General features: G+C 67.3%; 53 protein-coding genes (2 of these 53 running past the window's edge). 31 read left to right on the top strand and 22 right to left on the bottom strand.

Going from position 1 to position 56,421, the window contains the following annotated elements; genetic code table 11:
- Positions 1-1,430 carry the 3' end of a sarcosine oxidase subunit alpha gene (locus JHD80_RS03060; RefSeq protein WP_199084895.1) on the top strand. It extends 1,585 nt beyond the left edge of the window, so the window shows 1,430 of its 3,015 coding nt (coding positions 1,586-3,015); its start codon lies off the left edge, out of view; its stop codon occupies positions 1,428-1,430.
- Positions 1,427-1,942 carry a sarcosine oxidase subunit gamma gene (locus JHD80_RS03055; protein WP_199084894.1) on the top strand — a complete coding sequence of 172 codons (516 nt, stop codon included), beginning with the start codon at positions 1,427-1,429 and terminating at the stop codon, positions 1,940-1,942. Before JHD80_RS03060 ends, JHD80_RS03055 begins: the two co-directional genes overlap by 4 nt.
- A 19-nt stretch (positions 1,943-1,961) precedes the next feature.
- On the opposite strand, the gene JHD80_RS03050 is transcribed toward JHD80_RS03055, so the two are convergent.
- Positions 1,962-2,963, bottom strand: coding sequence for a GlxA family transcriptional regulator (locus tag JHD80_RS03050; RefSeq protein ID WP_199084893.1), 1,002 nt, complete (start codon positions 2,961-2,963; stop codon positions 1,962-1,964).
- A 55-nt stretch (positions 2,964-3,018) separates the two neighbouring features.
- On the opposite strand from JHD80_RS03050, the gene JHD80_RS03045 reads away from it, so the two are divergent.
- From JHD80_RS03045 to JHD80_RS03030, 4 genes are all read left to right on the top strand, one after another.
- Positions 3,019-4,269: a sarcosine oxidase subunit beta family protein gene (locus JHD80_RS03045; RefSeq protein ID WP_199084892.1), complete on the top strand. Its 1,251-nt coding sequence runs from the start codon at positions 3,019-3,021 to the stop codon at positions 4,267-4,269.
- Between the two features lie 159 nt (positions 4,270-4,428).
- Positions 4,429-4,704: a sarcosine oxidase subunit delta gene (locus JHD80_RS03040; RefSeq protein ID WP_199084891.1), complete on the top strand. Its 276-nt coding sequence runs from the start codon at positions 4,429-4,431 to the stop codon at positions 4,702-4,704.
- Positions 4,701-7,685 (top strand): sarcosine oxidase subunit alpha family protein, encoded by a 2,985-nt coding sequence (locus JHD80_RS03035; protein ID WP_199084890.1) that lies wholly within the window; start codon positions 4,701-4,703, stop codon positions 7,683-7,685. Before JHD80_RS03040 ends, JHD80_RS03035 begins: the two co-directional genes overlap by 4 nt.
- Entirely contained in the window at positions 7,678-8,292 is a 615-nt protein-coding gene (locus tag JHD80_RS03030) for a sarcosine oxidase subunit gamma (protein WP_199084889.1), read from the top strand. Before JHD80_RS03035 ends, JHD80_RS03030 begins: the two co-directional genes overlap by 8 nt.
- 24 nt (positions 8,293-8,316) lie before the next feature.
- On the opposite strand, the gene JHD80_RS03025 is transcribed toward JHD80_RS03030, so the two are convergent.
- The 9 genes from JHD80_RS03025 to JHD80_RS02985 form a co-directional block, all read right to left on the bottom strand.
- The gene (locus JHD80_RS03025; protein ID WP_199084888.1) at positions 8,317-8,988 is read right to left on the bottom strand and encodes a dioxygenase family protein; all 672 of its coding nucleotides are present in this window, start codon (positions 8,986-8,988) and stop codon (positions 8,317-8,319) included.
- Between the two features lie 19 nt (positions 8,989-9,007).
- Positions 9,008-9,637 carry a protocatechuate 3,4-dioxygenase subunit alpha gene (pcaG, locus tag JHD80_RS03020; RefSeq protein WP_199084887.1) on the bottom strand — a complete coding sequence of 210 codons (630 nt, stop codon included), beginning with the start codon at positions 9,635-9,637 and terminating at the stop codon, positions 9,008-9,010.
- A gap of 95 nt (positions 9,638-9,732) precedes the next feature.
- Positions 9,733-10,509: an SDR family NAD(P)-dependent oxidoreductase gene (locus JHD80_RS03015; protein ID WP_199084886.1), complete on the bottom strand. Its 777-nt coding sequence runs from the start codon at positions 10,507-10,509 to the stop codon at positions 9,733-9,735.
- Between the two features lie 20 nt (positions 10,510-10,529).
- Positions 10,530-11,636, bottom strand: coding sequence for an NAD(P)/FAD-dependent oxidoreductase (locus JHD80_RS03010; protein ID WP_199084885.1), 1,107 nt, complete (start codon positions 11,634-11,636; stop codon positions 10,530-10,532).
- Positions 11,633-13,054 carry an FAD/NAD(P)-dependent oxidoreductase gene (locus JHD80_RS03005; RefSeq protein WP_199084884.1) on the bottom strand — a complete coding sequence of 474 codons (1,422 nt, stop codon included), beginning with the start codon at positions 13,052-13,054 and terminating at the stop codon, positions 11,633-11,635. Before JHD80_RS03005 ends, JHD80_RS03010 begins: the two co-directional genes overlap by 4 nt.
- Positions 13,051-13,335 carry a (2Fe-2S)-binding protein gene (locus JHD80_RS03000; protein ID WP_199084883.1) on the bottom strand — a complete coding sequence of 95 codons (285 nt, stop codon included), beginning with the start codon at positions 13,333-13,335 and terminating at the stop codon, positions 13,051-13,053. The genes JHD80_RS03005 and JHD80_RS03000 overlap by 4 nt, the downstream gene beginning before the upstream one ends.
- 1 nt (position 13,336) lies before the next feature.
- A complete protein-coding gene (locus JHD80_RS02995; RefSeq protein WP_248311359.1) occupies positions 13,337-14,248 on the bottom strand; it encodes a dihydrodipicolinate synthase family protein in 912 nt (303 codons plus the stop codon).
- Positions 14,245-15,168 (bottom strand): SMP-30/gluconolactonase/LRE family protein, encoded by a 924-nt coding sequence (locus JHD80_RS02990; protein WP_199084882.1) that lies wholly within the window; start codon positions 15,166-15,168, stop codon positions 14,245-14,247. The genes JHD80_RS02995 and JHD80_RS02990 overlap by 4 nt, the downstream gene beginning before the upstream one ends.
- A complete protein-coding gene (locus tag JHD80_RS02985; protein ID WP_248311358.1) occupies positions 15,165-16,358 on the bottom strand; it encodes a CaiB/BaiF CoA transferase family protein in 1,194 nt (397 codons plus the stop codon). Before JHD80_RS02985 ends, JHD80_RS02990 begins: the two co-directional genes overlap by 4 nt.
- Positions 16,359-16,457: 99 nt before the next feature.
- Between JHD80_RS02985 and JHD80_RS02980 the strand changes: the two genes are divergently transcribed.
- On the top strand, positions 16,458-17,813 hold the full coding sequence (locus JHD80_RS02980; RefSeq protein ID WP_199084913.1) for an aspartate aminotransferase family protein: 1,356 nt from the start codon (positions 16,458-16,460) through the stop codon (positions 17,811-17,813).
- Between the two features lie 12 nt (positions 17,814-17,825).
- Entirely contained in the window at positions 17,826-18,704 is an 879-nt protein-coding gene (locus JHD80_RS02975; RefSeq protein ID WP_199084881.1) for a beta-keto acid cleavage family enzyme, read from the top strand.
- 6 nt (positions 18,705-18,710) lie between these two features.
- Here JHD80_RS02975 and JHD80_RS02970 read toward each other — a convergent pair whose 3' ends face one another.
- From JHD80_RS02970 to JHD80_RS02960, 3 genes are all read right to left on the bottom strand, one after another.
- Positions 18,711-19,505: an IclR family transcriptional regulator gene (locus tag JHD80_RS02970; protein ID WP_199084880.1), complete on the bottom strand. Its 795-nt coding sequence runs from the start codon at positions 19,503-19,505 to the stop codon at positions 18,711-18,713.
- Positions 19,506-19,746: 241 nt separating this feature from the next.
- Entirely contained in the window at positions 19,747-20,949 is a 1,203-nt protein-coding gene (locus tag JHD80_RS02965) for an MFS transporter (protein WP_199084879.1), read from the bottom strand.
- A 30-nt stretch (positions 20,950-20,979) separates the two neighbouring features.
- Positions 20,980-21,804, bottom strand: coding sequence for an aldo/keto reductase (locus tag JHD80_RS02960; RefSeq protein WP_199084878.1), 825 nt, complete (start codon positions 21,802-21,804; stop codon positions 20,980-20,982).
- Between the two features lie 152 nt (positions 21,805-21,956).
- On the opposite strand from JHD80_RS02960, the gene JHD80_RS02955 reads away from it, so the two are divergent.
- The 7 genes from JHD80_RS02955 (at position 21,957) to JHD80_RS02925 (ending at position 28,443) form a co-directional block, all read left to right on the top strand.
- Complete coding sequence (locus JHD80_RS02955; protein WP_199084877.1) at positions 21,957-22,859, top strand: LysR family transcriptional regulator; 903 nt, start codon at positions 21,957-21,959, stop codon at positions 22,857-22,859.
- Between the two features lie 201 nt (positions 22,860-23,060).
- Positions 23,061-24,233 (top strand): ABC transporter substrate-binding protein, encoded by a 1,173-nt coding sequence (locus JHD80_RS02950; protein WP_199084876.1) that lies wholly within the window; start codon positions 23,061-23,063, stop codon positions 24,231-24,233.
- A 186-nt stretch (positions 24,234-24,419) separates the two neighbouring features.
- Positions 24,420-25,346, top strand: a complete 927-nt coding sequence (locus tag JHD80_RS02945; protein WP_199084875.1) for a branched-chain amino acid ABC transporter permease — start codon at positions 24,420-24,422, stop codon at positions 25,344-25,346.
- 56 nt (positions 25,347-25,402) lie between these two features.
- Positions 25,403-26,341: a branched-chain amino acid ABC transporter permease gene (locus JHD80_RS02940; RefSeq protein WP_349237196.1), complete on the top strand. Its 939-nt coding sequence runs from the start codon at positions 25,403-25,405 to the stop codon at positions 26,339-26,341.
- Positions 26,334-27,083 (top strand): ABC transporter ATP-binding protein, encoded by a 750-nt coding sequence (locus JHD80_RS02935; RefSeq protein WP_199084874.1) that lies wholly within the window; start codon positions 26,334-26,336, stop codon positions 27,081-27,083. The genes JHD80_RS02940 and JHD80_RS02935 overlap by 8 nt, the downstream gene beginning before the upstream one ends.
- A gap of 2 nt (positions 27,084-27,085) precedes the next feature.
- Positions 27,086-27,784, top strand: a complete 699-nt coding sequence (locus JHD80_RS02930; protein ID WP_199084873.1) for an ABC transporter ATP-binding protein — start codon at positions 27,086-27,088, stop codon at positions 27,782-27,784.
- A gap of 200 nt (positions 27,785-27,984) precedes the next feature.
- Positions 27,985-28,443 (top strand): cupin domain-containing protein, encoded by a 459-nt coding sequence (locus JHD80_RS02925; protein WP_199084872.1) that lies wholly within the window; start codon positions 27,985-27,987, stop codon positions 28,441-28,443.
- Between the two features lie 154 nt (positions 28,444-28,597).
- Here JHD80_RS02925 and JHD80_RS02920 read toward each other — a convergent pair whose 3' ends face one another.
- Both JHD80_RS02920 and JHD80_RS02915 read right to left on the bottom strand, forming a co-directional pair.
- Positions 28,598-29,842, bottom strand: a complete 1,245-nt coding sequence (locus JHD80_RS02920) for a flavin-dependent oxidoreductase (protein ID WP_199084871.1) — start codon at positions 29,840-29,842, stop codon at positions 28,598-28,600.
- A gap of 92 nt (positions 29,843-29,934) precedes the next feature.
- Complete coding sequence (locus JHD80_RS02915) at positions 29,935-30,813, bottom strand: LysR substrate-binding domain-containing protein (protein WP_199084870.1); 879 nt, start codon at positions 30,811-30,813, stop codon at positions 29,935-29,937.
- Between the two features lie 107 nt (positions 30,814-30,920).
- On the opposite strand from JHD80_RS02915, the gene JHD80_RS02910 reads away from it, so the two are divergent.
- The 7 genes from JHD80_RS02910 to JHD80_RS02880 all read left to right on the top strand — a co-directional run bounded on the left by JHD80_RS02910 (position 30,921) and on the right by JHD80_RS02880 (position 39,632).
- Positions 30,921-32,066 (top strand): 2-aminoethylphosphonate--pyruvate transaminase, encoded by a 1,146-nt coding sequence (locus JHD80_RS02910; RefSeq protein WP_199084869.1) that lies wholly within the window; start codon positions 30,921-30,923, stop codon positions 32,064-32,066.
- A 16-nt stretch (positions 32,067-32,082) separates the two neighbouring features.
- Positions 32,083-33,330 (top strand): phosphonoacetate hydrolase, encoded by a 1,248-nt coding sequence (gene phnA / locus JHD80_RS02905; RefSeq protein WP_199084911.1) that lies wholly within the window; start codon positions 32,083-32,085, stop codon positions 33,328-33,330.
- Position 33,331: 1 nt separating this feature from the next.
- Complete coding sequence (gene phnY, locus JHD80_RS02900; RefSeq protein ID WP_199084868.1) at positions 33,332-34,783, top strand: phosphonoacetaldehyde dehydrogenase; 1,452 nt, start codon at positions 33,332-33,334, stop codon at positions 34,781-34,783.
- A 107-nt stretch (positions 34,784-34,890) separates the two neighbouring features.
- The gene (locus JHD80_RS02895; protein ID WP_248311357.1) at positions 34,891-35,910 is read left to right on the top strand and encodes a putative 2-aminoethylphosphonate ABC transporter substrate-binding protein; all 1,020 of its coding nucleotides are present in this window, start codon (positions 34,891-34,893) and stop codon (positions 35,908-35,910) included.
- A gap of 116 nt (positions 35,911-36,026) precedes the next feature.
- The gene (locus JHD80_RS02890; RefSeq protein WP_199084867.1) at positions 36,027-37,121 is read left to right on the top strand and encodes a putative 2-aminoethylphosphonate ABC transporter ATP-binding protein; all 1,095 of its coding nucleotides are present in this window, start codon (positions 36,027-36,029) and stop codon (positions 37,119-37,121) included.
- A complete protein-coding gene (locus tag JHD80_RS02885) occupies positions 37,118-38,833 on the top strand; it encodes a putative 2-aminoethylphosphonate ABC transporter permease subunit (RefSeq protein WP_199084866.1) in 1,716 nt (571 codons plus the stop codon). Before JHD80_RS02890 ends, JHD80_RS02885 begins: the two co-directional genes overlap by 4 nt.
- Positions 38,834-38,900: 67 nt before the next feature.
- Positions 38,901-39,632, top strand: coding sequence for a metallophosphoesterase family protein (locus tag JHD80_RS02880; RefSeq protein WP_199084909.1), 732 nt, complete (start codon positions 38,901-38,903; stop codon positions 39,630-39,632).
- 10 nt (positions 39,633-39,642) lie between these two features.
- Here JHD80_RS02880 and JHD80_RS02875 read toward each other — a convergent pair whose 3' ends face one another.
- A complete protein-coding gene (locus tag JHD80_RS02875; protein ID WP_199084865.1) occupies positions 39,643-40,512 on the bottom strand; it encodes a LysR substrate-binding domain-containing protein in 870 nt (289 codons plus the stop codon).
- Positions 40,513-40,652: 140 nt separating this feature from the next.
- Between JHD80_RS02875 and pbfA the strand changes: the two genes are divergently transcribed.
- Both pbfA and JHD80_RS02865 read left to right on the top strand, forming a co-directional pair.
- Positions 40,653-42,014 (top strand): (R)-1-hydroxy-2-aminoethylphosphonate ammonia-lyase, encoded by a 1,362-nt coding sequence (pbfA, locus tag JHD80_RS02870; protein WP_199084864.1) that lies wholly within the window; start codon positions 40,653-40,655, stop codon positions 42,012-42,014.
- A gap of 9 nt (positions 42,015-42,023) precedes the next feature.
- On the top strand, positions 42,024-43,034 hold the full coding sequence (locus tag JHD80_RS02865) for a 2-hydroxyacid dehydrogenase (RefSeq protein WP_199084863.1): 1,011 nt from the start codon (positions 42,024-42,026) through the stop codon (positions 43,032-43,034).
- 2 nt (positions 43,035-43,036) lie between these two features.
- Here the strand turns inward: JHD80_RS02865 and purU are convergent, their stop codons facing one another.
- The 6 genes from purU to JHD80_RS02835 all read right to left on the bottom strand — a co-directional run bounded on the left by purU (position 43,037) and on the right by JHD80_RS02835 (position 50,116).
- On the bottom strand, positions 43,037-43,906 hold the full coding sequence (gene purU, locus JHD80_RS02860; RefSeq protein ID WP_199084908.1) for a formyltetrahydrofolate deformylase: 870 nt from the start codon (positions 43,904-43,906) through the stop codon (positions 43,037-43,039).
- A gap of 51 nt (positions 43,907-43,957) precedes the next feature.
- Complete coding sequence (locus tag JHD80_RS02855) at positions 43,958-46,375, bottom strand: GcvT family protein (protein WP_199084862.1); 2,418 nt, start codon at positions 46,373-46,375, stop codon at positions 43,958-43,960.
- A gap of 74 nt (positions 46,376-46,449) precedes the next feature.
- Complete coding sequence (locus JHD80_RS02850) at positions 46,450-47,220, bottom strand: DeoR/GlpR family DNA-binding transcription regulator (protein ID WP_199084861.1); 771 nt, start codon at positions 47,218-47,220, stop codon at positions 46,450-46,452.
- Between the two features lie 108 nt (positions 47,221-47,328).
- Positions 47,329-48,348, bottom strand: coding sequence for an ABC transporter substrate-binding protein (locus JHD80_RS02845; protein ID WP_199084860.1), 1,020 nt, complete (start codon positions 48,346-48,348; stop codon positions 47,329-47,331).
- A 105-nt stretch (positions 48,349-48,453) separates the two neighbouring features.
- The gene (locus tag JHD80_RS02840) at positions 48,454-49,320 is read right to left on the bottom strand and encodes an ABC transporter permease (protein WP_199084859.1); all 867 of its coding nucleotides are present in this window, start codon (positions 49,318-49,320) and stop codon (positions 48,454-48,456) included.
- Between the two features lie 16 nt (positions 49,321-49,336).
- Positions 49,337-50,116 carry an ABC transporter ATP-binding protein gene (locus JHD80_RS02835; protein ID WP_199084858.1) on the bottom strand — a complete coding sequence of 260 codons (780 nt, stop codon included), beginning with the start codon at positions 50,114-50,116 and terminating at the stop codon, positions 49,337-49,339.
- Between the two features lie 126 nt (positions 50,117-50,242).
- On the opposite strand from JHD80_RS02835, the gene JHD80_RS02830 reads away from it, so the two are divergent.
- The 7 genes from JHD80_RS02830 to JHD80_RS02800 form a co-directional block, all read left to right on the top strand.
- Positions 50,243-50,908 carry a response regulator transcription factor gene (locus JHD80_RS02830; protein ID WP_199084907.1) on the top strand — a complete coding sequence of 222 codons (666 nt, stop codon included), beginning with the start codon at positions 50,243-50,245 and terminating at the stop codon, positions 50,906-50,908.
- Positions 50,895-52,259: a sensor histidine kinase gene (locus JHD80_RS02825; RefSeq protein ID WP_199084857.1), complete on the top strand. Its 1,365-nt coding sequence runs from the start codon at positions 50,895-50,897 to the stop codon at positions 52,257-52,259. The genes JHD80_RS02830 and JHD80_RS02825 overlap by 14 nt, the downstream gene beginning before the upstream one ends.
- A gap of 154 nt (positions 52,260-52,413) precedes the next feature.
- Complete coding sequence (locus tag JHD80_RS02820) at positions 52,414-53,133, top strand: MtnX-like HAD-IB family phosphatase (RefSeq protein WP_199084856.1); 720 nt, start codon at positions 52,414-52,416, stop codon at positions 53,131-53,133.
- Complete coding sequence (locus tag JHD80_RS02815; protein WP_199084855.1) at positions 53,126-54,568, top strand: aspartate aminotransferase family protein; 1,443 nt, start codon at positions 53,126-53,128, stop codon at positions 54,566-54,568. Before JHD80_RS02820 ends, JHD80_RS02815 begins: the two co-directional genes overlap by 8 nt.
- A gap of 17 nt (positions 54,569-54,585) precedes the next feature.
- Positions 54,586-55,503 carry an arginase family protein gene (locus JHD80_RS02810; protein WP_199084854.1) on the top strand — a complete coding sequence of 306 codons (918 nt, stop codon included), beginning with the start codon at positions 54,586-54,588 and terminating at the stop codon, positions 55,501-55,503.
- Positions 55,500-55,862 (top strand): EamA family transporter, encoded by a 363-nt coding sequence (locus JHD80_RS02805; RefSeq protein ID WP_199084853.1) that lies wholly within the window; start codon positions 55,500-55,502, stop codon positions 55,860-55,862. The genes JHD80_RS02810 and JHD80_RS02805 overlap by 4 nt, the downstream gene beginning before the upstream one ends.
- 11 nt (positions 55,863-55,873) lie before the next feature.
- Positions 55,874-56,421, top strand: partial view of an alpha/beta fold hydrolase gene (locus tag JHD80_RS02800; protein ID WP_199084852.1) — the 5' portion only. The gene runs 304 nt beyond the window's last position; the window shows 548 of its 852 coding nt (coding positions 1-548); its start codon is at positions 55,874-55,876; its stop codon lies off the right edge, out of view.

Raw genomic sequence — 56,421 nt, 5'->3', positions numbered from 1 at the left:
AGGACATCCGCCTCGCGGTCCGTGAGGGCATGCGCTCGATCGAGCACGTCAAGCGCTACACCACCAACGGCATGGCGACCGACCAGGGCAAGATGTCGAACCTCAACGGCCTGATGATCGCCGCCGATGCGCTGGGCCAAGAGGCGCCGCAGGTCGGCCTGACCACCTTCCGTCCGCCCTATACGCCGACGAGTTTCGGCACCTTGGCCGGCTATCATCAGGCCGCGACCTTCGAGGTCACGCGCAAGACGCCGATCGATCCCTGGGCGCAGGCGCAAGGCGCAGTCTTCGAACCCGTCGCCCTGTGGCGCCGCGCCTGGTACTTCCCGAAGCCGGGTGAAGACAGGCACGCCGCCGTCAACCGGGAATGCCGCGCGGTTCGGACCGCCGTCGGCATCTTCGACGCCTCGACGCTGGGCAAGATCGAGGTGGTCGGTCCGGATGCCGTCACCTTCCTGGAGCGGATGTATACCAATCCGTGGGCGAAGCTCGGGATCGGGCGCTGTCGCTACGGACTGCTGCTCGGCGAGGACGGCTTCATCCGCGACGACGGCGTCATCGGCCGGCTGTCCGAGGGCCGCTTCCACGTCACCACCACCACCGGCGGCGCCGCCCGCGTGCTCAATATGATGGAGGACTATCTCCAGACCGAATGGCCGGAGCTCAAAGTCTGGCTCACCTCGACCACCGAGCAATGGGCGGTCATCGCCTTGCAGGGGCCGAATGCGCGCAAGCTCCTCGCGCCCTTCGTCGAGGGCCTCGATGTCTCCGAGGCCGCGTTCCCGCATATGTCTGTGGCCGAATGCACGGTTGCCGGCCTGCCGGCCCGGCTGTTCCGGGTGTCCTTTACCGGCGAGCTCGGCTTCGAGATCAACGTCCCCGCCCGCCATGGCCGCGCCCTCTGGGAGAAGCTGATGGCGGCCGGCCAGCCATATGGCATCACGCCCTACGGCACCGAGGCGATGCATGTGCTGCGGGCCGAGAAGGGCTACATCATCGTCGGCCAGGACACCGATGGCACGCTGACCCCGGACGATGCCGGCCTGAGCTGGGCGATCGGCAAGGCCAAGCCCGATTTCGTTGGCAAGCGCTCGCTCGCGCGCCCCGACATGGTCGCGAAGGGCCGCAAGCAGCTCGTCGGCCTGCTGACCGACGATCCGAAGACCGTATTGGAGGAAGGGGCCCAGATCGTCGCCGATCCCCACCAGCCGAAGCCGATGACCATGCTCGGCCATGTCACCTCCGCCTATTGGAGCGAGGCGCTCGGCCGCTCGATCGCCATGGCGGTCATTGCCGACGGCCGCGCCCGCGATGGCGAGACGCTGCACATCCCGATGCCGGACCGGGCGATCCCCGTTCGTGTGGTCAGGAGCACCGTCTTCTACGATCCCGAAGGCGCCCGCCTGAGCCTGCGGGAGGAAACGCCATGAGTCTCACGACCGCTCCGGCGGTGATCACAGAGCCGGCATCCACCACGCGGATTTCGCTGCGCATCATCGATCCTGCTGCCGTCGGTGCAGGCCTCGGCCTTGCTTTTCCCACGAAGATCGGCGCGCGCACCGTTGCCGGTGCCCGATCCGTCTTGTGCCTCGGTCCCGACGAGTGGCTCGTCCAGGCGCCGGAGCGGGAGGGCGAAGCGATGACCGAAGCTCTCGCCGCGATCGGCACGACGCTGCCGCTCAGCGCCGTCGACATCTCCGATCGCGAGATCACGCTGGCGCTTTCCGGCCCCGCCGTCCTCGATCTCCTTGCCATCGGCTGCCCGCGCGATCTCGCACAGCTTCCGGTCGGTTCAGGCTGCCGCACGCTGTTCGATACGGTGCAGGTCGTGCTGACCCGCGAGGCGCCGGATCGCTTCCACCTGACGGTCTGGCGTTCCTTCGCGCCGCATCTTCAGGCGCTTCTGGACATCGCCCTGCGCGAGCTCGCCACCGGTCTTTGAACGCGGAGCCGCCGGCGTGTCATCGGCGTGCGCTGGAGCGAGCCGGCAATCGCTCCGACCGCGGCGGATGGCCGAAGCGCGCCCTGTAGCGGCGGGAGAAATGGCTGGCGCTGGCGAAGCCGCAGGCCAGCGCGACCTCCAGCACCGACAGGCTGGTCTGCCGCAGCAGGTCGCGCCCCCGGTCGAGCCGCAGAGCAAGATAATGCTCGCCAAGCGATCGCCCGAGATGCTGGCGGAACAGGCGTTCGAGCTGGCGCAGCGATATGTCGGCCAGCCGGGCGAGGGCTTCGCGGGGTTCCGGGTTCTCCAGCGTCTGTTCCATCCGGCCGATGACCCGCAGCAGCGGCTCATGCGCGATGCCCAGCCGCGCACGCAGCTTCATGCGCTGGGGATCGGTGCCCTCCCGGACCTGGGTCTGCAGGAACCATTCGCTGACGGCGAGCGCGAGGCCGCTGCCATGCTCGCGGGCGATCAAGGCATGCATCATGTCGAGCGGGGCGGTGCCGCCGCTGCAGGTCAGCCGGTCGCGGTCGATCTCGTAGAGCGAGCGGCGCAGGTCGAGATCGGGATACTCCTCAAGAAAGGCCTCCGCGTGCTCCCAGTGGATCGTGAATCGGTAGCCGGTCAGCACATTGGCCCGCGCCAGGACGTAAGGCCCGCCCGAGACGCCGCCGATCCGGACACCGCGCCGGGCCTGCTGCCGCAGCCAGGAGAAGGTCGGCGGGTGCTGGAAGAGCGCCGGGTTGCCGCCGGCGCAGACGAGGAGGTAGTCGAGCCGAAGCTCCGCGCCGGCCGCAGCATCCGCAGCGATGGCGACGCCGTTCGAGGCCTTTGCCGGGTTTCCGTCGATCGAGACATGGCTCCAGCGATAGAGTTCGCGGCCTGACAGGATATTGGCGGCCCGCAACGGCTCGATCGACGAAGCGTAGGGCAGCAGCGCGAAATCGGGGATCAGCAGGAAGCCGACATGGGTCGGCGCGCTATTGTCGCTATCAGGCACGTTCGTGTCGCTATCGAGCATGTCGCCGAGCCTATGTCGGTCAAACTCCGACTGACAAGCCCGACCGGATTCCCCGATGCGCTATTCCGTCTTCTCGCTGCTCGCCCAGGCGTTCCAGGGCCATAAGGGCTGGACGCCCGTCTGGCGCGATCCGGCCCCCAAGGCCGAATACGACGTCGTGATCATCGGCGGCGGCGGGCACGGCCTCGCGACGGCGCATTACCTTGCCAGCCGGCACGACATCACCAAGGTCGCAGTGCTGGAGAAGGGCTATCTCGGTTCCGGCAATGTCGGCCGCAACACCACGATCATCCGCTCGAACTACCTCCTGCCCGGCAACACGCCCTTCTACGAACTGTCGATGAAGCTCTGGGAGGGCCTTGAGGAGGACCTGAACTACAACGCCATGGTCAGCCAGCGCGGCGTGATCAATCTCTACCATTCCGACGGGCAGCGCGACGCCTATGCCCGGCGGGGCAATGCGATGCGGCTCGCCGGCGTCGATTCCGAGCTGCTCGGCCGCGAGCAGGTTAGGGCGATGCTGCCCTATTTCGATTACGACAACGCCCGCTTTCCGATCCAGGGCGGGCTGTTGCAGAAGCGCGGCGGCACGGCGCGTCACGACGCGGTCGCCTGGGGCTATGCCCGCGCCGCCGACAGCCGCGGCGTCGACCTGATCCAGAACTGCGAGGTCACCGGCATCACCATCGTCAATGGCCGCGCCGTCGGCGTCGAGACCTCGCGCGGGCCGATCCGGGCGAAGAAGATCGCCATGGCCGTCGCCGGCAATTCGTCGCGGGTGGCGGCGATGGCCGGCCTGCGCCTGCCGATCGAAAGCCATGTGCTCCAGGCCTTCGTCTCCGAGGGCCTCAAGCCGCTGATCGACACCGTCGTCACCTTCGGCGCCGGGCATTTCTACATCAGCCAGTCGGACAAGGGCGGGCTCGTCTTCGGCGGCGATATCGACGGCTACAATTCCTACGCACAGCGCGGCAACCTGCCGGTGATCGAGGATGTGATGGAAGCCGGGATGGGGCTCTGGCCCGGGCTCGGACGGGTGCGGATGCTGCGCCACTGGGGCGGCATCATGGACATGTCGATGGACGGCTCCCCGATCATCGACGTCACCCCGGTCGACGGGCTCTATCTCAATTCCGGCTGGTGCTATGGCGGCTTCAAGGCGACGCCGGCCTCCGGCTTCTGCTTCGCCCATCTGATCGCGACGGGAGCGCCGCACCCGGTCGCGAGCGCCTACCGGCTCGATCGCTTCGCCACCGGGCACCTGATCGACGAAAAGGGCGCCGGCGCCCAGCCGAACCTGCATTGAGATGACAAGCCGTGCTCGCCATCCCTGTCATGGTCGGGCTTGTCCCGACCATCCACGTCTTCCGCTATCGAAAGCGGTGTTCAAGACGTGGATGCTCGCCACAGGGGCGAGCATGACGGCAGCGCTGCGCCGCACTCAGACAATCGTGGAAGCCTGACCATGCGCATCACCTGTCCCCATTGCGGCGCGCGCGACGCCCAGGAATTCACCTATCTCGGCGCCGCCGATCCGCAGCGGCCTGATGGCATGGCCGCGACCGAAGCCGCGATGTTCGACTATGTCTATCTGCGCGAAAACCCGGCCGGCCCGCATCGCGAGCTCTGGTATCACGGCGCCGGCTGCCATGCCTGGCTGGTCGTGACCCGCGACACACGCACCCATGCGATCAGCGCGGTCGAACCCGCGAAGAATCGCAAGGCGGGAGCGGCGGCATGAGCGGCCAGCCTTTCCGCCTCGCCTCCGGCGGCCTGATCGACCGCGCCCAGGCGTTGGATTTCAGCTTCGACGGCAAGTCCTATCGCGGCTTTGCCGGCGACACGCTGGCCTCGGCACTGCTCGCCAATGGCGTGCGCCTCGTCGGCCGCTCCTTCAAATACCATCGCCCGCGCGGGGTCCTCTCGGCCGGGCCGGAGGAACCGAACGCGCTGGTCGAATTGCGCAGCGGCGCCCGCCGCGAGCCGAACACGCGCGCCACCGTCGTCGAGCTGTTCGACGGGCTCGAAGCCGCCAGCCAGAACCGCTGGCCTTCGCTGGCCTTCGATTTGCTCTCGCTGAACGGGCTGCTCTCGCCGGCGCTGGTGGCTGGCTTCTACTACAAGACCTTCATGTGGCCGGCGGCCTTTTGGGAGAAGCTCTACGAGCCCCTGATCCGCCGCGCTGCTGGCCTCGGCCGCGCGGCCGGCCTGGAAGACCCGGACCATTACGACAAGGCCTTCGCCTTCTGCGACATGCTGGTGATCGGCGGTGGCCCCACCGGGCTGGCTGCCGCACTCGCAGCGGGCCGCAGCGGCGCCCGCGTCATCCTCTGCGACGAGGACTTCCGGCTGGGCGGACGCCTGCTCGCCGAAAAGCGCGAGATCGACGGCAAGCCGGCCGCCGAATGGCTGGCTGCGGCGCTGGCCGAGCTCGAAAGCCTGCCGGAGGTGCGGATCATGCCCCGCACCACGATCTTCGGGCTCTACGACCACGGCATCTACGGCGCAGTCGAGCGCGTCGGCGACCATCTTCCGGAGCCTGCGCCGCGCCAGCCGCGACAGCGCGGCTGGCGCATCTATGCCAAGCGCGCGATCCTCGCCGCGGGCGCCCTGGAACGGCCGGTCGTCTTCCCCGGAAACGACACGCCCGGCGTCATGCTGGCCGGCGCCGTGCGCACTTACGTCAACCGCTACGGCGTTCTGCCGGGCCGCGAGACCGTGCTGTTCACGGCCGGCGACGACGGCTGGGCGACGGCCCGCGACATCGCCGCTGCCGGCGGCAAGGTCGCGGCCATTGTCGATGCTCGCTCCGATGCCGATCCGGTGCGCAAAGGGCTGGCCGACAAGCTCGGCGCGAGGCTTTTCGTGGGCGGTGTCATCGAAGGCGCGTCCGGTGGCCGCCAACTCGCCGGAGTCACCATCCGTGATGCCTCGGGAGCGACGAGCAGCGTCACCTGTGATCTGCTCGCGGTATCCAACGGTTGGAACCCGACCCTGCACCTGACCTCGCACCAGAACGGCAAGCCGGTCTGGGACGATGACCTGCACTGCTTCGTGCCGGGCACCTTGCCGGCGGGGCTCTCGGTCGCCGGCAGCGCGGCCGGACGCTTCACCCTGGCGCAGGCACTGGAGGACGGTGCGCGCCTTGGCCGCGAGGCCGTGGCCGAAGCCGGCCTGACGCCCGCCGGTGCAGAGCCGGTGCCGGCAACCGATCCCGAGACGGCCGCGCTGCAGCCGGTCTGGCGGGTGAAAGGCGCGAAGGGCAAGGCCTTCGTCGATTACCAAAACGACGTCACCGACAAGGATGTCGAGTTGGCGGCGCGCGAGGGTTTCCGGCCGGTCGAGCATCTCAAGCGCTACACCACGCTCGGGATGGCGACCGACCAGGGCAAGACCTCGAACCTCGCCGGCCTCGCCATCATGGCCGAGCAGACCGGAAAAACCATCCCGCAGACGGGCAGCACGACCTTCCGCCCCCCCTATACGCCGGTGGCGATCGGCGCGCTCGCCGGCCATCACCGCGGCAAGGATTTCCGCCTGACGCGGCTCGCGCCGACCCATGGTTGGTCGAAGGAGCAGGGCGCCGTCTTCATCGAGTCCGGCCCATGGCTGCGGGCGCAGTATTATCCAAAACCCGGCGAAAGCGACTGGCTGACCACCGTCAATCGCGAAGTTCTCGCCGTCCGCAGCGGCGTCGGCATCTGTGACGTCTCGACGCTCGGCAAGATCGATATCCAGGGCGCAGATGCCGCCGAATTCCTGGAACGCGTCTACACCAATGGCTGGAAGGCCCTGCCGGTCGGCAAGGCGCGCTACGGGCTGATGCTGCGCGAGGACGGCTTCGTCATGGATGACGGCACCACCTCCGGCCTCGGCGAGAGCCATTTCCTGATGACGACCACCACCGCCAATGCCGGCAAGGTGATGCAGCATCTGGAATTCTGCCATCAGGTTCTCTGGCCCGAATTCGATGTCCGCATGGTCTCGGTTTCCGAGCAATGGGCGCAGGCCTCGATCGCCGGGCCGAAGGCGCGCGAGACGCTGCGCGGCGTGCTCGATCCCGAACACGACATCTCGAACGAGGCCTTTCCCTATCTCGCGGCGCGCGCCGTCACGGTCGGCGGCGGCATTCCGGCGCGTCTCTTCCGCATCTCCTTCTCGGGCGAACTGGCTTATGAATTAGCCGTTCCCGCCGGCTACGGCGACGCGATGATGCGCGCCCTGATGCGGGCGGGCGCGCCATTCGGCATCACGCCCTATGGCATCGAAGCGCTCGGCGTGATGCGCGTCGAGAAGGGCCATGTCGCCGGCAACGAGCTCAACGGCCAGACCACGGCGCGCGATCTCGGCCTCGGCAAGATGATGTCTTCGAAGAAGGACTATATCGGCCGCCTGATGGCGCAGCGTGCGGCGCTCGCCGAGAAGGACCGGCCGTCCTTCGTCGGGTTCAAGCCGGTCGATCCCGCGCAGCGCCTGCGCGCAGGTGCGCATTTCATCGGCATCGGCCAGGCGGCGGCGATGGAGAACGACGAGGGGTACATGACCTCGGTCGCCTATTCCCCGCATCTGAAGCACTGGATGGGGCTCGGCCTCATCAAGGGAGGCGCCGCCCGGATCGGCGAGCGCGTTCGCGCTTACGATCCCGTCCGCAACGGCGACATCGTCGTCGAGATCTGCTCGCCTGTCTTCGTCGACCCGGAAGGAGCCCGCCTCCATGGCTGAGACCGCGATCTCATGGGCCCCGCGCAGCGCCTGGGCCGGCATCGCGCAGGCCGGGTCCTTCGGCGCGAGTGGAGAGGCGGGCGTCACAGCGACACTGCTCGACGGTTTCGGCCTCGCGACCCTGATCGCCGGGCCGCACGCGACGGCGGCCCTGTCGCGGCTCGTCGAGGTGAAGCTCGGCCTTGCACTGCCGCGGGCGCCGAAGATCGTGTCGGGCGCAACGCATGACGCGATCTGGGTCGGGCCGGAGCAATGGCTGCTGCGTGCCGCCTCGCGCGACGGCTTCCAGCCGCTGCTCGCCGAACTCGCCCCTCACGCGGCCGTCAGCGACCAGAGCGATGCGCGTGCCGCCCTGAGGCTATCGGGCCGGCGCGTCCGCGACATGCTGGCCAAGGGGGTGATGCTCGATCTCCATCCCGCGGCCTTCGCGGTGGGCGACGCCGCCGCGACGATCATCGCCTATATCGGCGTGCAGCTCGGGCGGCTCCCCGATGGACCGGACGGAGCCGTTTTCGAGATCATGCTGCCGCGCAGCATGGCGGGCAGCTTCTGGTCCTGGTTCGCGGCCTCCGCTGCCGAGTTTGGCTGCGCGGTATCGGTGGCTTAGCGGCGTCGGCGACCGAAGCGCTTCTCAGCTCTCGAAATAGACGGTGTTGCGCCCGCCGATCACGATATCCCAGTGATAGAGCGCCTCGTCGTTCGGGCCGCGGCCAACGGGCTTGCCGAAATGCCGGTCCTGCGCCGCGCCGAGCAGGATGAACATCGGATCGCGGACGAGATGCGGGTCGCCCTCGAAATACATCTGGGCGATCAGCCGGGCCGAGCCGCCGCGGATCGAGACATGGACATGGGCCGGCCGCCAGCGGTCGATATCGGGCCGCGCGAGATAGGAGCCCGGCCGGATCGTGCGGAAGCGATAGCGCCCCGCTTCGTCGGTCATAGTCCGGCCGAAGCCGAGGAAATTCGGGTCGAGCCGCTCGCGCACCGGGTCCTTCACATGGGTATAGCGCCCCCATCTGTTGGCGTTCCAGATCTCGACCAGCGTGTGGCGCACCGGCCGGCCGAACTCGTCGAGCACGCGCCCGGAAATCTCCAGCACCTCTCCCTCGGCCTGCGGCCTTCCCGGCGCGATGCGCGTGAGGTCGTTCTCGCCGAGCTTGAGCCCGGGCAGGTCGCCGACCCAGGGCACGAAGCTTGGCCGCGCCGCCTCCGGGATCAGATGCAGGCGTTCGCTCGGCACGCGCCGCTCGGCCGCCCCGTCGGTGGGGCCCGGCAGCATCAGGCGTCCGCGGTTCATGATCATGGCCATCCTCCGCCCATCGTCAGCTGGAAAGATCGTCGAAGAAGGGCGTCTCGCCCGGACCGCGCATGACGATCGCGATCTCGTAGACCGTGAAGCCGTCGTTCGATGGTCCGGTCCGCTTCGCGACCAGCCGCTCGCGCAGTTCGGGTGGCAGGCTCGTCAGCAGCGGATCGCTCGCATTCGCCTCGGCCTCGTCGTCGAAGAAGACCTGCGTGACCAGCCGCGTGATCCCGTCGGAGAAGATCGTCAGCGTGACGTGCGGTGCCCGTGACGCCATGCCGTTCCCGGCCGGGATCGCACCCGGCTTGACCGTCCTGAAGTCGAAGGGCTCGGCGGTGGTGATCAGGCGGCCGAATCCGTCGAAGAACGGATCGAGCCCAGGATGGCCGTCGCTGGCCGGGGTCCGCAGGATGCCGGCAGCATTGGCCTGCCAGAACTCGATCAGCGCGTCGTCGACGGGGGCACCGTCGCTGTCCAGCAGCCGCCCGCGCAGGATGATCTTCTGTCCCTTGGGGCCGACGCTGAGCCCGTAATGCAGTCGAGTCAGGTCGCTGCGATCACCGTCGATAAAGGAATAGGGATAGTAGGGGCCGACCGTATCCTCGGCGAGAGGAGCCAGCCGGTTGGTGATACCGGACGCATCGCTCATCGCGCGGCCTCCCCGAACCATCTGCTCATCGCTTCGCTCCCCGTTCGTTTTGTTTGTATAAAAAACTCTGTTTCAATCAATTCACCGCGGCGTCGTCAGAAGCGTCCGGCATCGGTCTTGATGCGTTCCCCGGTTAGGGACGAGGAGGCGTCGGAGGCCAGGAACAGCGCGGTGGCCGCGACCTCTTCGGGCGTCACCCAGCGGCGCAAGGCGGCCACATCCGTGTAGTTCTGCTTGATGATCTCCGCGGGATCGCGCCCCTCGGCGGCGGCCCTGCGGGCGACGACCCGGTCCATCAATTCGCCGGAGACCGCGCCCGGGCAGAGCGCGTTGACACGCACGCCGGCCGGCCCGACTTCGCGCGCGACTGTCTCGGTCAGGCCGATCACCGCGAATTTGGTGGCGCAATAGGCGCTGCGCATCGGATAGCCCTTGAGGCCCATCAGCGACGACATGTTGATGATCGAGCCAGAGCCCTGCGCGCTCATGATGCGGCTCGCGACCCGCAGGCAGTTCACCGTGCCGAACAGGTTGATCTCGATGCACCCGCGCCAGGCATCGAGATCGACATCGGCGATATTGCCGATCGGCCCGCTCTGTCCGGCATTGTTGACGAGAACGTCGACCTTGCCGGTGATCGCCAGCGCTTGCGCGAACATCGCCTCGACCTCGTCGAGTTTCCTGACGTCGCAGAGCACGGCGGTACCGCCGATCGCGTCGGCGACGGGCGCGATCGTCTCGCGGGTGCGCCCGGAGACCACGACATGGGCGCCGGCCTGGGCGAAGGCCTCGGCGATTGCCTTGCCGATGCCGGTGCCCCCGCCGGTGACGATCGCGACGCGCCCGTCGAGACGATTGAGATCCGTGGCCATCGAGGAAGTCACCTGTGCGATCAGGCCGCCGCTGCGGCTGAAGTTGAGAAGCGTCCGGGGTCGAAGAGCGGCAGCTCCGGCTGCCGGCCGAGGATGAGGTCGCCCATCAGCGCGCCAATATAGGGGCCGATGGTGTAGCCGCCGCGGACGCAGCCGAGCAGGAAGGCATTCTCGACGCCGGGCGCCGCGCCGGCGAGCGGATAGAAATCCGGCACATTGGCCTCGAATCCGGTCCAGGAGCGCACCACCCGGAAGCGGTCGAGGCCCGGCACTGCGAACATCGCCAGACGCAGGTTCGGCAGCAGCGTCTCCGGATCGACCGCGCCGCGCCCCTGTTCCGGCGAGCCGGTGCCTTGCCACCCGCCGCCGATCAGGACGCTGCCGTTCGGCTTCTGCTTCAGCGTCAGCAGGCCGGTCGCGTGGCCGATCACGGTGCCGACCAGCGCCGGCCCGCGTTCGGTGACGGACACGGTGTTGACCCGCGCCCGCACGGGCAGGTCGAGTCCGATCATGGCGCTTGGGCTCTTCAGCCAGGCGCCGCAGGCCAGGAGCAGCCGTGTGGCGCGGATCGGGCCGGTGGGCGTCGCGAGCGCGAAGGCGCCGCCGCTGCGGTCGATGGCGGTGACCGGGGTGTGCTCGCGGATCGCGACACCCGCGGCCTCCAGCAGCGCACGATAATAGGCGCCGGTCAGGCTGGCATTGGCGTAGCCGTCCTCGGCGCACCAGCTCGCTGCGACGACCTTGCGCGACAGGTTGGGCTCGAGCTCGGCGACGCGCGCTGGCGAGATCAATTCGATCGGTGCGCCGGCCTCGCGCTTCAGCGCCATGCGCTCATGAAGGAGCTCGGCCTCGCGCTGGTTGAAGGCCAGCGTGACGCCGCCGGTCTTGTGGAAGCCGACGCGCGCGCCGGCCTGTTCCCAGAGTTCGTGCCCCTTGAGCGCATAGGGCATCAGCTTGACGCGCTTGATCTGGAGCGAGAGCGTGCCCGCATTGACGCTGGAGGCCCCGCTGCCGATCGTCTGCTGCTCGATGACGATCACCCGCATGCCGCCTGCGGCGGCGCGGCAGGCGGCGGCGCTGCCCAGGATGCCGCCGCCGATCACCGCGAGATCGTAGGTTTCGCTCATAGCGGAGCCGGCGCTGGAATCGGCAGGTCGTCATAGGCGAAATCGCCCGCGATGGCAGCGAGCGGGACCGGGCGCAGGGGAGGCCGTGCGCTGGGCTGGCCGATCGCCTCGCGGCTCAAGCCGGTGGCGGCTTCGATCAGCATCGCCGCCGCCTCGCCGCAGACACGGCCGCCGCAGGGGCCCATGCCGCAGCGCGTCGCCGCCTTGAGGTCTGCGAGAGTCCATGCACCCGCGGCGATCGCTGTATCGAGGGTTGCGCGGGTCAGACCTTCGCAGCGACAGACGGTGGTCTGCGCGCCGATCATGGCCACGGCGCCCGGCGGCGGCATGGCAAGCGCCGACATGGCCGCGCCGAACCGTGCCGATCGGCGCCAGCGTGCCGTCACTGCGATGGCTTGCTGCTCAAGATCGCCGCTGTGTCCGAGCCGCCGCGCGACGCCGATGGCTGCCAGTTCCCCCGAGAGCGGCGCTGCATCGGCCCCGCGAACGCCGCCGCCATCGCCGGCGACGAACAGCCCCGGTACGGAGGTTTCAAGCGAAGCGCCGACTTCCGGAAGCCAGCCTCCCAGCTCCGGCTCGTAGCGATGCCGTGCGCCGAGCAGCCGCGTGATCTCCGTCGAAGGCAACAGGCCGAAGCCGAGGCAGACGGCATCCGCCTCGATCGCCCGGGCTGGGCCGGGCGTCGGCCGCCAATGGGCGTCGACCGGGCCGATCTCGACCGAGGCGACGCCATCCCTGCCATGGATCGCGCGAATGGCCGCGCCGGAATGCAGCGGGACCCGCGCTTTCAGGAGCTGGAGCAGCCAGCGCCCGCCCTTCGCCATCAGGTCCGGCCGCGCTGCCATGGCGCCGAGCCGGCCGAACCAGCTCGCGCGTGGAGCGGCATCGACCACCGCCGCGACCTCGCCGCCCGCCGCGACGATCTTGCTGGCGACGAGCAGCAGCAACGGTCCCGAGCCCGCGACCACGACGCGCCGCCCCGGCAGGACGCCATGCGACTTGAGCAGGACGGTCGCACCCGCGAGCCCGATCACACCAGGCAGCGTCCAGCCGGAAACCGGGATAGGCCGTTCCACTGCGCCAGGGGCCACGATCAGATTGGGCGCTTCCAAGGTCAGCGGCCCATCGGGGCCGATTGCGATGACGGAGAAGCCGGCCGTCAGCGACCAGACGCGCTGGTTCAGGTGAAGGCTCGCGCCGCTGGCCTTGAGCCTCGCACGGAGTTCGTCGCCCTTCACTCGATCGGCCTCGGCCGGGGCTCCCACCAATCCGGCAGACGGCGCGCGATAGACCTGTCCGCCCGGCTCCGGGGCTTCGTCGATCAGCGCGACGGACAGGCCGAGCGCGCGCGCCTTGAGCGCTGCCGCGGCTCCGGCGGGGCCTGCCCCCAGCACGATGAGATCGAGCGGAGCGGTCATCGCAGCCTCTCGGCGACGAGGCCCTCGCGGACGGGCGTGCGGCAGGCCTCCGTCTGCCGGCCGTCGATCAGCACGACGCATTCCTGGCAGATGCCCATGAAGCAGAAGGCTCCGCGCGGGCCGTCATCGTCGCGACTGATCCGCAGCGTACGCCGTCCCTGCGCATAGAGCGCGGCGGCCAGCGTCTCGCCTTCATAGGCGTTCAGCTGCTCGCCGTCGAAGCTGAAGCTGACCTTCCGCCTCCAGACGCCTGCGGCGCCTATATGCAGGTCGCCGCTCATCTCACCGGCCGGGCAGGAGGCCGAGCTCGTCGAGCGTCGCGCGCAGCTTGTCGAGCGCCGGCCCGGCGAGCGGCAGCAGCGGGTCGCGCGGCACGCCGGCCGGCAGCCCTTGCAGGTTCAGCGCCGCCTTGAAGGAGGAGGGCCAGGTGCCCAGCGACATCAGCGTCTCGTAGACGATGGTGAGCTTTTGATGCGCATCGACATAGGCGGCATCCGGCGCTTTGCGGCCGATTTCCATCAACTGCCCGGCCGTCTTGCCGAGAAGCTCCGGGCCGGTCGCGATGAAACCGGCGGCGCCGAGCGCGCTGCCGGCGAGGATGTAATAGGCCGGACCCACCATCACCGCGATCCTGTCGCCCATGCGACGCAGTAGCCGCGTCAGATGGCCGATGTCGCGATTGGATTCCTTGATGCCGACGACCGGGGCGACGTCCGCGATCGCCGCGACATCGTCGATCGAGAGCTCGATCACGGCGCGGCGCGGCGAATTGTAGAGCACGATCGGCATGTCGACCGCTTGTCCCAGCAGTTCGAAGCGGCGCAGCAATTCCTCGCGCGTCGCTTTCATCACATAGGTCTGCGGCATGACGAGGATGCCGGCGGCGCCGGAATCGCGCGCGGCCTGGGCATACTGGATCGTCTGTTTCGAGCCCGGCGCGGTGCAGCCCATCATCACCGGCACCCGCCCGGCGCTGCGATCGACGGCGATCCGGGTCAGGCGCGCGCGCTCGTCGCGGTCCAGCGCCCAGCTCTCGCCGTTGTCGCCCGCGACGCAGATGCCCTGCGCGCCGATGCCGATGAGATGCTCGACCAGATCGGCGAAGGCATCCTCCATGATCGCGCCGCGCGCGTCGAAGGGCGTGACGATGGCCGGCACGAAACCCTTGAGCGTGTCCTTCGTCAGCAGCGTCATGAGGATGATCCTGAAGGGCAGGCGGCGAGCAACCGGGCCATGGAAATGCGGAAGACGCTGCCGGTCTGGGCCTCGACGATGAACAGCGTCGACTGGTCGGGCGAGAAGGCGCAAGACGTGGTCCAGAGCCCGCCCGGCGTGTGGACCACAGCGAGGGGATCGCCGAGCGCATCGACGAGATAGAGCCGCCCCGCCTGGGCTTGCGCGATGGCGAGCCGGCCTGAAGCATCGACGGCGAGCCCATCGGGGCCGAGGCCGCCGGAGAGCTGGAGGAAGGTGCCGACCATCGGCCAGGCCGGATCGGGCGCCTCGGCCAGGAAGCGCCAGACCGCGTTGGCGCGGGTGGCGGCGAGATAGACGAGCTTGCCGTCCGGCGAGAGCGCGATGCCGTTGGGATAGGGCACGTTCGCCAGGATCAGGTCCGGCTTCGTCTCGCCCTGCCGCAAGCGATAGACCCGGCCGGTCGGGTCCGAGAGGCTGGAACGGCCGGAATCGGTGAACCAGACATCGCCATTGGGCGCGAGGGCAAGGTCGCTCAAGCCCCGGAACGGCTCCGTGTTCACACGTCCGCACAGCGTGGTCAGTTTCTGCGTTGCGGGATCGCAGGCGAGCAGCCCATGACGGTAATCGACGATGAGCCAGGTGGCGTCGCCGCGCGGGCGCAGGCTGTGCGGCTCGCCGTCATATTCGAAGGCAAGCTGCCAGCTTCCGTCCGGCGCGATCCGAAACAGCCGGCCATAGGGCACGTCCGCCAGCCAGAGATGGCCCTCTGCGTCGAAGCAGGGGCCCTCGAGGAAGGAATGCAGCCGCTGGCCCGGCCGTGTCGTGCGCACCCAGTCGGTCGGCTCGCCCGTCCAGTGCAACGCCTCGGGCAGGCGCGTGAACAGCTCGGCCTCGTGGCGGGGGAAGGGGCCGATCATGCGATGACACCCCGTTGCTTCAGGGCTGCGATCTCATCCGGCGATCGGCCGATCTCGTGGAGGATCTCGGCGCTATGCTCACCCAGCCGCGGCGGGGGGCGATCGATCGTCGGGCCGTCGGCGGCAAAGGTGAAGGGCGCGAGCGGGACCGAGACCGGGGAGGCTCCGGCCCCGGCCGGCTCCAGAGCGTGGAAGAAGCCCCGTTCGCCCAGATGCGGCAAGTGGACGGCCTCGTCGAGCGTGCGGACACGCTCGGCCGGGATGCCGATGCCGTGGAGATAGTCTTCCCATTCGGCCCCGGTGCGCATGCGCATGATCGGAACGAGCGCCTCGCGCATGGCCTGCGCGGAGGCCCAGAGTTCAGGCCAGCCATCCAGCGCCGCGAAATCGGGACGCTCGAGCGCTTCCCACAATCGCTTATTCTGCCGCGTGTTGAAGGCGCCGAGCATCAGCAGGCCGTCCGCCGTCTCGTAGGTGCCGAGCCCGGCCTCCTTCGGCCTGGATTGGACGGGGCCTTCATAGAGAGCGGCAGCGGCCTCCGGCGACATCAGGGTGAGTGCCGTCTCGAACATCGAGCAGTCGATGACCTGCCCGACGCCGCTGGCCTGCCGCTGGAAGAGCGCGGCCGAGATTGCGAAGGCAGCGGCATAGCCCGTGGCGTAGTCGATGAAGGAAGCGCCGGATTTCACCGGCTCACCCGCGCGCCCGGTGGTGCGGGCCATCACGCCCGACGCTGCCTGGATGACATTGTCATAGGCGTTCACCGTCTCGCGCTCATGGCCGCGGGCGAAGCCGGTGATCGAGCAGTAGACGAGCCGGGGATTGCGGGCCTGCAGAACCGCTGCCCCAAGTCCCAAAGCCGCAAGCGCGCCGGCACGGTAATTCTCCACCAGCACGTCGGCGTCCTCGGCGAGGTCGAGGAGAATCGTGCGGCCTTCATCCGTGGCGAGATCGAGGGCGAGAGAGCGCTTGTTCGACCCCTGCACCAGATAGTTGATGCCGAGCCCCGCCGCGTTGAGCGCGTCGTCGGGTCCGCGCCCGCGCGCCGTATCCGGCATCCCGGGCGGCTCGATCTTGATCACGTCGGCCCCGAGCAGAGCGAGCTGATAGGCGCAGAACGGGCCCGCCAGCACATGGGTCAGGTCGAGCACCCGGATACTGTGAAAGGGGCGTTGCGCTGACAGGCTCAAGGGTCGGCCACTCCGTTATTGTTTGTTATATGGAACTGTGTTTTGTATATCAACAGAATTGTGACAGAAGCGGAGCGCGCAGTGTCGTCGCCGAACAGCATGCCGAAGCCGTCCGCCGTGCTCCACCGCAACCTTCGCAGCACGCCGCCGCTCGCGGTGAAGGGCGAGGGCGTCCATCTGATCGACGCTGCCGGCAAACGCTATCTCGACGCCAGCGGCGGTGCCGCCGTTTCCTGCCTCGGTCATGCCCATCCGCGTGTGATCGAGGCGATCGTCGCGCAGCTCGGCCAACTCGAATATGCCCACACCTCCTTCTTCACGAGCGGGCCCAGCGAGACGCTCGCACAGATGTTGATCGACCGCGCTCCGGCGGGCTTCGGCCAGGGGCGCGTCGCCTTCCTCGGCAGCGGCTCGGAGGCGATGGAAGCGGCGATGAAGCTCGCCCGGCAATATTTCGTCGAGATCGGCCAGCCGCAGCGCTGCCGCTTCATCTCGCGACGGATGAGCTATCACGGCAATACGCTGGGCGCGCTCGCAGTCGGCGGCCATCCTGGCCGGCGCAGGATATATCAGCCGATCCTGATCGAGACATCGCAGATCGCGCCCTGCTACGCCTATCGCAACCGGCGCGACGACGAGACGCTGGAGGCCTACGGCCTGCGCGTTGCCGACGAGCTCGATGCCGAGATCCGGCGGCTCGGCCCGGAGACCGTCGCCGCCTTCGTCGCCGAGCCGATCGTCGGCGCGACGCTGGGCACCGTGACCGCCGTTCCCGGCTATTTCGCCCGCATCCGCGAGATCTGCTACCGGCATGGTGTGCTCTTCATCGCCGACGAGGTGATGTGCGGCATGGGGCGCGCCGGTGCGTGGTTTGCCATTGGGCAGGACGGGGTGCGGCCGGACATCATCACGATCGCCAAGGGGCTCGGCGCCGGCTATCAGCCGATCGCGGCGATGATGGCGAGCGAACGCGTCACCACAGCGATCGAGGCCGGTTCCGGCCTCCTCGCCAACGGCCATACCTATATGAGCCATGCCGTCGCCTGCGCCGCCTCGATTGCGGTGATCGACACGATCGACGAGGAAGGCCTGCTCGACAATGTCCAGCGCATGGGCGCGCTGCTGTCGGACAGGCTGCACGAGGCCTTCGGCCAGCATCCGCATGTCGGCGACATTCGCGGGCGGGGCCTGTTCCAGTCGATCGAGCTGGTCGCCGACCGCGACAGCAAGCGCCCCTTCGCGGCGAAGCAGAACCTGGCCGCCCGGATCAAGCAGGACGCGCAGGAGCTCGGACTGATCTGCTACCCGTCGAGCGGCACGGCCAACGGCGTCGACGGCGACCATGTCCTGCTGGCGCCGCCCTTCATCATCGATGCCGGCCATGTCGACGAGATCGTCGGCAAGCTCGGGCGCGCGCTCGCCACGACACTGTCCGCAACCGCGACCGCCGTCTGAGGAGCCCCCGCCTTGTCCCGCAAGACCATCCTCACCTGCGCCGTCACCGGCAATCTCACGACGCGGGACCAGCACCCGGGTCTCCCGGTGACGCCGGCCGAAATCGCCACCGCCGCGATCGAGGCCGGCAAGGCCGGCGCCGCGGTCGTCCATATCCACGCCCGCGATCCCGCGACGACCAAGGGCAGCATGGATCTCGGCCTTTTCCGGGAAATCGTCGACCGCATCCGCCAGTCGGGCTCCGATGTGATCCTCAATCTCTCGACCGGGGAGGGTGGGCGCTATGTTCCGAGCCTGGACAACCCGGCCGTCGCCGCGCCCGGCACGACACTGACCACGCCGGAACGCCGCGTCGCCCATGTCGAGGCGCTGAAGCCGGAGATCTGCACGCTCGACCTCAACACCATGTTCTCGGGCAGCGCCGTGGTGATCAACACACCGCGCAACGTCACCGAGATGGCCCGGCGAATCTATGCCGCCGGCGTGCTGCCCGAGCTTGAAATCTTCGATGGCGGCGACCTTCAGCTCGCCAAGGCGTTGCAGGCGGAGGGCATGCTGCGCCATCCGTTGCTGATCCAGATCGTGCTCGGCGTGCGCTACGGGGCCATCCCCAACCCGGAGACGCTGTTCTATTTCGCCTCGCAATTGCCGCGGGATTGCATTTGGGCGGCTTTCGGCATCGGCCGCCACGAATTCCCGCTGCTGGCCCAGGCCTTCCTGCTCGGCGGCCATGTTCGGGTCGGGCTGGAGGACAACGTCTATATCCGCAAGGGTGTGCTGGCCCGCGATAACGCGGAGCTGGTCGAGAAGGCCGGCACGATCCTCGAAAATCTCGGCGGCGCGCTCGCGACCCCGGCCGAAGCGCGCGCCATGTTGGGATTGCCGGCCTGAGGCTTGCTATCCCAGCCGTTCGGAAATGCGCTTCGCGGTCGCGACCACCGCGGCTAGGTAACGCCCTTCGATCTGGTCGAGGTCGAAGGCGGAATCGGGGCCTGAAATGTCGATCGCGGCGACGACCTCGCCCCGGCGATTGCGGATAGGTGCCGAGATCGAGCTGCCCGCCGCCTCCATCGCGCCCCGGCTGACGACATGTCCGCGCCTGGCCGCCGCTTCCACGGTCGCGACCAGGGCGTCCGACGAGGTCGGGGTCTGGGCCGTCAGCGGCGCGAAACTGTCCTTGGGGAAGAGTTCTTCCAGCTCGTCTCGCGGCAGCCCGGCGAGCAGCAGCCAGCCCATCGGCGAGGCATAGGCCGGCACGCGCGAGCCGACATTCATGTTGCTCAGAAAGCCGGAGCGGGTCTGGACGCAGCTCAGGTACAGCACGTCGCGTTCGTCGCGGATCGCGAGATGGGCCGAGACCTGGGTCTCGTCGCGTAGCGCCTCAAGTTCGGGCCGTGCGATCTCGATGATGTCCTTCGAGGCGAGGAAGGCGAAGCCGATATTGAGCACGCGCGGGCCGAGCGTGAACTGCTTGGGCTGCTCCTCTTCGAGGAAGCCCATGTGCCGGAGCGTGTAGACCAGCCGGAACACCGAGGAGCGCGTCAGCCCGAGCTCCACCGCGATCTCGGAAATGCCGAGCGGACGGCGCGCGCTCGCGACGATCTCCAGCACGCGCAGGCCACGATGCAGGCCCGGGACGAAATAGACGGCGTGGTTCTTGTGCTGCGTTTCCGCGTCCGCCGCATCGTCCATAGGCTATCAACTCGCTAGAGGCCGACCATCCATTTGCATGTAAAACAATTACGCGACCCGGTCACCTGCCGATCTGACGCGCGGCGAGAACGAAGCAAGAAGGCTACCGGCCTGTGTTCCGCGGGCCGATGGGCTGGCGCGGTCTTGCGCTTTCCGGTGGTGTCCTTGCGACGGACGAAAACGAGGCGGCGGCCTCCAGGATCGGCCGCCGCCTCTTCGTCGCCAGGCTTGGGTTTGCGCGTCAGGCCTCGCAGGGAACCGGGCTGCGCGCCTTGCCGAGCCAGACCAGCGCGAGCCCGGCTGCGGCGAGCAGGCCGCCCGCCACCGGCACCGCCGCATAGCCGAGCCCGAGGCTGATGACGCCGCCGCCGACGGCCGCGCCGAGCGCGTTGCCGAGGTTGAAGGCGCCGACATTGATCGAGGATGCCAGGCCCGGCGCTTCGCTGGCCGCTTCCATCACCCGCATCTGCACGGGCGGGACGATGGCGAAGGCGGCGGCACCCCAGAGCAGCAGCCCGATCGCGGCGCCGACATGGCTGGTCAGCAGCAGCGGCAGCGCGAACATGATTGCGGCCAGCGCGGCGAGGAAGATCTTGGTCGCGCCGTCGAGCGACCAGTCGGCGAGCCGGCCGCCGATGCCGTTGCCGAGAGTGAAGCCGACGCCGATCAGAACCAGCGCGAGCGTGACGAAACCATCCGAGGCGCCGGTGAGTTCCGCCAGGGCCGGGGCGACATAGGTGTAGAGCGTGAACATGGCGCCCGCGCCCATCACCGTCGTCGCCATGGCGAGCAGCACCGCCGGATGGGTCAGCACGCCAAGCTCGCGCTTCACATCCGGCATCTTGCCGGGCTCGCCCTTGGGCAGCGCCAGCCACAGGGCGGCGATGGCGGCAAGCCCGAGCACGGCCGTACCGGCGAAGGCCATGCGCCAGCCGATCTGCTGGCCGACCCAGGTCGCGGCGGGCACGCCGCCGATATTGGCGATCGTCAGCCCCATGAACATCGCGGCAACCGCGCTCGCCTGCTTCTCGCGCGGCACGACGCTGGCAGCGACGATGGAGCCGAGCCCGAAGAAGGCGCCGTGGTTGAGGCTGGTGACGAGGCGCGCCAGCAGCAGCGTGGTGTAGCCGGGCGAGAGAGCCGAAAGCAGGTTGCCGATCGTGAAGATCGCCATCAGCAACATCAGCGCGCTGCGCTTGCCGAAGCGGCTGAAGGCGAGCGTCATGATCGGCGCGCCGAGCATGACGCCGATCGCATAGGCGCTGACCAGCAGGCCCGCGGTCGGGATCGAGACACCGACGCCGTCGGCGATGACCGGAAGCAGTCCCATCGGGGAGAATTCGGTCGTGCCGATGCCGAAGGCGCCGATGGCGAGCGCCAGCAGCGCCCAGCGGGCATGGGAAGAGGGTTCGGCCGTCTCGGCCGTCAAAGCCTTGGTGTTCATGACGACATTGTCCTTAAGCTTCCGGGCATCTCAGGCGTCCCAGGCGGGGGCGAGGCCGGGAGGATTGACGAGGCGCCCGTCGGTACGGGCGAGCGTGCCGATCGCCGCCATATCGGCGTCGCTCAACGTGAAATCGAAGATCGCGGCGTTCTCGGCCACGCGTTCGGGCCTGGCCGTCTTCGACAGTGCGACGAAACCCTGCTGGATCAGCCAGCGTAGCGCGACCTGCGCGGCGCTCTTGCCATAGGGCGCGCCGATCTTCTGCAAGGTGGCGTCGCGCGGCACTGCGCCGTCGGCCATGCCGTAATAGGCGGTGATCGCGACACCCGCCGCCTCGGCGGCCGCCGCGACGGCGCGCTGCTCGAGATAGGGGTGGACCTCGATCTGGTTTGTGACGATCGGCGCCCGGCTCAAGGCGATCGATTCCTGCATCTGCGCGATGTTCTGGTTGCTGACGCCGATGAAGCGCGTCTTGCTCGCGTCCTTCACGGCATTCAGCAGCGCTATTTGCTCGGCAATCGCGACCTTGTCGGCCGGCCAGTGCAGCAGGAGCAGATCGACCTGGTCGACCTTCAACTTGTCGAGGCTCTCGTCGACGGAAGCGGCGAATTTTTCGGAGCTGTAATTGTCGACCCAGACCTTGGTGGTCAGGAACAGCTCGTCGCGGCGGGCGCCGGCCTTGTGCAGGGCGCGGCCGAGCGCGGCCTCGTTGCCATAGATCTGGGCGGTGTCGAAATGGCGCAGGCCGGCTTCGAGGGCGGCGGGAACGACACGCTCGACCTCGGCATCCGTCATCCGGAACACGCCGAAGCCGAGGGCGGGAATGGTCGCACCATGGGCATTGATCGTCTGCATCCTGCTCTCCTGATGGTCCCGGCGGCCCGCACGACCGGCCCTCCGCTGCGGTTCTCGCTTCGATGCGTCGGGAAATAAGCTGCCGGCCCCGCCTTGATAATCAGTCCGCATTCCACTTTATCTGTGAAACGGTTTCATGAATGGGGCGTGGCATGGACAACCGGGTCGGTGAGATGCAGGTGTTCCAGCGCGTGGTGGAGAGCGGCAGCTTCTCGGAAGCCGCGCGCCTCCTGCTGATGACGCCCTCGACGGTGAGCAAGCTGATCGGCCGGATCGAGGCACGCCTCGGCGTGCGCCTGCTCGAACGCTCGACGCGCCGGCTCTCGCTGACGGCGGAGGGCCAGGTCTTCTATGAGCGCAGCCTCGCCTTGCTGGCGGAACTCGACGAGATCGAGCGCGGCCTGTCGCAAGGGGCGGCGAGCGCGGATGGCACGATCCGGGTCAACGCTTCCGTCCCCATCGGCACCATGGCGCTGGAACCGCTGCTGCCGGCCTTCTGGGCAAAGCATCCGCGGATCGTGGTCGACCTCTCGCTCTCCGACGAGATCGTCGATCTCTATCTCGACCGCACCGATGTCGCCTTCCGCGTCGGGCCCCTGCCGGATTCCAACATGATGGCGCGCCGGATCGGCGTGGCCTGGCGCAAGATCGTCGCCGCCCCGGCCTATCTCGAACGGCATGGCGTGCCGAAGACCGTCGACGACCTGGCGGCGCATAACTGCCTGGGCTTCAATTTCCGTCGCGCCGCGCCGGTCTGGCCGTTCCGGGAGAGCGGCCGCATCGTCGATCGCGTGGTTCATGGCTCGCTGCTCGCCAACAATGGCGAGACCGTCAGGCGGATGGCGGTCGCCGGCATCGGGCTCGCGCGCCTCGGCGACTATCATGCGCGGGAGGATATCGCCGCGGGGCGTCTGATCGAGGTGTTGTCCGATGTGGTCGAAAGCGACCGGGAGGACATCCACGCCGTCTATCTGGGCGGGCCGCGGCTGCCGCACCGGGTCAAGCTCTTCCTCGACTTCGTCTGCCCCAGGCTCGCGGCGTTTCTGGCGGGGTGAGAGCAGGGCGGACCGGGCAGCCGCAAACCACTCTTCCCGGAAGCGGCGGAATGGCCCAAGAATACCGATCCTGCGCGGCAGGCAAAAATTAGCGCCCGCCGCCCTTGCGGATATTTTAAGCTTGAAACATTATGGTCCGCGCGAGCCGATAAGAATCCAAGGGAACGGGGTCGCGCTTCTAATTCGTCCGGGAGAGCATCGATGACGACATTCAGGTTCGGTCTGGCACTCGGTTGCGGCGCGCTGGCTTTGTCCATCGCCTCCGCGCAGGCGCAGGAGCCGATCAAGATCGGCGTGGTCAGCGTGCTGACCGGCCCGGCCGCCTCGCTCGGCCAGCAGGTCCGCGACGGCTTCCAGCTCGCGGTCGACAAGAACGGCGGCAAGCTCGGCGGCGTGCCGGTCAAGATCACCGTGATCGACGACGAATTGAAGCCGGACGTGGCCGTCGAGCGCGTGCGCTCGTTCGTCGAGAGCGAGAAGCCGGCCTTCGTCGTCGGCCCGGTCTTCTCGAACATCCTCGGCGCCATCGCCAAGCCCGTGCTCGATTCCGGCGCCTTCCTGATCAGCCCAAATGCCGGCCCCTCGACCATGGCCGGCAAGGCCTGCAACAAGAACTTCTTCGTCACCTCCTACCAGAACGACCAGGTGCACGAGGTCCTCGGCAAATATGCGCAGGACCAGAATTACAAGCGGGCCTATATCATTGCGCCGAACTACCAGGCGGGTAAGGACTCGCTCGCCGGCTTCAAGCGCTACTTCAAGGGCGAGATTGTCGACGAGGTCTATGCGCCTCTGAACGCGATGGATTTCTCGGCCGACCTCGCCAAGATCGCCTCGTCCAAGCCCGATGTCGTCTTCGCCTTCCTGCCCGGCGGCCTCGGCGTCAATTTCGTCAAGCAGTGGTCGCAGGCCGGCCTGCAGGGCAAGATCCCGTTCCTCTCCGCCTTCACGGTCGATGAATCGACCCTGCCGGCGCAGCAGGACGCGGCGGTCGGACTCTATGGCGGCATGACCTGGGCGCCCAACATGGACAATCCGCAGACGAAGGACTTCGTCAAAGCCTATGAGGCGGCCTACAAGATCGTGCCCGGCTCCTATGCCCAGCAGTCCTATGACGCGGCCATGCTGATCGACTCCGCCGTGAAGGCGGCGGGCGGCGCCGGCAATCCCGACAAGCTGCGCGAAGCGATCAAGAAGGCCGATTTCACCTCGCTGCGCGGCAAGTTCAAGTTCAACACCAACGGCTATCCGATCCAGGACTTCTACCTCGTCAAGGTTGCCAAGCGCGCCGACGGCAAGTTCCAGACCGAGATCGCCCAGAAGGTGTTTTCGGACTACGCCGATCCGCACGCCAAGGATTGCGGGTTGAAATAAGGGCGCCTCGGCGCCCCACCCGCTGCCGTCATCCCGGACAAGCCGCGAAGCGGCGCCGATCCGGGATCCATCGAAGGGCAAAGTCCTGCTGGGAATGCGCTCCATGATGGATTCCGGGCCTTCGCTTCGCTACGCCCGGAATGACGGTCGAGCCTGATCGCGACGGCAGAGCGAGCCACCGATCCCATGACCCTCAGCCTCCTGATCGTCCAGCTCCTCAACGGCCTCCAGTTCGGCATCCTGCTGTTTCTGGTCGCCGCGGGGTTGACGCTCGTCTTCGGCGTGATGGACTTCATCAACCTGGCCCATGGCGTCCAGTACATGCTGGGGGCCTATCTCGCCGTTACCTTCGTGTCGCTGACCGGCTCCTTCCTGCTGGGGCTGGTGCTCGCGCTGGCGGCGGCGCTGCTCCTGGGCCTTGCGCTCGAGTTCCTGGTCTTCCGGCATCTCTATGAGCGCGACCATCTCGATCAGGTGCTGGCGACCTTCGGGTTGATCCTGCTGCTCAACCAGGCCGTGAAGATGATCTGGGGCGCGGCGCCGCTCTCGGTGCCGGTGCCGGAATTCCTCTCCGGCAATGTCCGGTTGATGGACGGCATCCTCTATCCGACTTACCGGTTCGCCCTGATCGCGGCTGGGCTGGGCGTCGGCGCGCTGCTCTGGTTCGTGGTCGAGAAGACCCGCACAGGCATGCTGCTGCGAGCCGGCGCGTCGAACGCGCCGATGGTCTCGGCGCTCGGCGTCGATATCCGCAAGCTGTTCATGATCGTCTTCGCCTTCGGCACCATGCTCGCCGGCTTCGCCGGGGCGATGGCCGCGCCGATCCTCTCGGTCGAACCCGGCATGGGCGACACCGTGCTGATCCTCGCCTTCGTCGTCATTGTCGTCGGCGGCATCGGCTCGATCCGCGGCGCCTTCGTCGGCGCGCTGATCGTCGGCCTCGTCGATACGCTCGGCCGCTCCTCGATGAATGACCTGCTCCGCCTGTTCATGGCGCCGGCCTCGGCCCGCGCCACCGGCGCCGCGCTCTCATCGATGCTGATCTATCTGGTCATGGCGGCGGTTCTGTTCGTCCGGCCCGAAGGCCTGCTGCCCGCCAAGGGGCGCTCGTGAGCATGGCGAGTACACCTGCGACTTCCGCCGCAGCAATGCGGCCTCCGGCGCCGATCGTGCGCCGGCTGGCCCCGTTCGTCATCTTCGCCCTGCTAGCGTTGTTGCCGCTGGCCTCCGCGCTCGGCCTGCCCGGACACTGGCTGACGCTGGTGACGCGGGCGATGATCTTCGCCATCGCGGCGCTCTCGCTCGATCTCATCCTCGGCATCGGCGGGCTGATCTCCTTCGGCCACGCCGCCTATATCGGCATCGGCGCCTATGGTGCCGGTATCCTGATCACCGAGGGCCAGACCGAATTGCTGGTGGCACTGCCGGTGATTCTGCTGGCCTGCGCCGTCTTTGCTGCGATCACCGGCTATGTCTCGCTGCGCACGCGCGGCGTCGCCTTCATCATGATCACGCTCGCCTTCGGGCAGATGGCCTTCTATTTCGCCCAAGCACTCTCGGCCTATGGCGGCGATGACGGCCTGACGCTCTACGAGAAGAGCACGCTGCTCGGGCGCGAGATCTTCGGCAACCGCACCGGCTTCTACTATATCGCATTGGGCACGCTGGCCTTCTGCTACTGGGTGGCGCGGCGGCTTGTCGCCTCGCGCTTCGGCCGCGTGCTGCGGGCCGCGCGGGAGAATGCCGTACGCGTCACCGTCACCGGCTACGACGTCAACCATGTCCGGCTCGGCGCCTATGTGATCAGCGGCATGATGGCGGGCCTGTCCGGCTTCCTGCTCGCCAACCAGACCGATTTCGTCAGCCCGGCCTATATGGCCTGGTCGCGCTCGGGCGAACTGATCTTCATGACCGTGCTCGGCGGCGTCGGCTCGCTCTATGGCGCGATCCTCGGCGCGCTCGCCTTCCTGATCACCGAGGACGTGCTCTCCAGCCTGACGCAGAACTGGAAGGTCATATTCGGCCCGCTGATCGTGCTCTTCGTGCTGTTCACCCATGGCGGTATCGCGGGCCTCGCCGCCAAGCTCAGGGGGCGCCGCGATGGCTGAGCCGGCGCTTGCACTCAAGGGGCTCGCCAAGTCGTTCGGCGCGCTCAAGGTCACCAATGGGGTCGACCTCACCATCGCGCCCGGCGAATTGCATGCGCTGATCGGCCCCAACGGCGCCGGCAAGACCACGCTGGTCCACCAGATTTCCGGGACGCTGAAGCCGGATGCCGGCGCGATCCTGTTCGGCGGGCACGATATCACCCGCCTGCCGCCGCAGGCGCGGGCGCGGGCCGGGCTCGCTCGCACCTTCCAGATCACCTCGACCATCGCCTCGCTCTCGGCGCTGGAGAATGTCGCGCTCGGCGTGCAGGCCCATAGCGCCCATCCACTCTCGCTCTTTCGCGACGCAGCCAGCGACGAGGCGCTCAACGCTCCCGCCTGGGAAGCGCTCGAAGCGATCGGCCTCGCCGAGCGCGCCCATGCCCCGGCCGGCAGCCTCTCGCATGGCGAGAAGCGGGCGCTGGAGATCGCGATGGCGCTGACCTTGCAGCCCAAGCTCATCCTGCTCGACGAACCGCTGGCCGGCGTCGGCCATGAGGAGGGCGAGCGCCTGATCGCGCTCTTGAACAGCCTCAAGGGCCGCTTCGCCATGCTGCTGGTCGAGCACGACATGAGCGCCGTCTTCGCGCTGGCCGACCGCGTCACCGTGCTGGTCTATGGCGGCGTCATCGCCTCGGGCGAACCGGCGGCGGTCAGGGCCGATCCGGCGGTGCGGCAGGCCTATCTCGGCGAGGAGGGCTAGCGATGCTCAGCGTCGAAGGGCTCGATGCCGGCTATGGCGAGGCGCAGATCCTGTTCGGGGTCGACCTTACCGTCGGCGAAGGCGAGGTCGTGACCCTGCTCGGCCGCAACGGGATGGGCAAGACCACGACGGTACGCTCGATCATGGGGCTGCTGCCGGCAAAGGCCGGCAAGATCGCCTTTGGTGGGCGCGACCTGACCGGTGCAGCGCCCTTCCGCATCGCCCAGGCGGGCATCGGGCTGGTGCCTGAAGGCCGCCAGGTCTTCCCGACGCTCTCGGTCGAGGAAAACCTGATCGCGACTGCGGCCGATCGCTCCGGCAAGAGGCGCTGGGACCTCGGGCGCATCTACGCCTTCTTCCCCCGCCTCAGGGAGCGGCGGGAGAACCGCGGCAACCAGCTCTCCGGCGGCGAGCAGCAGATGCTGGCGATCGGCCGGGCGCTGATGACCAACCCCAGGCTGATCATCCTCGACGAGGCCACCGAGGGGCTCGCTCCCCTGATCCGCGAGGAGATCTGGAACTGCCTGACGGCGCTGAAGGCGGAAGGCGAGTCGATCCTCGTCATCGACAAGAATGTCGATGCGCTGGTCCGGATCGCCGACCGCCATGTCGTGCTGGAAAAGGGCCGCGTCGTCTGGCGCGGCACGAGCGCCGAACTACGGAGCGATAGCGCCGTGAAGGACCGCTTCCTGCATTTCTGAGGACAGAGGACAGCCGAGATTTTGCTCCTTCGGATATCCCACCCGCGCCGTCATCCCGGCCAAGCGGCGAAAGCCGCGCCGAGCCGGGATCCATCGAAGGGCCCCGGTGCTCGACGACGGATCCGGGACCTCCGCTACGCTGCGTCCGGGATGACGATGCGCTCTACGATCAGCCGACCACGAACAGAGAGGAAACACCCATGAACCCGCTGACCGCCGGCGTGACGCGCGCCAATGAGGGCCTCGACGGCATTTCCTGGAACATCCTCGGCCAGACCTATGTGCCGAAGACGCTGACGGAGGAGAGCTTCTCCTGGCACGCGACCCTGCCGCCCGGCACCTTCGTGCCACCGCATATCCACACTACGCAGGACGAGTTCATCTACATGCTGGAGGGGCGGCTCGACCTGCTGGTCGACGGCAAGGAGAGTTTCGCCACCGCCGGCGATCTGATCAAGCTGCCGCGCAACATCCCGCATGGGCTGTTCAACAAGGGCGATTCCACGGTGAAATGCCTGTTCTGGGTCTCGCCGACCGCCCGGCTCTACGATCTGTTCTGGGGCCTGCATTCGATGGCGGAGCAAAAGCCGGCCGATGTGGTCGCGCTCTCGGCCAAGCACGAGGTCGATTTCCTGCCGCCTCCGCCCGACGCGGGTTGAGACGGAGGAGTTCTGTACGGAACCAAGCCGTCATCCCGGGCTTGACCCGGGATCCATGCCGGAGCGCTTCCTGGGAAGCTTCAGGCATGGATCCCGGATCTCCGCTTCGCTGCGTCCGGGATGACGCGCGCTTTTCTGGAAGCGCGTTGCAGCGCTATTTCTTCCGCGCCAACTGTTCGACCGAGAACCCCGCCTTGCCGGCATAGCCCTTGACGATCTGCTCGCGCGCGGCGTGGTCGAGCACCTTCTCGATATCGTCGAAGCCCTGCGGAGCCAGGGCCTCGACCGCGTCGATCACTCGCTCCGGCCCGCCGACCCGGTTCATCGCCACGACCTCCGCCGTCGCCGGCAGGCGCTCGGCCTCATAGGCGGCCAGCGCCTGGCGCGGATGCTCCGCCTTCGCCAGCCAGTCGGCGAGGCAGCGCGCGTCGAGGATCGCCTGCGAAGCGCCGTTGGAGCCGACCGGGTACATCGGATGGGCGGCGTCGCCGAGCAACGTGACACGGCCATGGGTCCAGCGCGGCAGCGGGTCGCGGTCGCACATGGGATATTCCCAGAAGGTGGAGGTCGCGCGGACCAACCCGAGGATATCCATGCCTGGCACGCTGAAGCGCCTCGCGAAAGGCAGCACGTCCTCTAGCCGGCCCGGTTTCGACCAGGCCTCCTTCGGCGGCGGCCTTTCGGGATCGCCGGTACGGATATTGACGACCCAGTTGGTCAACCGCGTCTGCGGCGTCGCGCCCTGGCCGATCGGATAGAGCACGAGCTTTCCGGCCATGCCGCCGGCGATGATCATGCTCTCGCCGTCGAGGAAGACCGGCCAGTCGCAGGCGCCGCGCCACATCTGCACGCCCTGCCAGCGCGGCGGCCCCTGGTTCGGGAAATAGAAGGCGCGCACGGCGGAATGGATGCCGTCGGCGCCGATCAGGATGTCGCCGCGCGCGGTCTCGCCGGCCTCGCCGAAGCGGGTCTCGCTGAAATGCGCGGTGACGCCGCCTTCGTCCTGGATGAAGCCCTGCAACCGCCGCCCGGTGCGGATCGCATCCCCGCCCAGCCGCTCGGCGACCGCGTCGCGGATGACGCCTTGCAGCCGGCCGCGATGGATCGAGAATTGCGGCACCGGCGCGCCGGCATGCAGGCCGCGCGGCTCGCTCCAGACCGTCTGCCCGAAACGGTTCATGTAGTGCAACTCGCGCGTGCGGATGCCGACCGCGTCGAGCGCTGGCAGCAGGCCGAGATCGGCGAGCTCGCGGATGGCATGGGGCAGGGTGTTGATGCCGACGCCGACCTCGCGGATTTCGCTGGCCTGCTCGTAGACCGTCGCGGCTATGCCGCGGGCATGGAGCATCAGCGCGAGCGTCAATCCACCGATGCCGCCGCCGACGATGATAACCCGCATCTGCCCGTCCCCTCAGGTCTTATATTTTAAGTTTGAAATATCTTTGTCCGGCTTGTCAATTTGCGCAATGGGGCAGGGGGTACGCTTTCGCTTCAGCGCGCGTCGATCACGTCCTGAACCGTCTCGAAGAAGCTGCGCACCAGCGGCAGGCGCTGGCGCTCGGCCCGGCAGACGATGTACTCGCCGACGTCGAAATTGGCGCCGGTGATGATGATGCGCTTCAATCCGGCTTCCGGCTTGAACTCGGCCGCGAAGACGACGCCGATCCCGAAGCCGAAGGCGACGGCTTCGCGCACGGCCTCGCGCGACTGCACCTCCAGCAGGTTCGCCGGCTTGATCCCGGCAAGCGACAGCCGGTTCTCGAAGACCTCCCGCGTGATCGAGCCGCGCTCGCGCAGCACGATATCCTGGCCGGCGAAGGCCTCGATCGGGATCTGGTCGTGCCGGGCCAGTTCGTGCTGGTCCGAGACGAAGGCGACGAGATCGTCCGAGCGCAGCCGGACGCTATGGATGCGCGGATCGGAATTGGCGCGCGCGGTGATCGCGACATCGGCGGCGAAATCCATGATCTGGTCGACGACTTCCGAGGAATTGCCGATGCTGAGGGAGAATGTCAGGCCCGGATAGCGCTCGCGCATCCGTGCCAGCGCCGGCATGACATGGGTGGCGCTGTCGGCGGCGATCCGCAGATGGCCGCGCTGCAGCGTGCGGCTGCCGGCGAGCAGCGATTCCGCTTCATCCTCTGCTGCGAACAACCGCGCCGTGACCACGAACAGGCTCTGCCCGAGCGGGGTCAGTTTCACCTGCCGGCCGGCACGATCGAACAGGCGCACGCCATAGGCATCTTCCAGCCCGCGCACCTGGGCGGAGAGGGTGGGTTGGCTGACATGGCGCGTCTTGGCGGCGCCGGTGAAGCTCTGCGCCTCGGCGACGGCGTGGAAGGCCGAGAGGCCGGAATAGCTGATGGCCATCGTTGCTATAGATCCTATCTATAGGAGATATGGAAACGATGTATTGGACCTATGTCAATCGCGGTCCTAGCGTCCGGTCATCCGCCGCAACACATCGCGAGACCATCATGGCCCAGGCCCGCCGCCCTGCCTCTTCCGAAACCGGTGATCCGCTCCTCCTGACCCCCGGCCCGCTGACCACCAGCAAGGCCATCAAGGAGGCGATGGTGCATGACTGGGGCTCGCGCGACGCGACCTTCGTCGGCATCAACAAGGCGGTTCTGGAGGAATTGCCGAAGATCATCCATGGCGGCGAGGATTTCGTCACCGTGCCGATGCAGGGCTCCGGCACTTTCGCCGTCGAGGCGATGCTGACCACCTTCGTGCCGCGCGACGGCAAGATCCTGATCCTGATCAACGGCGCCTATGGCCAGCGCGCCAAGCGCATCGTCGAGATAGCCGGCCGCGCCGTCGTGGTGCACGAGACCGCCGAGGACACTCCGCCTGATCTCGCCGAGGTCGATCGCATGCTGGTGGCGGACACCGCGATCACCCACATCTTCACCGTCCATTGCGAGACGACCAGCGGCATCCGCAATCCGGTCGAGGCGATCGCCGCGCTGGCCAAGCGCCATGGCCGCCGCCTGCTGGTCGACTCGATGAGCGCCTTCGGCGCCCTGCCGCTCGACAGCCGCGAGGTCTATTTCGACGCGGTCGCCGCTTCCTCGAACAAGTGCATCCAGGGTGTTCCCGGCCTCGGCTTCGTCATCGCCCGCAAGAGCGCGCTCGCCGAGACCAAGGGCAATGCCACGACGCTGGTGCTCGATCTCCATGACCAGAATGCCGGCTTCGAGCGCACCGGCCAGTACCGCTTCACCCCGCCGATCCATGTCATCGTCGCCTTCCACGCGGCCTTGCAGGAGTTCTGGGCCGAGGGCGGCGTCGCCGGGCGCGGCGAGCGCTATGCCGAGAATGCCCGCATCCTGATCGAGGGCATGGAAGGGCTCGGCTTCCGCACGCTGCTGCCGGCAGCCCGGCAGGCGCCGATCATCGTCACCTTCCACATGCCGGAGGACAAGAATTTCGTCTTCCAGCGCTTTTACGACGCGCTGAAGGATGCCGGCTACGTCATCTATCCCGGCAAGCTGACGGTCGCCGACAGCTTCCGCATCGGTTGCATCGGGGCGCTCGGCGCACAGGACATGCGCGCCTTCGTCGCCACAGTGTCGGATGTCCTTGATGAAATGGGCGTCGGCCTGAAGTCGGCCGCGTGAGGAACCAGAGATGACAATGCACACGAAGATCGGCGCGGATGTCGTTGCAAACGGCCGCGAATATGCCCGGCCGCAGCGCCCGACGGTGGTGATCTGCATGGACGGCTCGGAGCCGGCCTATATCGAGGCTGCCAGCGCCAAGGGGCTGACGCCGCACCTCGACCGGATCATGAAGACCGGCGCCAGCACCCATGCCTATTCGGTGATCCCGAGCTTCACCAACCCGAACAACCTTTCGATCATCACCGGCCGCCCGCCGGTCTGGCATGGCATCGCCGGCAACTTCTTCTACGACCGCGAGGCCAAGGAAGAGGTGATGATGAACGATGCCCGCTTCCTTAGGGCGCCGACCATCCTCGCCGAGTTCCAGAAGGCCGGCTTCAAGGTCGCGATGGTCACCGCCAAGGACAAGCTGCGCACGCTGCTCGGCAAGGGGCTCGACTTCGGGGCCGGCAGCGCGATCGCCTTCTCCTCGGAAAAGGCCGACAAGGCCAACAAGGCCGAGAACGGCATCGAGAACGTGCTCGATTTCGTCGGCATGCCGGTGCCGTCGGTCTATTCGGCCGATCTCTCGGAATTCGTCTTCGCCGCTGGCGTCAAGCTGCTAGAGACCTTCAAGCCCGACCTGATGTATCTCTCGACCACCGACTATGTGCAGCACAAGGCCGGGCCGGGCTCGGAGATGGCGGACTCGTTCTACGCCATGTTCGACGGTTACGTCGGCAAGCTCGATGCGCTCGGCTGCACGCTGGTCATCACCGCCGATCACGGCATGAACGACAAGCATCTCGCCAATGGCGAGCCCGATGTCGTCTATCTCCAGAGCCTGATGGACGAATGGTACGGCAAGGGCACGATGCGCGTGATCCTGCCGATCACCGACCCCTATGTCGTGCATCACGGCGCGCTCGGCTCCTTCGCCACGGTCTATCTGCCCGACGGCGCCAGCCAGGAAGAGGTCGCGGCTCGCATCTCCGGGATCGAGGGCATCGCGCTGGCGGTGACCTCGGCGGAAGCCTGCGAGCGCTTCGAACTGCCGGCCGACCGGATCGGCGATGTCGTGGTCGTCTCGACCCGCCAGAAGGTGATCGGCACCTCGCCGGACCGGCACGATCTCTCGGGCCTGACCGAGCCCCTGCGCTCGCATGGCGGCATCACCGAGCAGCGCGTGCCGATGATCGCCAACCGGCCGATCACGGTGCCGCAGGGCCGCACCCTCCGCAATTTCGACGTCTTCGACGTCGCCCTGAACCTGGTGAACTGAGATGAACGCGACCGTGAAGCCGCCGGTGCGGCGCGAGGCGATGCGCATCGCCGGCAAGCTGGTCACGACCGACGACATGGTCGAGGTCAGGAACCCCTATGACGACAGCGTGGTCGGCCTGATCCCGGCCGCCCGGCCCGAGCATGTCCGCGAGGCCTTCGCCAAGGCGAAAGCCTTCAAGCCGACGCTCTCGCGCTACGAGCGCCAGCAGATCCTGCAGAAGACGGCCGAGCTGCTGCGTGACCGCAAGGAGCTCTTCGCGAAGCTGATCACGGCGGAAGCGGGCCTGTGCTGGAAGGACTCGCTCTATGAGGCGAGCCGCGCCTACGACGTCTGGTCCTTCGCGGCGCAGCTCACCATCAAGGACGATGGCGAGATGTTCTCCTGCGACATCTCGCCGAACGGCAAGGCGCGCAAGATCTTCACGACGCGCCAGCCGCTGCTCGGCGTGATCTCGGCGATCACCCCGTTCAACCACCCGCTCAACATGGTCAGCCACAAGCTGGCCCCGGCGATCGCGACCAATAACCGCCTCGTCCTAAAGCCGACCGAACTGACCCCGCTGACCGCGCTGGCGCTGGCCGACGTGCTCTACGAGGCCGGCCTGCCGCCGGAGATGCTCTCGGTCGTCACCGGCAACCCCTCGACCATGGGCGATGCGATGATCACCGATCCCGATGCGGATCTGGTGACCTTCACCGGCTCGGTCCGCGTCGGCAAGCACATCGCCAATACGGCGGGCTACAAGCGCATCGTGCTGGAACTCGGCGGCAACGATCCGCTGATCGTCATGGAAGATGCCGATCTCGACAAGGCGGCCGAGCTCGCCGTCACCGGCGCGACCAAGAACTCCGGCCAGCGCTGCACGGCGGTGAAGCGCATCCTGGTGGTCGAGAGCGTCGCCGATGCCTTCGCCAAGCTCGTCGTCGAGAAGGCCAAAAAGCTCAAATGCGGCGATCCGATGGACCCCGCCACCGATGTCGGCTGCGTCATCAACGCCCGCTCGGCTGCGCTCTTCCAGGCCCGCGTCGACGACGCCGTGACCAAGGGCGCCGAGGTTCTCTACGGCAAGCGCGCGGAAGGGGCGCTGTTCCACCCGACCGTCGTCGACAAAATCCCTTACACCTGCGAGCTGGTGCATGAGGAGACCTTCGGCCCGGTGATCCCGATCATCCGCGTGCCCGACGACATCACCGAGGTGATCCGGATCTCGAACTCCACCGCCTATGGTCTCTCTTCCGGCATCTGCACCAACCGCTACGATTACATCCAGCGCTTCGTCGCCGATCTCGAGGTCGGCACGGTCAATCTCTGGGAGGTCCCGGGCTACCGAATCGAGATGTCCCCCTTCGGTGGCATCAAGGATTCCGGCCTCGGCTACAAGGAGGGCGTCGTCGAAGCCATGAAATCCTTCACCAACGTCAAGACGTGGTCGATGCCCTGGACCGCGTGAACAAGAAAAGGTCAGCGCAGGCGGAGCGATCCGCCTGCGCTTTCGTCTGTCAGGGGAAGAAAACGTCCGAAGAGCGTTCAAACTGATCATAAAGAGGGGATGAGAATATGAAGAACTGGCTTGCTTCCTGCGTCATCGGTGCCTTTGCACTGGCGCTTCCGGGCGTCGCTCACGCGCAGAAGACCAAGGTGACGATCTACACCGCGCTGGAGAACGACCAGCTCGCGCCCTTCAAATCCTCGATCGAGAAGGCGGTGCCCGAGGCGGAGGTCGTCTGGGTCCGCGACTCCACCGGCGTCATTACGGCTCGCTTCCTCGCCGAGAAGGACAATCCCCGCGCCGATATGGTGATGGGCCTGGCGGCGTCGAGCCTCCTGATGTTCGAGAAGGCAGGCCTGCTCGAAACCTACAAGCCCGCCGGCGCCGATGCCCTGAAGCCGGTCTTCCGCGATCCCAACAGCCCCTATACCTGGACTGGCATGGACGCCTATCTCGGCGTCGTCTGCTATAATACCGCCGAGGCCAAGGGCGTCCCCGTCCCGACCTCCTGGAAGGACCTGCTCAATCCGGCCTTCAAGGGCAAGATCGTGATGCCGCACCCGGCTTCGTCGGGCACCGGCTACCTGATGGTCGCCGGCTGGCTGCAGAGCATGGGCGAGGCCGAAGGCTGGAAATTCATGGACGGGCTGCACGAGAATATCGGCGCCTACCTGCATTCGGGCTCGGCGCCTTGCGTCCAGGCGGCGCGCGGCGAGCGCACGATCGGGCTGGCGCTCGACATGCGCGGCGCCTCCGAGAAGAGCAAGGGCGCGCCGATCGAGGTCGTGATCCCGAAGGAGGGCGTGGGCTGGGAGATGGAAGCCAGCGCCATCGTCAAGGGCTCGAAGAACCTCGCGCTCGCCAAGAAGATCGCCGACTGGTCGACCACCAAGGACGCCAACGAGCTCTACTCTAAGACCTATGCGATCGTTGCCGCGCCCGGCGTCGAGAACAAGCCGGCGAACTACCCCGCCAATGCGGAAGCCGGCATGATCAAGAACGACCTCGGCTGGATGGCCGACAACCGCGACCGCGTGCTCGCCGAATGGTCGAAGCGCTACGAGTCGAAGGCTGCGCCGAAGAACTGAGCCTCTGCCATGCCGTCGGCCGCGTGGGCGGCCGGCGGCATGATCCGTGCAAGACGCAAGAGAAGTCCCGCGGCTCTTCGCGGGACGGATCTCTGTCCGTTCAGATGAAGGCCGGCATGATGTCCAGCAATACGACACCCTTCCTCTCCATCCGCCAGGTCGCCAAGAATTTCGGCGCGTTCAAGGCGTTGCGCGACATCAACCTCGATATTCATCGCGGCGAATTCGTCTGCTTCCTCGGACCGTCCGGCTGCGGCAAGACCACCTTGTTGCGGGCGGTCGCCGGCCTCGATCTTCAGGACAGCGGCACGATCCATATGGGTGGGCGCGATGTCTCGCATGCCAGCCCCTCTGAGCGCGATTTCGGCATCGTCTTCCAGTCCTATGCGCTCTTCCCCAATCTTACTGTCGCCGACAACGTGGGCTACGGGCTGGTCAACCGCCGCCGCTCCCGCGACGAGATCAGCAAGCGCGTGAGCGAGCTTCTCGCCCTCGTCGGCCTGCCGGAACAGGGCAGGAAATATCCGGTCCAGCTCTCGGGCGGCCAGCAGCAGCGCGTGGCGCTGGCGCGGGCTCTCGCCACCTCGCCGGAACTGCTGCTGCTCGACGAGCCGCTCTCGGCGCTGGATGCCAAGGTGCGGGTGCGCCTGCGCGACGAGATGCGCTCGCTGCAGCAGCGGCTGGGCGTGACCACGATCATGGTGACGCATGACCAGGAAGAAGCGCTCGCCATGGCCGACCGCATCGTCGTGATGCGGGACGGCGCCGTCGAGCAGGTCGGCTCGCCCGAGGAGATCTACCGTCGCCCCGCGACGCCCTTCGTCGCCGATTTCGTCGGGCACATGACCTTCATGGACGCGATCGTGACCGGTCCGGGCAAGGTCCGCGTCGACGAGCTCGATCTTATCGTCGCCAATGCCGCGCCCTTTGCCGCGGGCACTCCGGTGCGACTGGCGATGCGCCCCGAGGAGGTCCGCACCCGCGGCATCGGCGATGACACGCCGAACCGCTTCGAGGCGACGATCGGGGACCTCGCCTTCCTCGGCTCCTATTGCCGCGCGCATCTCCAGCCGACGAGCTCGCGCGCGACCAGCATCGCCGCCGATTTCTCGACCAATGCGATGCGCGATCTCGGCATCGTTCCCGGACAGGTCCGCGCCGTCGCCTTTCCGCCCGAGGCGCTGCACGTCTTTGCCGGGGACGGACGATGAGCGATCTGGCACAGCCCCTACCGATGACCGATACGCCCGTGAAAGTCGTGCCGCTGCGGATCAGCGAGCGCCATGTCGCCGGCGCGCTCATCCTGGCGCTCTGCGCGGTGCTGGTCCTGATCATCGCGCTGCCGCTCTGGGCGCTGCTATCCAAGAGCCTGGAGGATACGCAAGGCAAGTTCGTCGGCCTCGCCAATTTCGTCAGCTACGCGACGACGCCCTCGCTGTTCTATTCGCTGCTCAACAGCCTGCTCGTCGCCGGCGTGACCACCGTGATCGTGGTGCCGCTGGCGTTCCTCTACGCCTATGCTTTGCGCCGGAGCTGCATCCCGGCCAAGGGCGCGTTCTATGCCGCGGCGATGGTTCCGGTCTTCGCGCCTTCGCTGCTGTCCGGCCTCGCGCTGATCTACCTCTTCGGCAACCAGGGCATCCTGAAATCCCTGATGATGGGCGCCTCGCTCTATGGCCCCATCGGCATCATCGCCGCCGAAGTGCTCTACTGCTTTCCGCACGCGATGCTGATCCTGGTCACGGCGCTGGCGCTCTCGGACGGGCGCCTGCGCGAGGCGGCGGATGCGATGGGCACCTCGCGCTGGCGCATTTTCCACACGATCACCCTGCCGGGCGCGCGCTATGGCGTGATCAGCGCGATCTTCGTCGTCTTCACGCTGGTCATCACCGATTTTGGCATTCCCAAGGTCATCGGCGGCCAGTTCAGCGTGCTGGCGACCGATGCCTACCGGCAGGTCGTCGGGCAGCAGAATTTCCCGATGGGCGCCGTCGTCGGCATCATCCTGCTGGTGCCGGCCGTGCTCGCCTTCTTCGTCGATCGTGTCGTGCAGCGGCGCCAGAGCGCCATGCTGTCCGCCCGCGCCGTGCCTTACGTCCCGCGTTCGGACCGGCGCCGCGATCTCGCGCTGCTCGGCTTCGTCGGCCTGATCGCGCTCGCCATCGTCGGCCCTTATGCGGTCGCCTTCTGGGGCTCCTTCGTCAAATACTGGCCCTATAACCTGTCGCTGACGCTGAGCAATTACGACTTCGCCCAGGTCGAGCCGGACGGCTGGGGCACCTATGCCAACTCGCTGATGCTGGCCTCGCTGACGGCGGTGATCGGCACGGCGCTGATCTTCACCGGCGCCTATCTGATCGAGAAGGTGAAGTTGTTTCCGCGTCTGCGCGCCTTCGCCCAGTTCCTGGCGATGCTGCCGATGGCGGTGCCCGGCCTCGTGCTCGGCCTCGGCTATGTCTTCTTCTACAATGCCGGCTGGAACCCGCTCGGCTTCCTCTATGGGACGCTGACGATCCTGGTGATCAACACCGTCGCGCATTTCTACACGGTCGGACACATCACGGCGCTGACCAGCCTGAAGCAGCTCGACGGCGAGTTCGAGTCGGTCTCGGCCTCGCTCAAGGTGCCGTTCTGGTCGACCTTCCGCCGCGTGACCGCGCCGATCTGCCTGCCGGCGATCCTCGACATCGCCGTCTATGTCTTCGTCAACGCGTTGACCACGGTCTCCGCCGTGATCTTCCTCTACGGAGCGGACACCAAGCTCGCCTCGATCGCGATCGTCCATATGGACGAGGCCGGCGCCATGGCTTCCGCGGCGGGCATGGCGAGCATCATCATGGTCACCGCCATCGCCGTGAAGCTCCTCCATGTCGGTCTCGACCACCTGGTCTTCGGCCGCCTGCAGCAATGGCGCCAGCGCTAGAGCATCGGCCCGAAAAGTGGAACGCGGTTTTCGGAAAAAGCCGATGCTAAATCAAGAACATCGAGTGATGCGCCTGGGCGTGATCGCCGATATCCATGGCAACCTGCCGGCGCTCGAAGCCGTGCTGGCGAAGCTCGACGCGCTCGCGCCGGACCTCATCGTGAATCTCGGCGATTGCGCCTCCGGCCCGCTCTGGCCGGTCGAGACGGTCGCGCTCCTGAGGTCACGCGTGATGAGCCTCGTCCGGGGCAATCACGACCGGGCGATGGGCGCAGCCTCGCTCGATGGGCTGGGTGCGTCGGACAGCTATGCCTGGCAGGCGCTCGATCCCGAGGCGCGCGCCTGGCTTGCCGGCCTGCCCGCCGAGATCACGGTGGAGGGCGCGCTTTGCTTCCATGCCTGCCCCGGCAACGACTCGACCTATCTGATGGAAGAGGTCCAGAACGGCTATCTCGTGCCGTCGCCGATCGCGACGATCGAGCAGCGCCTCGCCGGGCGGACGGCGCGCTTGATGCTCTGCGGGCATAGCCATCAAACGCGCACCGTCCGGCTTGAATCAGGGGCGATCGTTCTCAACCCCGGCAGCGTCGGGAATCCGGCCTATCGCGATACGGATCCGGCCCATGTCTCCGAGAGCGGCATGCCCCATGCCCGCTTCGCCATCGTCACGCTCGGTGCGGAGATCGCGATCCAGCATCACCTCGTCGTCTACGACTGGGAGCGCTCGGCCCGGCGTGCCGAGGCGAACGGACGCGCCGACTGGGCGCATGCCTTGCGGACCGGGACAGCGCTTCCGTAGCGCGGCGCGCTCACCCGCACAGGGACCGCGCCAGCGCGAAGAAGGCCTGGATCGCCTTGCTGTTGCGGCGCTCGTGCAGGCAGATCAGCTTCTCGTGCATCAGGAGAGGCTGGCCGTCGAGCGGGATGCGGACCAGTCGCGGGTCGTCCTCGCCGAACTCGGCCGCAGAGACGAAGCCGATGCCGCCGCCTGCCGCCACGATGGCCCGCACCGCCTCGCGGCCCTCGGCCTCGACCGCATAGGCGAGCGTGACGCCCTGTTCCGCCGCCCTCTGCTCCAGCAATTGCCGCGTGCGCGATCCGCGCTCGCGCATGACGAGCGGCCAGCTTGCCAGCTCCTGCAATGAAAGCGCTGGACGCGCCGCCGCGGGATGCCCCTTCGCGGTGAATGCGATGATCGGCGAGACGTTCAGCGGCATGACCTCGAAGGGCCGTTCGTCGCCGAGTTCGCCGAGCACCCCGATCTCGGCATCGTAGCCGATCAGCGTCTCCACGATGCTGCCCGTATTGCCCTGCGCGATCGAGACCTGGATACCGGGATGGCGCTCGCGGAAGGCGGCGAGCACATCGATCACATGATGGACGGAATCGGCGACGATCCGAAGCGCGCCGGCGCGCAGCGAGCGCTCCTCCTGCAGAAGCTCAAGCGCCTCGCCCTCGGCCCCGAACAGGCGATGCGTGACGGCGAGCAGCTTGTGCCCCGCGGGCGTCAGGACGACCTGGCGGTGGCGGCGGCTGAACAGCGCGACGTCGTATTCCTCCTCCAGCTTCCGGACCTGATCCGAGATCGCCGGTTGGGTAAGGTTCAGCGCAAGGGCGGCCTTCGAGAATCCGCCGGAAAGGGCAACCTGATGGAAGGCGCGGAGCTGGACATGGCGCATGGTAGGGAGCCTCGAAAGCCGATGCGAGATCGTATCGTCAAAATTTATACTTGGATATAAAATAGCGATTTTTCAGATCGGTAAGGGGAGGGCATTCTGAGGCTCGACGGCGCCCGACAGGCGCGAACCGAGGCTTTTCCATGCGCGCCGAAACCGCCGCCATCGTCCATACCGAGGGCGAATCCAACACCTCCGCGGCGCGCAGCGACTGGTCTGCCGGCATCGGCGATGCCGGAACCCGCGCATTGCTGGCGCGCGATTCCGCCGCCTTCCTGCACCAGAGCCTGTCCAGCCCGTGTCTCACCGCCATCGCCAGGGCGGAGGGCATCTGGATCGAAGACACGATGGGGCGCCGCTACATGGATTTCCATGGCAACAGCGTCCACCATATCGGCTATGGCCACCCGCGCCTGAAGGAGGCGATCAAGGCGCAGATCGACGATCTCTGCTTCGCGCCGCGCCGCTTCACCTGCGAGCCCGCTGTCGAACTGGCCGAGACGCTCGGAAAGCTGGCGCCGGGCAATCTCGGCAAGGTGCTCTTCACCACCGGCGGATCGGATGCGATCGAGGTGGCGTTGAGGCTCGCCCGCGCCGCGACCGGCCGGTTCAAGACCCTGTCCTTCTGGGACGCCTTCCACGGTGCCGGCTTCGGCGCCTCCAGCGTCGGCGGCGAAGCGACCTTCCGCTCCGGCATCGCCGGGCCGCTGCTGCCGGGCGCCGAGCATGTCGCACCCTGGGGCGTCCGCAACTGCGCCTATGGCCATGACAATCTGGAGGATTCGGCTCGCGCCTGCGCCCGCATGATCTCCTATGTGCTGGCGCGGGAAGGGGATGTCGCGGCGGTCGTCGCCGAGCCGATGCGGGCGACGCCTTATCCGCCGGCGCCCGGCTTCTGGAAGAGCGTACGCGAGGCCTGCGACCGGCACGGCACGCTCCTGATCTTCGACGAGATCCCGACCGGGCTCGGCAAGACCGGGCGCTTCTTCGCCCATGAGCATGACGAAGTGCAGCCCGACATGGTCGTGCTCGGCAAGGCGCTCGGCGGCGGCATCCTGCCGATCGCAGCGGTGGTGGCGCGGCGCGATCTCGACGTCGCCGGCGGCTATGCGATCGGCCATTACACTCATGAGAAGAACCCGGTCACGACCCGTGCGGCGCTGACCACGATCAACATCATCCGCGAGGAGGGGCTGACGGAGCGCGCCGCCGAGCTCGGCGGCTACGCGATGGAGCGCCTGCGCCATTTCGGCGCGAGCTGCCCGTCCGTCGGCGACGTGCGCGGCCGCGGCCTGCTGTTCGGGGTCGAGCTCGTCTCGGACCGCGACGCCTGGACGCCTGACAATGCGCTGGCCGAGCGCGTCTATTACCGCTGCCTGGAAGCGGGCCTAAGCTTCAAGATCAGCCAGGGGAATGTGCCCACCCTGTCGCCGCCGATGGTGATCGCGCGGGCCGATCTCGAACGCGCGCTCGGCATCGTCGAGCAGGCGATCCTGGCGGGCTAAGGGGCGGTGATGAAGGCTGTCCGCACGGACCGGGAACTGGAATGCCCGGAAATCGACGCCGGCCTGCGCGCCCGCGGCGTCGAACTCGTCACCTTGCCCGACGGGATATCCGAAGAGGCCTTGATGCGGGAGGTGGCCGACGCCGACTTGCTATTGATGTGCTACACGCCCGTCACCGCGCGGGTGATCGCCGCGGCGCCAAGGCTCAAGGGCATCGTCAAATACGGTGTCGGCATCGACGCAATCGACATCCCTGCTGCGATCGCGCGCGGCATCCCCGTGGTCAACGTGCCCGAATATGCCGAGGAGACTGTCGCGGAGGGCGCTTTCGCCCTGATGATCGCGCTGGCGAAGCGCCTGCCGGAAATCGGCCGCGCCGTCCAAAGCGAAGGTTGGGTCTGGCCGGCGGCGCGCTGGCTCGGCCGTGACATCTCTGGCGCGACCCTGGGCTTGGTCGGTACCGGCAAGATCGGCCGCAGCATGGCGCGGATGGCGGGGCAGGGCTTCCGCGCGCGCGTCCTGGGCTACGATCCGCATGTCGATGCGCAGACGATGGCTGCCGTCGGGATCGAAAAGGTCGACGACCTCCACGCGATGCTCAGGCAATGCGATCTGGTCTCGCTCCATAGCGTGCTCAACGACGCAACCCGCCACATCATCGGCCGGACGGAGCTTGCTTGCCTCAAGCGCGATGCGATCCTCGTCAATGTCTCGCGCGGCGCGCTGATCGACGAGGCGGCGCTGGTCGAGGCGGTGCTGGCGGGCAAGCTCGGCGGCGTCGGGCTCGACGTCTACAGCCAGGAGCCGCTCGCCCGTTCCGGCCATCCGCTCAGCCCCCTGTTCGGTCGCGACGACGTCATCCTGTTCCCGCACCTGACGTTCTTCACGGTCGAGGCGATGCGGCGGCTTTCGGACGACACGCTGGCGCGCTGCTTCGAAATCCTCGACGGCAGGCCGGTCCAGATCCGCTCGCACGACCCGCGCCTGCGGGCGCAGACGCGCAACGTCGCCTTCGCCTGAATTTAGCGGAAGATCACCGTACGGCGGCCGGCGAGCATCACCCGGCGCTCGATATGGAGCTTGAGTGCCCGCGCCAGCACCACCGCCTCGATATCGCGGCCGGCGTTGACCAGATCGTCCGGCGCCAGCGAATGGTCGGCGCGGCCGACGTCCTGGTCGATGATCGGGCCTTCGTCGAGATCGGGCGTGACGTAATGCGCGGTCGCGCCGATCAGCTTCACGCCGCGATCATAGGCCTGGTGATAGGGCTTGGCGCCCTTGAAACTCGGCAGGAAGGAGTGGTGGATATTGATCGCCCGCCCGTCCAGCGCCCGGCAGAGATCGTTGGACAAAACCTGCATGTAGCGGGCGAGCACGACCAGCGAGGAATTGGTCTCGGTGACGATCTCGAGCAGGCGCGCCTCCTGCTCCGCCTTGGTCGCGGGCGTGACCGGCAGGTAGTGGAACGGGATGCCGTAGCTCTTGGCCAGCGCCTCGAAATCGCGGTGGTTGGAGACGATCGCCGGGACTTCGATGTTGAGATTGCCGGTCGCCTGCCGGAACAGCAGGTCGTTCAAGCAATGGCCGAAGCGCGAGACCATCAGCAGGATTCGCGCCGGCGCGGCGGCATCGATCGCATCCCAATCCATGCGGAAGGTGCCCGCGATGCCGTCGAATTCCCGCTTGAATGCGGCATCGTCGAAGCGTTCCCCCGTCGCGAAGGCGACACGCATGAAGAAGCGGCCGTCACGCGGGTCGCTGAACTGCGCGCTCTCCAGGATGTTGCAGCCATGGCGGTAGAGCACGCCGCTGACGGCGTGGACGATGCCGGGCCGGTCCTCGCAGGACAAGGTCAGGATGCGGTCGGGCTTCTGCACCTTGAAATCCCGCATGAGGGTAGGCGCATGCGCGGGATGGGCCTCGGTCATGGTCTTCTGTCTCTGCTATGCCTTGCGGTCGAGCGGCGCCGCGAGGCTCGCGCTGACCGGAACGGTGGTGCCGGCGAGGTCGATAGACCAGCTCCGCGCGTCGAGCCAGCCCTGGTCGATCGGATGATCGCTTGAGGCCCAGCCCAGCGCCACGATGCCATCGACGCTCGCGCCGAAGGCCGCCGAAGTGATCTCGCCGACCGGCTTGCCATCCGCCAGGATCGCTTCGCCGCCCCAGGCCATCTGCCCGTCCGGGCGCGGCCCGACAAGAGCGATCAGGCGCTTTGTGCGCGGCGCGGCTTTGGCGGCAATGAGCGCCTCGCGGCCGAGGAACTCTCCCTTGCCGAGCTTCACCGCGAAGCCGAGCCCGGCCTCGTAAGGATTGACGTCCGGCGTCAGCTCACGACCCCAGGCGCGGAAACCCTTCTCGATGCGCAGTGAGTCGACGGCGTAATAGCCGACATCGACCAGACCGAGATCGGCTCCGGCCTCGTGCAGCGCGTCGTAGATCGCGGCGGTGAACTCGACAGGTGCATAGAGCTCGAACCCGTCGTCCAAATACGAGCGGCGGCAGGCCCAGGTCGTGGCGTAGCCGATCGTGATCTTGCGGATCGCGTTGGCCGGGAAGTCCGCGAGGTCGAAGGAGGTCGGCGAGAGACGGGCCAGAATCTCGGGGACCTTCGGCCCGGCAAGCGAAAGCACGGCATAGGACGAGGTCACGTCCGTCAGCGTTACGCCTTCGGGGAGCTGCCGCCTGATCCAGTGCGCGTCGCGCGTCGCCTGGGCGGTGCCGGTGAGCAGCAGATAGGTATCGGGCGCGATGCGGGCGGCGGTGAGATCGCTCTCGAAGGTGCCACGGGCATTGAGCAGCGCCGTGTAGACGGAGGTGCCGACCGGGACGGCGATATCGTTGGCGGCGAGGCGCTGCAAGGCAGCCTCGGCCTGCGGCCCCTGCAGCAGGAATTTGGCGAAGCTCGACATGTCGACGAGCCCGGCGGCCTCGCGGCAGGCGCGATGCTCGGCCGCGACCGTCTCGAACCAGTTCTGAGGCCCGAAGGAATAGCCGATCATGCGCTCATCCTCGGTGCGGGCGAAATAGTTGGCGCGCTCCCAGCCCATCTTCGAGCCGAAGACGGCGCCCTTGGCCGCCAGCCGGTCGTAGAGCGGCGAGCGCCGGAATGGGCGGGCGGTGTCGAGCTCGCGGTTCGGCCAGGGCATGGCGTAATGCAGGCCAAGCGTCTCCTTGATGCGGTCCTTCAGCCAGGCCGGATTGTTGTTGAAATCGGCGAAGCGGCGGATATCGACGGGCCAGAGATCGCTCGTGGCCTCGCCCTCGACGATCCATTCGGCCAGCGCGCGCCCGGCGCCGCCGGCCGAAGCGATACCCATCGAGTTGAAACCGGCGCCGACATAGACGCCCGCCACCTCCGGCGCCTCGCCGAGCAGGAAGTTGTTGTCCGGCGTGAAGCTCTCGGGGCCGTTGAGGAAGGTCTTGATCTCGGCCGTCTCCAGCGCCGGCACGCGCTCCAGCGCATTCTCCATCAGGATGCCGAACTGGTCCCAGTCGTCGGGCAGGAGCTGGAATTCGAACGGGTGGGGGATGCCGTCCATGCCCCAGGGCTTGGCGTCGGGCTCGAAACCGCCCATCACGAGCCCGCCGACCTCCTCCTTGAAGTAGATATAGCCGTCCGGATCGCGCATCACCGGGAGGTCGGGCGTCACGCCCGCGATCTTGCCGGTGACGATGTACATGTGCTCGGCTGAATGGAGCGGCACCGAGACGCCGCACATCTGGCCGATCGCGCGCGACCACTGCCCGGCGCAGATGACGAGCACCTCGCATTCGACCCGGCCCTGGTCGGTCTGCACGGCCTTGACCCGGCCCTTCTCCGTCTCGATGCCGGTGACGCGAATGCCCTCGCGCACCGTCGCGCCGCCGCTGCGGGCGCCGCGTGCCAGCGCCTGCGTGATGTCGGAGGGATTGGCCTTGCCGTCGCCGGGCAGCCAGACACCGCCGACGAGATCGTCGGTGCGCATCACCGGCCATTTCTCGCCTGCCTCCTGCGGGGTGAGTTCCTCGATCTCGACGCCTTGCGCGCGCGCCGCCGAGATCGTCCGGCGCAGTTGCGTCATGCGCTCCTGCGTGCGGGCGACCGAGACCGAGCCGCAGCGTTTCCAGCCGGTCGCGAGCCCGGTCTCGTTCTCCAGCGAGGCGTAGAGCTCGGTCGAATAGCGGATCAGGCGCGTCATGCTGGACTGGCTGCGGAGTTGTCCGACAAGGCCGGCCGCATGCCAGGTCGTGCCCGAGGAGAGGCGCCCTTGCTCAAGCAGCAGCACGTCGCGCCAGCCGAGCTTGGTCAGGTGATAGGCGACCGAGCAGCCGATGATGCCGCCGCCGATGATGACGACACGGGATTGGGTGGGAATGGACATGAGCGCCTCCGCGATGGAAGGCAGCTTAGCGCGTCGAAATGAGAAAACAACAAAAAACCACAAAAACGGGCAAATCATCCGACGTGGATTCGGACCCCTTGCTCCGTCAGTTTCGCCGCGAGCGGAGCGGGCGGCGCCTGGTCGACAAGCAGTCCCGCGCAAGGCTTGTCGCCGCCGATCCGGCTCGGCAGGACGAGCCCGAACTTGCTGCTGTCGGCCATCAGGAAACCCTGCTCCGCCGCGTTCAGCAGGGCGGTCCGGGTCGCGGCTCCGGCGCGCGTATAGTCGGTGACGTACCCGCCCTGATCGATGCCGCCGACGCTGACGAAGGCGAAATCGGCTGAAAGCCGCGCGATCGCCCGCAAGGTCTCCGGGCCGGTGGTCGCATCCTCGTTGCGGTCGAATTCGCCGCCGATCAGGAAGACGCGGGCGTCAGCGAGGCGGCTGGCGAGCCGGGCATTCTCCAGCGAGGTCGTGTGCACGATCAGGCGCTTGCGGTCGGAGCGTGCCAGCGCCCGTGCCAGCGCTTCGGTCGTCGTGCCGGAATCGAGCAGGATGGTCGTGCCGTCGCCGATCATCGAGACCGCGAGATCGGCTATGGTCTCTTTGCCGGCGCGGTTCACGGTACGGCGGCTGGCGAACGAGGCTTCCGAGCGCTCGTTGCGGATCGCGCCGCCATGGACGATCGCCAGCGATCCGCCCGCCGACAGGGCCTTGAGATCGCGCCGGACCGTCTCGCGCGAGACGTCGAGCGCCTGCGCCAGCTCCTCGACGGTGACCGAGCCGGTCTCGTCGAGCTTCGCCAGGATGGCGTGGTGCCGTCGCGCTGCGATGTCGCGTGTCATGGCTCCGGCATAGGAAGTTGATCGAGGCTTGGCAATCGCAACGCAAAAGGGCGCGGCTCGTGGAAGCCGCGCCCTTCCGAAAGCATCCGTTGCCGGATGTCGCGTCGCCTAGCTGCCCGAGCGGCCGGCGAGCTGGGGCACGAACATGTCGCTCCACTTCGCGGGCTTGACCTTGATCGAGCCGGCCTTGTGCATGAACTCGGCGAATTTCATCACGCCTTCGGGCGTCGCTGTGAAGCGGGCGTCCTTGTCCTCGATCATCTCCTGGACCTCGGCGGCGTCGATCTTCACCTTGGAGGCCTTGGCGAAGATCTCGGCGGCGAGCTTCTTGTCCTTCTCGATCAGGGCGTTGGCGTCGTCCATCGCGTCGATGAAGGCCTGGGTCATCTTCGGATTGGCATCGACGAACTTCTTGGGCGCGAAGGTCACGTCGAGCGTCAGGTTGCCGAGATAGTCGACCGAGTTGAGCACGCGGTGGATGCCGGGGCTCTTGGCCTCGATGTACTGGAAGGGCGGCGAGGTGAAATGCGCCTTGATCTCGGTCTTGCCGCCGACGAGCGCGGCGAGCGCTTCCGGATGCGGCAAGCTGACCGTCATCGGGTCCATCTTGGCGTAGTTGGCGTCGCCGAATTCCTTGGCGGCGATCATCTGCAGCACGACGGCGGCAAGCGAAGTCTTGATGCCCGGCAGCGCGATCTTGTCGGTCGCGGTGAAGTCCTTCAGCGACTTGAGTTCCGGCTTGTTCGCCATCAGCCACAGCGAGGTCGAGCTCATGCCGGAGACGCCGACGACCTCGACGCCCGGAATGCCCTTGGCCTTGGCCCAGAGCGTGACGAAGCCCGGCGCGCCGGTGCCGGCGAAGTCGAGCGTGCCGGCCATCATCGCGTCGTTGATGACGTTGCCGCCATCAAGCATCAGCCAGGTCACCTTGATGTCGCCGAGGCCGGCGGCCTTGGCGCGCTTCTCCAGGAACTGCTGGTCCTGCATCACGAAGAGCGGCAGGTAGAGGATGCCAAAGCCCTTGGAGATGCGGACTTCCGAGACCTCGGCGCGGGCCGGGGCGGTGGCGAGCGCCACGCCGAGGGCGGCGACGGTGAAGGCGGTGCGCAGGAATGTCTTGAATGCCATGGGTATTCTCCTCCGATTGACGGCCGTTCGGCCTTTTGAGTTCAGAAGCATTTTCAAGCGAAGTGGATGCCGGTTCGCGTGAAGAAAATGCGATAGTGCAAGAGCTTAGTGCTGCATGCCCCAGCGGCGGATCGTCTTGCGCTCGATGGTGGCGAAGATGACGTTCTCGACGAAGAGACCGATCAGGATCACGGTGAACAGGCCGGCGAAGACGTTGGCCGTCTCGAGCTGGTTGCGGTTCTCGAAGATGAACCAGCCGAGGCCGCCGGAGCCCGAGGAGACGCCGAAGACGAGCTCGGCCGCGATCAGCGTGCGCCAGGCGAAGGCCCAGCCGACCTTGAGCCCGGTCAGGATCGCCGGGAAGGCGGCCGGGATCAGGATGAGCCGCACCAGCTTCAGGCCGCGCAGCCCGTAGTTCTGCCCGACCATGCGCAGCGTGTTCGACACGGACCGGAAGCCGGCATGGGTGTTGAGCGCGATCGCCCAGAGCACCGAATGCACCAGCACGAAGATGACGCTGCCGGTGCCCAGCCCGAACCAGATCAGCGCCAGCGGCAGGAGCGCGATCGCCGGCAGCGGGTTGAACATCGAGGTCAGCGTTTCCAGGAGGTCCGCGCCGATGCGCGAGCCGATCGCCAGCGTCGTCAGCAGCGCGGCGAGCACGATGCCGATGCCGTAGCCGATGACGAGGGTCTGCAGCGAGACCAGCATGCGCGCCGGGATGACGCCGTTGGCGATGTTCTCGACGAAGGCCTGGACCGTCTGGCCGAATGTGGGAAACAGCAGGGGATTGCCGAGCCATCGGCCATAGGCTTCCCAGGCGAGGGCGAGCACGGCGAGGATCAGGCCCTTGCGGACGAAGCCGATGCGGTAGATCCGCTCGGCCCAGCCGATGGTCTTGGCGACGACGGGGGCGTCGCTGGAATTGACGTCGCGGATGATTTCCGGACGGAAGCTGACGAGGTCGGTCATGTCGGTCTCCTCCGGTTCAATGATGCGCGAACAGCATGTCGTTGATGCGGGTTTCGAGCGCGGCCTGCTTGCCGGTGCCCATCTCCTCGACCGGTACGCTATTGAGCTCCGCCTTGACCTCGCCCGGATGCGGCGAGAGCAGCAGGATGCGGGTGCCGATCCTGATCGCCTCCTCGATCGAGTGGGTGACGAAGAGCACGGTGAACTTCGTGTCGTCCCAGAGCCGCAGCAGTTCATCCTGCATCTTGCGGCGGGTGAGGGCGTCGAGCGCGGCGAAGGGCTCGTCCATCAGCAGGACATCGGGCTCCATCGCCATGCCGCGGGCAATCGCGACGCGCTGCTTCATGCCGCCGGAGAGCATATGCGGATAGCTGTCGATGAACTTGGTCAGCCCGACCTTGTCGATATAGGAGCGCGCGCGCTCCTCGGCTTCGGCCTGCGTGGCGCGGCCCGAGGCCGTCAGCGCGAAGACCACGTTCTCGCGCACCGTCTTCCAGGGCAGGAGCTGGTCGAATTCCTGGAACACCATCATCCGGTCCGGGCCGGGGCCGGAGACCTTCCGGCTCTTCAGGCTGATCTCGCCCTCGACCGGCGTGAGATAGCCGCCGATCGCCTTGAGCAGGGTCGACTTGCCGCAGCCAGAGGGACCGAGCAGGACGAAGCGGTCGGACGGATAGACGTCGAAGGAGACGCGCCGCGTTGCGGTCACCACCACGTCGGGCGTCTTGTATTGCAGCGTCACGCCCTTCACCGAAAGGAGCGGAGTCGCAGTTGCAGCGTCGAACGGGGCCAGCATGAACCCTCCCTTGTTTCGTTTCCTTGCGCACTTATGGGCGCTTGAGAGATGGGATAGCCTGCCAAGCTGACGTGAACCTGACTGGCTGCCTTTGGGGAGCCGGAATGAGAGAAAGGGTTGATCCGCTTGCGCGTACTGGTCGTCGAGGACACCGCCGATATCGCCGAGGCCGTGATAATGCGGCTGGAGAAGATCGGCCACGCCGTCGACTGGGAGCAGGACGGCATCACGGCAGCCGAGCTGCTGCATGTGCAGGCCTATGACCTCGTCGTGCTCGATCTCAGCCTGCCCGGCCAGGACGGTCTGGCGGTGCTCCGCCAGATGCGGGCGCGGCGCCTGAAGACGCCGGTGCTGGTGCTGACGGCGCGCTCGGCGGTGGACGAGCGGATCGGCGCGCTCGATCTCGGCGCCGACGACTACCTGGTCAAGCCCTTCGACTATGGCGAGCTTGAAGCCCGTGCGCGCGCCCTGCTGCGGCGCAGTGCGGGCCAATCCGACAACCTCCTCCGCGTCGGGCCGCTCGTCATCGATAGGGCCGGGCGCGTCGCGAGCGTCAATGACCGGCCGCTCAACCTGACGCGGCGCGAACTGACCGTCCTCGAAATCCTCGCCGCCCGTCCCGACCGGATCGTGCCCAAGGAGGAGCTGGTCGAGCAGCTCTTCAATTTCGACCAGGAAGCGAGCCCCAACGCGGTCGAGCAGTTCGTCGCGCGCCTGCGCCGCAAGCTGGCGGATGCCTCGGTCGAGATCAGGACCCTGCGCGGATTGGGGTATCAGCTTGCGGTTGTCTGAGCTGCGCCTGTCGCTGCGCTTCCGCATCATCGCCGTGCTGGCAGTGGTGCTGGCTGCGGGCGCGGTCGTGCTGGGTGCTGCCGCCTGGCAATCGTCCTCGCTCGCGGCCCAGCAGGCCTATGACCGTTTACTCCGTGGCGGCGCGGTGCAGATCGCCGAGAACGTCTATGTCCAGGGCGGCGTCGTCACGGTCGAACCGCCGGTTTCCACGATTGCGACGCTCGCCGACTACGATCTCGTCTTCTACAAGGTGGTCGATCCGCGCGGGATCGTCGTCGCCGGCTACGAGGATCTCGTATCGGACGCCGATCCGGTGGAGACCCGCGCCGGCGTCGTTATCGAAGACGGTACCTATCAGGGCCAGCCGGTGCGGATCGCGACGCTCGCACGGCAGATCGACATGCCCGGAACCAATAACTGGTCGACGATCGTCGTGGCGCAGACCACCGAGGCCCGGCGCGCGCTGGCGCGCGACCTGACGCTCAAGGCGCTCGGCGTCATCGCCGTGATGAGCGTGCTGGCGCTGCTGGCGGCCGCCTATGCGGTGACGCTGGCGCTGAAGCCGCTGACCCGCATCGAGCGCGAGATCGCCAGCCGGCGCCCCGACGACCTGCGCCCGATCGCAGCCGAACCGCCGCTGGAAATCCGCAACCTCGTCGAGGCGATCGACGACTTCATGCGCCGCCTGTCCGAGCGGATGGCGGTCATGCAGCGCTTCATCGCCGACGCCGCGCACCAGATCCGCACGCCATTGGCCGCGCTCGATGCCCAGGTCGAGATTCTGATCGGCACGCCCCCCTCGCGGCGCAAGGCCGATACCGTCAAGCGCATCCATGAGCGCACGGCGGAGCTCGGGCGGCTCACGGGGCAATTGCTCGACCATGCGATGGTGATCCACCGCAAGGATGCGGCCGCAACGGCGCCGGTCGACCTCAACGAACTGGCCAAGGCCGTGCTGGCCAAGGCTGTTCCGCTCTCGCTCTCACGCGAGGTCGACATTGCTTTCGAGCCTGCGGAGGGCTCGCCGGTGGTGAACGGCGATGCGGTGAGCTTGCGCGAGGCCCTGGGGAATCTCATCGACAACGCACTGAAGCACGGCGCCCGCAGCCGGCTCGTCGTGGCGGTGGGCGAAGGGCCCGGGCGCGCCTGGATCGAGGTGGCCGATGATGGGGAAGGGTTCGCCGCTCCGCTCACGGAACTGGCGCGCCCCTTTGCCAAGGGGGCTGACTCCACCGGTTCCGGGCTCGGCCTCTCGATCGCGACGGAGGTTGCCGAAGCTCATGGCGGGGGTCTGACGGTGTCGCGCGAGAACGGCATGACGCATGTGCGTCTGGAAGTTGCCTGCTCCTAGAGGGCTACGGGTCCGCGGCATCAGCTTGCCCCGTTGGTTGCTACAAAATTTGGAGTGGCCTGCAAAATCGGGTGTTCCGAAATTCGTTTGAAGTTAAGTAATCTCATATAAATCAATATCTTGGCGCTTGGCACAGGGCTTGCCGAAGGTGCTCGTGAAAAAGGCGAGGCTTTCGACGCAGATGCAGTGGCAGGCGATTGTCGATTTTGACGGCACGATCTCTCTGGCGGACACGACCGATCGGATTCTCGCGCGTTTCGCGGAGCCGGGCTGGGAGGCGATCGAGGAAGACTGGGTCGCGGGCCGGATCGGTTCGCGCGAATGCATGGAGCGCCAGATCGCGCTGCTGCATGTCTCGCCCGACGTGCTCGACACCTTCGTCGAAAGCTTCGAGATCGATTGGGGCTTCGTCGCCTTCGTCCGGACCTGCATGCGCCATGGCGTTCCGGTCACGGTGGTCTCGGATGGTCTCGACCGCACGATCCGCACCTTGTTGCGTCGCGCCGGCCTCACCGAGCTTCCGGTCATCGCCAATCATATCGAGCCGATCGGCGGGGATCGCTGGCGCCTGACCTCGCCGCATGCGGCCCGTGACGGCAGTTGTGCCAGCGGCACCTGCAAATGCGGCGTTGCGCGCAGCCTCGGCCGGCCCGCCACCATCCTGGTCGGCGACGGCCGCTCGGATTTCTGCATCGCGGAGCGGGCCGATCTCGTCTTCGCCAAGAACGGCCTGGTTGCGCATTGCGTCCAGGCGGGCGTGGAGCACCACGCCTTCTCCCAGCTCGCCGATGCGGCGCGTCTCCTCGAAGAGATGCTGACGGGCGTCGTCCCGGCCGTGGCGGGCCTCCACCTCAAGGACAAGATCGATGGATGACGGCGTTCTTCAGCAGGACCGCTTGGCCGCTGCTGCCTCGGTGAACCTCGCCGGCCTTGCGGCCGAAGAGGCGCGCCTGCTCGCGCTCGAGGCCGAGTACTGCTCGCATGGCGACACGGTCCACTACACGCAGTTCCCGAAGATCTTCTCGGGCTGCGAGGGCTCCTTCATGCTCGACGCGGCGGGCAACCGCTTCCTCGACCTGCAGATGTGGTATTCGGCGGTCAATTTCGGCTACGCCAATCCGCGCCTCAACAATGCGCTGAAGCGCCAGATCGACACGCTGCCGCAGGTCGCCAGCCAGTATCTCCACCGCGAGAAGATCGAGCTCGCGGCGATGATCGCCAAGGACGCCCAGCGCAAGTTCGGCGCCAAGGGCCGGGTCCATTTCAATGTCGGCGGCGCTCAGGCGGTCGAAGATTCGCTTAAGCTCGTGCGCAATGCCTGCAACGGCAAAAGCCTGATGTTCGCCTTCGAGGGCGGCTATCACGGCCGCACGCTCGGCGCCTCCGCGATCACCTCGTCCTATCGCTATCGCCGCCGCTTCGGCCATTTCGGCGAGCGAGCGCATTTCATCCCGTTCCCCTATCACTTCCGCGGCCCGAAGGGCATGAGCAAGGAAGAGTATGGCGAGCACTGCGTCGCGCAGTTCGCCCGCCTGTTCGAGAGCGAATATAACGGCGTCTGGGATCCCAAGACCCGCCAGGCCGAATACGCCGCCTTCTATGTCGAGCCCTTGCAGGGCACGGGCGGCTACGTCATCCCGCCGCCGAATTTCTTCACCGGCCTGAAGAAGGTCCTCGACGACCATGGCATCCTGCTGGTCGTCGACGAGATCCAGATGGGCTTCTACCGGACCGGAAAGCTCTGGTCGATCGAGCATTTCGGCGTGCAGCCGGACGTGATCGTCTTCGGCAAGGCCGTGACCAACGGGCTCAACCCGCTCTCCGGCATCTGGGCCAAGGAAGAGCTGATCAACCCGACCGTCTTCCCGCCCGGCTCCACCCACTCGACCTTCAACGCCAACCCGCTCGGTACCGCCGTCGCGCTCGAGGCGATGAAGATGATGGAGGAGGAGGACTACGAGACCATGGTCATGGCCAAGGGCAAGCACTTCCTTGCCGGCCTTGAGGAGCTCAAGCGCCGCCACAAGATCGTCGGCGAGGTCGATGGCCTCGGCATGGCGCTCCGCATCGAGATCTGCGAGCCGCATGACAGCTACACGCCGTCGAAGCGCCTCGTCGACCTGATGTGCGACGAAGGCATGAAGGCCGATCTCGAAGTCGCCGGCAAGCGCTACGGGCTCGTCCTCGATATCGGCGGCTACTACAAGAACGTCATCACCCTCGCGCCGGCTCTGACCATGAGCTACGCCGAGATCGACCTCGCGATCGCGCTGCTCGACCAGCTCTTCGCCCGCGTCGCGACCGCCTGATCCAGGCCGAGGCGACGTTGCGGCTGCGCGTGATCGATCTCGACGGAAGCCTGGCGGCACAAGAGCCGCTGCGCCACCGTATCGATGCGGGCACCGCAACCCGCATCGATGCCGCCGACCTGGCTGGCCGCCTTCGCATCGTGGCCAGCCGGTCGGCGCTGCAAGACCTCGCCTCCCGGCTGCAATCCGCAGCCGGCGGCAAGACCACGGTGACCTTCTACGGTTCGGGTGATTTCCATCACCTGACAGCGGGTCTCGTGGCGGCACTGGATGAGCCTTTGACGATCGTGCATTTCGACAATCATCCCGACTGGGTGCGTTTCCCCGCGACGGTCAATTGCGGTGCCTGGGTCAACCGGGCGCTGGAATTGCCGCATGTCCGCAAGATCGTGACGATCGGCCCCTGCAGCGACGATCTGGTCCGGCCCGAATTGCAGTTCGCCAATCTCGATGCGGTCCGCGACGGGCGCATCGTGCTCTATCCCTGGCGGCACCCGCCGTCGCGGGTCTGGGGGCGCTACGGCCGCACGCGCTGCTACCGGCAGGAGGGCAACCATCTCCACTGGCGCAACCTGGCTGATGAGAACTGGGTCGATTTCCTCGACGAGCTTGTAGAGGCGATTCCGACCCGCGCCGTCTGGCTGACCATCGACAAGGACGTGCTCGGCCGCACCGACGCCCTGACCAACTGGGACCAGGGTAGCCTGCCGCTGGACCATCTGATCGCGGCGATCGAGCGCCTCGCCGGCGAGCGCCGGATCGCGGGCGTCGATGTCTGCGGCGACTGGTCCGAGCCGCGCTTCGCCGATCCGTTCCGGGCGACGCTCGCCTATTTCGACCACCCGCCGCGATTGCACCCGTCGGCCGACGATCTTGCCGTCAACGCGCGGGTGAATGCCGAACTCATCGACTGTTTCGCGCGGGTGCTGTCATGACCTTGACCATCGTGCTCTGGTTCGTCCTCTCGATCGTCTGCGACGTGGTCGGCCAGCTCTGCCTCAAGCTCGGGGCCGACAAGCTGCCCGAGGGCGGCAACTGGCGCGAGATGGCCATTGCCCTCGGGCGCTCGGGCTGGGCGCTGGCGGGCATCGCGACCTATGTCGCCGAATTCTTCATCTGGCTGCGCATCCTCGCCGAGGTGCCGCTCTCGATCGCCTTCCCGGTCGCCAGCCTGAACTTCCTCGCCATCACCTTTGCCAGTGCCGTCCTGCTGGGGGAGCGTGTCGGCTCCCGGCAATGGTTCGGTGCCTGCCTCATTACGTGCGGCGTGGTCATCGTCGCGGGAACAGTCTGATGGAACAAGACGTGACGACGCCTGATTTCAGCCTGCGCTATCCCGGCGGCCGCACCGGCTTCCTGCTGATCCACGGCCTTGGCGGCACGCCGGTCGAGATGCGGGTGGTGGCGCGTGCGCTTCATCGTGCGGGCCACACCGTGCATTGCCCTCAGCTCGCCGGACATTGCGCCGGTGAGGCCGAATTGCTGGCGACGGGCTGGCGCGACTGGGCGCAGAGCGTCTTCGACGAGCTCGACCGCATGCGGGCGGTCTGCGACCGTGTCATCGTCGGCGGGCTCTCGATGGGCGCGGTGATGGCGATGCATGTCGCCGCCGCGCGCCCCGAGGGCGTCGACGGGCTTGCGCTTTACGCGCCGACCCTCTGGTACGACGGCTGGTCGATCCCGCGCTACTCGTTCCTGCTCAAGTGGCTGATCAAGACGCCGTTCGCGCGCCGCTACAGCTTCGTTGAGCGCGAGCCCTACGGCGTCAAGGACCTGCGGGCCCGCTCGGTGATCACGGCCGCGATCACGCGCGGCAACAGCGCCGAGGCCGGCCTGCTCGGCACGCCTTCGGG

The sequence above is a fragment of the Allobosea sp. ASV33 genome (genome assembly GCF_016428755.1).
Lineage (GTDB): Bacteria > Pseudomonadota > Alphaproteobacteria > Rhizobiales > Beijerinckiaceae > Allobosea.
The sequence above is the reverse complement of the archived record's forward strand: the minus strand, read 5'-3'. Positions and strand labels throughout refer to the sequence as shown.

Bases quoted from the DNA above. Each gene is read 5' to 3' on its own strand.
- JHD80_RS02865 (WP_199084863.1), top strand. From the start codon at position 42,024: ATGAAGGCTGTCCGCACGGACCGGGAACTGGAATGCCCGGAAATCGAC.
- phnY (WP_199084868.1), top strand. From the start codon at position 33,332: ATGAACGCGACCGTGAAGCCGCCGGTGCGGCGCGAGGCGATGCGCATC.
- JHD80_RS02805 (WP_199084853.1), top strand. From the start codon at position 55,500: ATGACCTTGACCATCGTGCTCTGGTTCGTCCTCTCGATCGTCTGCGAC.
- JHD80_RS02875 (WP_199084865.1), bottom strand. From the start codon at position 40,512: ATGCGCCATGTCCAGCTCCGCGCCTTCCATCAGGTTGCCCTTTCCGGC.
- JHD80_RS02990 (WP_199084882.1), bottom strand. From the start codon at position 15,168: ATGATCGGCCCCTTCCCCCGCCACGAGGCCGAGCTGTTCACGCGCCTG.
- pcaG (WP_199084887.1), bottom strand. From the start codon at position 9,637: ATGAGCGATGCGTCCGGTATCACCAACCGGCTGGCTCCTCTCGCCGAG.
- JHD80_RS02920 (WP_199084871.1), bottom strand. From the start codon at position 29,842: ATGCGGGTTATCATCGTCGGCGGCGGCATCGGTGGATTGACGCTCGCG.
- JHD80_RS02840 (WP_199084859.1), bottom strand. From the start codon at position 49,320: ATGACCGACCTCGTCAGCTTCCGTCCGGAAATCATCCGCGACGTCAAT.
- JHD80_RS02890 (WP_199084867.1), top strand. From the start codon at position 36,027: ATGATGTCCAGCAATACGACACCCTTCCTCTCCATCCGCCAGGTCGCC.
- JHD80_RS03015 (WP_199084886.1), bottom strand. From the start codon at position 10,509: ATGGCCACGGATCTCAATCGTCTCGACGGGCGCGTCGCGATCGTCACC.
- JHD80_RS02980 (WP_199084913.1), top strand. From the start codon at position 16,458: ATGCCGAAGCCGTCCGCCGTGCTCCACCGCAACCTTCGCAGCACGCCG.
- JHD80_RS02950 (WP_199084876.1), top strand. From the start codon at position 23,061: ATGACGACATTCAGGTTCGGTCTGGCACTCGGTTGCGGCGCGCTGGCT.
- JHD80_RS02945 (WP_199084875.1), top strand. From the start codon at position 24,420: ATGACCCTCAGCCTCCTGATCGTCCAGCTCCTCAACGGCCTCCAGTTC.
- JHD80_RS02915 (WP_199084870.1), bottom strand. From the start codon at position 30,813: ATGGCCATCAGCTATTCCGGCCTCTCGGCCTTCCACGCCGTCGCCGAG.
- JHD80_RS02845 (WP_199084860.1), bottom strand. From the start codon at position 48,348: ATGGCATTCAAGACATTCCTGCGCACCGCCTTCACCGTCGCCGCCCTC.
- JHD80_RS03050 (WP_199084893.1), bottom strand. From the start codon at position 2,963: ATGCTCGATAGCGACACGAACGTGCCTGATAGCGACAATAGCGCGCCG.
- JHD80_RS03010 (WP_199084885.1), bottom strand. From the start codon at position 11,636: ATGAGCGAAACCTACGATCTCGCGGTGATCGGCGGCGGCATCCTGGGC.
- JHD80_RS03025 (WP_199084888.1), bottom strand. From the start codon at position 8,988: ATGATCATGAACCGCGGACGCCTGATGCTGCCGGGCCCCACCGACGGG.
- JHD80_RS02895 (WP_248311357.1), top strand. From the start codon at position 34,891: ATGAAGAACTGGCTTGCTTCCTGCGTCATCGGTGCCTTTGCACTGGCG.
- JHD80_RS02815 (WP_199084855.1), top strand. From the start codon at position 53,126: ATGGATGACGGCGTTCTTCAGCAGGACCGCTTGGCCGCTGCTGCCTCG.
- JHD80_RS03045 (WP_199084892.1), top strand. From the start codon at position 3,019: ATGCGCTATTCCGTCTTCTCGCTGCTCGCCCAGGCGTTCCAGGGCCAT.
- JHD80_RS03030 (WP_199084889.1), top strand. From the start codon at position 7,678: ATGGCTGAGACCGCGATCTCATGGGCCCCGCGCAGCGCCTGGGCCGGC.
- JHD80_RS02850 (WP_199084861.1), bottom strand. From the start codon at position 47,220: ATGACACGCGACATCGCAGCGCGACGGCACCACGCCATCCTGGCGAAG.
- pbfA (WP_199084864.1), top strand. From the start codon at position 40,653: ATGCGCGCCGAAACCGCCGCCATCGTCCATACCGAGGGCGAATCCAAC.
- JHD80_RS02970 (WP_199084880.1), bottom strand. From the start codon at position 19,505: ATGGACGATGCGGCGGACGCGGAAACGCAGCACAAGAACCACGCCGTC.
- JHD80_RS02930 (WP_199084873.1), top strand. From the start codon at position 27,086: ATGCTCAGCGTCGAAGGGCTCGATGCCGGCTATGGCGAGGCGCAGATC.
- JHD80_RS03055 (WP_199084894.1), top strand. From the start codon at position 1,427: ATGAGTCTCACGACCGCTCCGGCGGTGATCACAGAGCCGGCATCCACC.
- JHD80_RS02995 (WP_248311359.1), bottom strand. From the start codon at position 14,248: ATGACGCTGCTGACGAAGGACACGCTCAAGGGTTTCGTGCCGGCCATC.
- JHD80_RS03000 (WP_199084883.1), bottom strand. From the start codon at position 13,335: ATGAGCGGCGACCTGCATATAGGCGCCGCAGGCGTCTGGAGGCGGAAG.
- JHD80_RS02925 (WP_199084872.1), top strand. From the start codon at position 27,985: ATGAACCCGCTGACCGCCGGCGTGACGCGCGCCAATGAGGGCCTCGAC.
- purU (WP_199084908.1), bottom strand. From the start codon at position 43,906: ATGCGGGATTTCAAGGTGCAGAAGCCCGACCGCATCCTGACCTTGTCC.
- JHD80_RS02910 (WP_199084869.1), top strand. From the start codon at position 30,921: ATGGCCCAGGCCCGCCGCCCTGCCTCTTCCGAAACCGGTGATCCGCTC.
- phnA (WP_199084911.1), top strand. From the start codon at position 32,083: ATGCACACGAAGATCGGCGCGGATGTCGTTGCAAACGGCCGCGAATAT.
- JHD80_RS02960 (WP_199084878.1), bottom strand. From the start codon at position 21,804: ATGCAGACGATCAATGCCCATGGTGCGACCATTCCCGCCCTCGGCTTC.
- JHD80_RS02935 (WP_199084874.1), top strand. From the start codon at position 26,334: ATGGCTGAGCCGGCGCTTGCACTCAAGGGGCTCGCCAAGTCGTTCGGC.
- JHD80_RS03035 (WP_199084890.1), top strand. From the start codon at position 4,701: ATGAGCGGCCAGCCTTTCCGCCTCGCCTCCGGCGGCCTGATCGACCGC.
- JHD80_RS02855 (WP_199084862.1), bottom strand. From the start codon at position 46,375: ATGTCCATTCCCACCCAATCCCGTGTCGTCATCATCGGCGGCGGCATC.
- JHD80_RS02955 (WP_199084877.1), top strand. From the start codon at position 21,957: ATGGACAACCGGGTCGGTGAGATGCAGGTGTTCCAGCGCGTGGTGGAG.
- JHD80_RS03005 (WP_199084884.1), bottom strand. From the start codon at position 13,054: ATGACCGCTCCGCTCGATCTCATCGTGCTGGGGGCAGGCCCCGCCGGA.
- JHD80_RS03040 (WP_199084891.1), top strand. From the start codon at position 4,429: ATGCGCATCACCTGTCCCCATTGCGGCGCGCGCGACGCCCAGGAATTC.
- JHD80_RS02880 (WP_199084909.1), top strand. From the start codon at position 38,901: ATGCGCCTGGGCGTGATCGCCGATATCCATGGCAACCTGCCGGCGCTC.
- JHD80_RS02965 (WP_199084879.1), bottom strand. From the start codon at position 20,949: ATGAACACCAAGGCTTTGACGGCCGAGACGGCCGAACCCTCTTCCCAT.
- JHD80_RS02885 (WP_199084866.1), top strand. From the start codon at position 37,118: ATGAGCGATCTGGCACAGCCCCTACCGATGACCGATACGCCCGTGAAA.
- JHD80_RS02835 (WP_199084858.1), bottom strand. From the start codon at position 50,116: ATGCTGGCCCCGTTCGACGCTGCAACTGCGACTCCGCTCCTTTCGGTG.